This window comes from Caballeronia arvi (genome assembly GCF_001544695.2).
GTDB lineage: Bacteria > Pseudomonadota > Gammaproteobacteria > Burkholderiales > Burkholderiaceae > Caballeronia > Caballeronia arvi.
Window position 1 is genome coordinate 114024 of record NZ_FCOM02000008.1, and the last position, 57671, is coordinate 171694.

A 57671-nucleotide genomic window follows, 5' to 3' on the forward strand; every position below is an offset into this window, starting at 1 on the left:
AGGAAGAGCCGGCCATCGAGACGCCGCTCGATTTGCTGCGTCACGATTTCGCGCGCTACGCGCACTATCCGTGGGGCGACAACTGGCCGCTCATGAAGGGCAACGAAACTTACGAGATCGCGCTCAACGCCGTGTTGAAGACGAACAGCGTGCATCTGCTGCTCGAATTCGCGCGCGCGGGCGCGGGCGTCGTCTATCTGCCGACGATGGTCGCCGCGAGCGATCTGCTCGAACGCCGTCTCGTGCGCGTGCTGCCCGACTACGCTGCGCCGCCGTTGTGGCTGAGCGCCGTCTATCCGACATCGCATCGTTCGACGACCAAGGTGAAAGCCTTCGTCGACTTTCTGCGCGAGCGCTATCTGAGCGAGCCGCAATGGGACAAGGCGCTCGGCATCTCGCCGCCCGACGACGAAGAGCGCAACGTCGACGAAGAACTCGGCGATGTGTGAGCAGCGCTACAGCAGATAAAGCCACGCGAGCAGCGTGACGATGGACAGGAGCGTCGTCATCGAGATGACCGCGCCGACCACGTTTTTTTCCACGTCGTATTCGACGGCGAGCACGTAGGCGCTCTTCGCCGTGGGCACCGCCGCGCACACGACCGCTGCGATGGTCGCGGTGTGACCGAGTCCTGCCGCGAGGCACAGCGCATACACGACGAGCGGCACGACCGCGAGCTTGAGCGCGGTCAGCAGCGCGTATTGCGGCACGCGTCCGCGCAATTCGCTCAGTGTGAGATCGAGGCCGATCGCGAAAAGCGCGCACGGCGTGAGCGCTTCGCCGAGTATCGCAAGAAAGGACGCGACCGGCGGCGGCAGCGTCAATCCGATGACCGACCACAGCAGGCCGCAAATCGTCGCAAGAATCACGGGGTTCGTCACGATCTGGCGAAGCAGGGCCGCCACGCTGATCTTGCGCGACGCATCGTAGCGGCTGATTTCGAGCAGCACGACGAGCACCGGAAACATGATTGCGCCGACGAACACCGTCGCGACCGCCGCCGCGAGCACGCCGGGCTTGCCGTACAGCGTCTTCAGGATCGGCAGCGCAACGAAACCGGTGTTGGTCATCGAGACGGCGGCGGCGAGCATCGCACTCGGGCCGAGCGTTGCCCCGCGCACGAAGCGCATGCCGAGCAGCATCAGCGCGAAGCAGATCATCGAGCCGCCGCCGAACGCGGCGAGAAAGCGCCACTCGAGCAACGAGCGGAGCGATTCATCGGCGATGGTCAGAAAAACCAGCGCGGGCATCGCGACGTAATACGCGAAGCGCATCAGCGACGGCGCTAGCGCATGCGGCATGTAGCCCGAGACGCGCGCCAGCCATCCGGTCAGGATGATGGCGAAGATCGGAAGGATCATGCCGGCGAGATGCATGTTGGGCTCCGATATCGATGAGACGCCCTGCTCGGGGCGCATGTCATTATCGGAGAAAAGGCTCGCGCGACGCGCAATTCTGCGCAGCCGCGCGATTGTCCGCCGTTCAGCGAGCGCTCAGCATGGCGCGCGCTTCGTCGCTCGACAGCACGCCCCGGTCTTTGCGATTAGAGGCGCTCGCGGCATACACGGCCTTGCGCGCATGTGTGATGCCGAGCGGCGCGAAGCCGTTCGCCGGATTGAACGCGAGCTGGTTGATGCGCGCTTCGTCGTCGGCCGACGGCTGTGCATCGAGTTCGAGCTCGCCGACAGGCACGATCTCGGACTTCCACGCGACGGAGGCATCGTTGACCGGCGTCGTGGTTTCATCGACGAAAAATTGCACGCCGAGTTGCCATTTCACCGGGGCCTGCTGCAAGCGGCTGAGCATGTCGTCGCGCAGATAGTCGTCGCCGTGGCTGGCGGCTTTCGTCCCGGCGGGCGTCGATGGATGCGGATGCAGCGAGTATTTGATCGCCGCCTGGCCGACCTGCACGACCGATCCCCAGTAGTGCTCGGTCGTGACGCTCTCGACGCGATGCGCCGTCGTTTCTTTGAACAGCACCGCCAGAATGCGCGCGGCTTCGACGGGGCCGAGCTTCGCCATCATCATTTCGCGCAGGCTCTGCGCGATGCCGCTGACCGGCCCTTCGGCGAGCAGCGCGACGATGATATCCGCGACCGCCATGAACTGAACCGAATTGCGCGCGTGCGAGCGGCCGCCTTCGTTGGTCATGAGCAGATCGGTCTCGGCACCGTCTTCTGTGAACAGCTTGATCGCGATGCCGCGCACGTCGGATGACGTATCGGCCCGCGGGCACGGCTGACCGTTCGAGATGCGGCACGCGACGCGGTACACAGCGGGCGCCTTCGCGAACAGACCGGAGCGCGCGGCATCGGGAATATCGTCTGCAATCCGAAGTGTCCCGAATGCGCCGAGCACCTGTTTCTGATGCTGCGCGCGATCCACCTTGCCGTTCAGATTCGTGTGGCTGCTCCTCGCGAGCTTTTGCTGCTGCTCGCCGATGGCCGTGACGAGCATCGCGAGCGTGGTGGCGTCATCGAGCTTGTCGGACCAGCCGGTTCCATCGCTGCGTAACTGGGTTGAATTCATCGAAAACCTCCGTGTGCGGTTGAATTCTGTTCGGATCGTCATTGGCGGCCTGGAATCGCGCCGGGGGCGATGCTGCCGTCGGCGCGCCCGGCGAAGTAGCGGTAGATCGCGTCGATGCGGCTCTCGATCAGCGGGTTGCCGCGGTATGCGGGCATGCTCATCGGCGGATTGCCGTCGAGGACCGCGGCGATGAAACGCTCGCGGCTCTGTGTGCGCGCAAAGCCGACGATCGACGGCGCGGCGAGGCCTTCGTGATCCTTGCCGTGGCAGCGCGCGCAGTCCGCAGCGCGCACCGCGCGCCAGGCGTCGGCTTCGGGCGTTTGCGCTGGCGCTTGCTCTTGTGCTTGAGCTTGCGCGATGAGCGAGATGCCGAACACGCACGCGGCCGTCGTGAGCAGCGTGATCAATGCTTGTGATCGGAAAGACGGCCGACGAACTTCCATCCCTGATCGCGCATCCATACGTAGGTGTAGCCCGTGGGGCCGTCGATGAAAACGGTCATCGGCCGCTCGCTGCCCGACGCCTCTTTTAGCGGCTCCGTCGAAGCGGGCGTGATGCGCGCTTCCGTCGATTTGAGGCGTGTGTCGCGATCGTCGAGACGCCAGCCGTCGTCATCGGCATAAGTCAGTCGCGATGTTCCGCCCGAAGGCGTTTGCACGGTGAGCGTGATCGGACCGCTGTCGACATCGACGGCGATCGGGCGTGCGTCGGCGTTGTCCCCGCTGTTTGCGGCGACGCTGGTCTCGCAGAGCGCGCCGAACGTCAGAACGGCGATCGCAACACCGGCCGCGCGTCTGGTTTGATGGGATCTCATTTCGGATACCTCCTTGCTGGCCGCGTGGACGCGGCTATCCAGATGGGCTCGTACATTAGAAGACGAACGTCGCCCCGACGAATGTGAGGCAAGAGATCCGCGGGCGCTGGCGATATGGTGTCGCTACCGAATCAGGTGCGTGGCGCGAAACGCGCGTTTTGGCCTGTCGCCGCGGATGAGGATCTGTCGTGTGGAGATACCGCCACGCGTGGCCCGCAAGAGGCCGTGTTGTGATGTGCCTTACTATCGGCCGAACGGTCGACGGAAAAAACCACGCATCCGGGGGGAGATCACCCCACCATTGGGGGACTGCGCGAAGAGGGAAGGAGCAGGAAGGAGCGTGAGACCGGCGCTCGAAGGCGTCCCCGCCGCCTTCGGACCGACGCTTGCCGCAAGTCGCTTCATTGACCGCTATATATATTGCAGCTCAGTCCCGGCGTGCAAAGCTGGGACGTGCTGGTCCAGGCATCGCGCGCAGCGCCGCTGGCCTTGGTCGTCGACATCGTTCCGCCATAGCTGGAATCGGTCGTGGTGGAGACTGCGCTTTGCTGCGCGGCGCCGCTCGGTGCCGGCGCCTCCTGCGCTACCGCGCTCATCGCGAATACAGCTGCGGCGGTTGTTGCCAGTACAAGAGTCGTTCTCATGGCCATCACCTCCTATCGAAGAACCGGGGAAAAAAATGGACCCTGTCGTGCACGGCCTGATCGCCGGTGCGAAAAACGCGCCGTGCAGGCTTCTCGTTTGATTGATCACGCGCGGCGTGAGCGGGCCGTCGCGAAAGGCGCCTGTAGGCTCCGAACGCGCGTAGCTTGTAGTACTCACTCCCACCGTATACCGTGGATCGGAAAAGTAAATTCCCGATCGGCGCGAACCAACGTCTGCGCACGTGCCGGCGTTTTTGCGAACGATCTTGCTTAAGCGGGCTGCGATTTCCACGGAGTCCGAAGCTTGCGCTAAAGCGTGTTTCCGAAGCGGACGGCGGTTTTGGTATATTGGATTTCCCGCCCGGGAGTTTCTGGCAATGCGTGTTGGCCGACCTGTCAAATCTCTACCCCATCCGAACTGCGACTACTGCGGCGCGCCCGCAACCCTGGCGCGCGCCGGCGACGAAGCCTATCCGTATCGCGACGACCACGGCCCGCTCTGGATGTGCGCGGACTGTCAGGCGTGGATCGGCATTTTTCCGCGCAGCACGCGCAACGTTCCGTTAGGCCGGCTCGCCGATGCCCGGTTGCGCGATCTGAAAGTGAAGCTGCACGCGGCACTGGAGCCGCTCGTGCAGGCGAAGGTGCGGCGCGACGGCTGCAATGTTTTCGAGGCGCGTTCCAAGGGGATGAAGTGGCTGGCGCAGCAAATCGGCGTCGACGCGGACAAGTGCAGCATCCATACGCTCGACGCCGACCAGTGCGAGCGCGCGATCGCGGTCGTCGAACATTTCGCGCAGGAACGCGGTCAGCACCCTTCAGATTCGGCGATCGATGAACGTTAACCTGAAAAGGTCAACCATCGATCCTCGCATGTCACGCACTCTTCCTTTTCGGCGCTCGCCCCAGGCGACGCGCGCGCGGCTCACCAAAGCGCAACTGCTTCCCATCCCGCGCGCGGTGGCTGACGAGCTCGCGCTCGCAGCGCACATGTCGCTGACGGCGTTGCGCTCCGGCTCGCCGGATATCGCGCCCGCGCAGCACATCACCGAAGCGATGTATCTTGCCAAGTTCCTCGCCGAGGCGGGCCACGGCGACTTCTCGCACGACGAACTGCTGCGCGCGGATCAGACGATGGCCGCCGTGTTCGACGCCGGCCGCGCTTCGGGTTCGTGGACGCTGGCCGCTGATGACTTCGATCGCTTGGCAGCGATCGTCTCGCTCTACGATCACCAGTTGCGACGCGCTTCGCTCGGCGCACTGTCGGCCGCGAGTGAGCGGCTCGAGCGATTCAAGGCAGGCGAGCCTTATCAGCCGCTGCATGCTCGGAAGTCGGCGCCAGTTTGACGGAGTCGCTTTTTGTGCGCGGAGCGACCGGTAAGTTGTGGGGCGGCCGTCGTCGAGCGGACCGCTTACGTTCGACACGAAAACTGTATCGATCGATACGCGTTCCCAGTTGATCGGTCGATTTGGCGGTCGCGCTTGCGAGCGGTCGCGTACTGAGTGCGATCGCAGCTTGCTGCAAGGGATGTTTCCGTGAAACAAGTTTAGAATTTAACGCTAACCGTTTGATTTATAACGATATTATTCGTTATCAATCGATATTAGATTGTTTCACGCGCCGGCCTAGGTTCAGAAGGTAGCTCGAAACGGATTCCGATGTCACGCAAGCGTTGGGCAGAACGTACGCGTTAGACAGCAGATCTTTTGCCATTCCAGGCACGCGCTCCGTGCGAGGGACGGTTCATTATCTTTAGGACTTAGGCCTACATCGCAGACTTGTTGCGGGCAACGAGGCCGGCGTTCAACCGCGCATTGGCTCGAACATTGAACTTGATCGGATTCCCTCGTCGATCGAGCGGGTTGAACCGCACGCAACTGAGTCCGTTAGGATCTGTTCTAGCTTTCAAAAAATATCCCGTTTGAGATGGCGCGGGCTCACGAGCAACTCGTGCGAGACGCGCGACATTGCTCTCGGATCTTCACGGCGTTGTTCCCGCACTTGCGCTTCTCCGCGTGTCGGTTTTGTAGACTGGACGAGGTCTAAGTCCTACGCAAGCCGGCCCTGTCCCGACGTTCGTCAGACCGTTTCTGGCGGAATGAAGATAATCGATCGGAGTGTGTGAGGCGGCTGACGGTTCTGTCGCCGTCCGAATTCGGACAGTAGCCAACGGTACAGCTTCGCTCCTGCGCCAATTCCACAACGCGAAGTCATTCCCTGGCGCTGACTCACGCGACGTCCTAACTTGATGTGCGTACGCCGTGCCGGGAAGCAGCGGGGCAGGCTCAATCGAACTCACTCATCTTCGTCCGTTGAACCGCGCTCGCACACTCCGCGTGGATACGCTCCCGAGGAATAATAATCGGAGCACGAACGCCACGGCGAATCGCGGTGTCGAATCTGCACAGTCATGTTCTCAGCCAGCGAAGTGCTCCTGTCGCAGTCCGACTGTCCGAATTCGGACACTCTTCTTTGATCACGACCGACCTGGCAAAGGTGTTGGCAGAGCAAATACCACAAGATGCATCGCGGAGAGTTAACAATGACGCCGGTCGCTGTCTCTCGTTACAGTGAACATCGACCACCGTCTTCCCAATGGGAGTGTCGAGGCTTGTTTGTCGCCGCGCGGTCGGTGTCCGAATTCGGACAGCTCGCCGCTTAGCCAGCGACACCCGAAGCTTGTTCTACTGTCCGAATTCTGACACTCACGGTTGATAGCTTCCAACCTAAGTCGGGGAACGAGAACATACCAACATATAGTTGCGTCATTGCCGCGGGTTGTTCAAAGTGCCGGTACTGCAACGTCCAAGCTAGGGAAACGAGCCGTCGAGTGGTGGTCGGGACGCGGCGTTTTGTTCATCGCAACCGACGATTTGTGCCCGAGTCCGGACAGTTCATTGCTCCGGCCAGACTACGTCGTGAGTCGAGTACCCTTTGTCCGAATTCGGACACTCTCCTCCGCGACCGCTGCGGGCAAAGCGCCCTATCAAAAACTCCAGGCATAAAAAAACCCGCCGAAGCGGGGTTGGGAAATCACTCAGACTGAATAGAGAACATCTTTCCTATGTGTTCTCTGAGTTGATTTTCCTGCTCTTCCGTCATCACGCCGGCCTTAAACTTGAATGTCAGTCCCTTGACGTCCTTCGTGATACTTCCGGCCTGCACCTTGCCCGCAAAAATCTTGAGTATGCTTCGCCCCCCGGCGTCCGTCGCGGACTCACCGCGACTGGCCTGCGCGCTAAGACTTGCCGCCACTTTTGTCTGCACCAAGTCGCCAGAGAGCACGTGTGGCCACAACTCTTGCAACGCCTTGAGACCCTGCTCACCCGTCTTTTTGAGCGCATTGGCGATATCCTGCGCCGACGACGCCCCCAGCACCGACGGATTCAAATCCAGATCCCGCTTCACAAAATCCGGCAGCGCGTCGTACGCAAGAAATCGATAGAGATCGCTACGGCTAATTCCCATCGCTTCCGCAAGCCGAGTTCTGTTGGGAAACTCCGCTTCCGCGCGGCGAATTGCAATTGCGATCTCGTAGTCTGAAAGATCATCTCGCGTGACGTTCTCCATCAACGCCAAGGCCGCCATATCCTGATCCGTGCACTCGATCACCACGCCACGGACCGTCGGCTTATTGATAAGCTTGTGAGCACGCCATCGCCGTTCACCCGCGACAAGTTGATATGACTCGCCAACACGGCGTACCGTCACCGCCTGAAGTAAACCCACTTCGCCGATAGAACGAGCCAGTTCTGCCAGCTTGCTTTCACTAAACTGGCGACGCGGCTGCCACGGATTCGGCACAATAGCGTCCACAGCAATATCTGTATCGACGCCCCTTGCCTCGAGTTCCTGAATCCGAAGCTGCGCCGCAGCCAACGCACTCGTTATGCCCGGCATCGTCTGCGGACCGCGGTTCGATTTCTCCTTCTTGCTCTCCCCTTTGAAATCCGCGGGCTTTGGAAGGTTGGCCGTCTTGGCCATGAGCTGTTCTCTGATATTACTCATGCCGACTCCTTCCAGGATTTGACGAACATATCATCCAGCCATTTGGCATATTGCATCATGGGCTGCCGCACCCGCTGCAGCGACTTCGCCGTCGAATGCGTGCTGACGACGTCCAGCGCGGTCGAGAAGGAAAGCGCGCCGCCGCTCATCACCGAACTTGCGGGGATCTCGAACGGATCGAGCCATCGACCATACGCGCTTTGCGCCCACTGACGAACGACCGGCGCCGACGACGTCTTGCCGTAATCCACCTTCGACAACAAAATCGAGATGAAGTCGTAGACCTTATCCTCTTCATACGGGAGGAAGTCTTCCGCCACATCGGAGAACAGCCGCCAGAACGCCAATGAACTGATGAAGTCGAGATTCTCCGGAATCATCGGCATCACCAGCGCGTCGGCGGCAAGGAGCGCGTTCAGGTTCATATAGGACAGCGACGGCGACGTATCGATCAATATGTAGTCGTACTGCGATCGCAGCGGCTCGAGTCCTTCGCGAAGCACGGCCCAGAATCGGTAGCCCTGAATCGTCTTCTGGCGAGCGGGCAAAAGAAACTCTGCGCCATATAGGAATGTGTGACCTGGGATAATGTCGAGACCATCCCAATACGTCGACTGCACGTTCGCGCCCAAGCCGCCTTCCACGTTCTGATCATAGATATAAGGCAGCACGGTGTCGTCGCCGGAGATTTCCTTCTCGGCATACAGTCCGCACAACTCCGACGCCGAAGCCTGCGGATCGAGATCGATCAGCAACACCTTGCGGCCGAGAAGCGTGAGTGCTTGTGCGAGGCAAACGGTCGTCGTGGTCTTGGCCGATCCGCCCTTGAGTTGCGCCGTCGTCAACACCTTGCCGCGAAAAGTGCTGTCGCCGTCGTCAAGACGCGTTTGAAAGATATCGGATGCCATCTTCACCCACATCCGAACCTCAGGCAAAGTAAACGTCCGGCTGCGGCCGCTACCGTTGAGCGTGCCCGTCGGCAAACCACCTTCACCCTTGGTGACGAGATATTGAATCTGCTGCCGCGTCAGGTTGCACATCTCGGCCAGTTCGCCGATCGTGTAGAAGGGCGCGAGCTTTCGCGGGCGAGGCGCAAGAATCTGTTCCCGAAGGTTGTCAGAAAACGGTTCAAGGTTATCCGCAAATTCCGCGACTTCGCGAAGCGTAACCTTGCGATCTTCCATCGGTAGGGTGCCTACGTTTGCCATTCTGCGCTTTCTCCATGTATTGACGCCGAAGCGCAGAATACACGAATACGCGTAAACAAGGTTGCATTGCGCCGAGATTTAACCGTTCGGACGTATATCGACTGGCATTTCGTTGATTTTCAAGGGGTTTTAGGCGCATCGGAAAATGCACTTCTGCATTTTCCGATGCCGAAACCGCGCGTTTTGCACATCGCCATTTGATTCCTCTGATGTCCGCACAAAAACCGTCCCGGAGACGGTTTTTGTGTGACCTCTGTTTCTTCGAATTTTCATAGCTTTATCAACAACTTAGGAAAAGAAAACCGGATTTCCCAAGGTAAACTTCATCCGTGCTCGTTAAGTTATTTTGTAAACCTGAACCCGCAAACCCACATACAAGGGCAGCATTTTCCCTTTTAAATCAACGAAAAAACCTGTGGATAGAGACGGTTTCTGTGCCGAGTGAGACGCTTTTTGTGCGTGCTGGGACGCAAATTGGGCCGGACGAGACGGAAATTGTGGTGACAGGGTCGGAAATTGTGATGGCGACGCAAGAGCGGGACGGTTTTTGTGCGAATCCAAGCGTGAAAAGGGCGGGGTGGTTTTTGTGTTGACACCCCTTGTTCGCCTGTTAGAGTGCCGGGGATCGAAGCCGAATCGGAAGCATGGAAAACCAAGATTTCACTGTCACCCCGCAGCAGCTCGCGCTGGACATCTACGAAGACATGTCTGCGCAGGGCTCGGCTATCTGCGAGTCGACGAGGGATATCGGCTTCCTGCGCAACAACATCTTCACGCGCGTCGGCGGTCTGGGCATCGCCGCCCGGCGCGTGCTCGATGCGGCGTACTTCATCGTCGCGACCAAGTCTCCGGAAGAACTGATCGACGACAAGGTCTACACGTTCACGGCCGACATCAACTATTTCAAGTGGCTGATGCGCTACGACAGCCGCAATCACAGCCACCTCATCGCTCAGATGAGAGCCGCGGCCCGGGCGCGCGTAGAAATCATGACGGCACCGTCCATCGAAGAGCTCACCGAAAAGGACTCGTGGGGAACCATCAGTCTGCTCGGCGACTGCTATATCGAGCGCAATGTCGTTTGCATTTTGCTTGCCGGGCGCGTCATCAAATATCTGATCAGTCCGTACAAGGCGCACTGGCTCAGCTTGCGGGCATCGACGGCTTTCTCGCTTTCCCTCGCCCGTGCGATCTACGACCGCCTCATTCCGTGCGAAGGCCACGGCGTCACCGAGTGGTTCGCGTACGACGACGTGCTGGAGTGGCCGGGCAAGGTCGGCGAGTCGCGCAAGGAAGTGAAGGAGTTCAAGAAGCATTTTCTCGGACCCGCCATCGACCAGTTGAACGAGGTATCGGATTTCGATGTCAGTTGGGAGCCGAACGCCGAACGCGTCGCGCCCGAGAAACTGAAAATCCGCTTCCGCTTCACGAAGAAGCAGGGCGCCGATGCCGCGCGCGCCGGCATTCAGGATTCGATGTATCTCCTGCTGCACAACGAATTCGCCTTCGATACGCCCGACTTCGAGCGGCTCGCCAAGCGCCGTGATGTGTGGACCGACGAGCGGCTCGAGCAGGCGATCGAATACACGCGCTACAAGCTCAACGAAGGCAAGGTGACGGTGAGTCCGCGCGGCTATCTGTTCAAGGCGCTCGAGGGGAATTACCGGATCGGCGAAGCGGACCGGAAGATGGCGTCCATCAAGGCGAAGCAACTCGAGGACGACAAGAAAGTGCGCCGCTCACGCGACACCGCGCAGGCGCATCTCGAAGCCAGCATCCAGGTTCAGAACGATACCGCCAAGGCCAAGATGAGCGAAGAGATCCGCGCAGGCCGCGAGTTCTTCGAGTCGGTCGATGCTGCCGCGCGCAAGGAGTTGTGTCACTCGTTCGTGAGCCAGTTGATCCCCCAAAGGCTCATCGAAAAGCAAGGTTTGTTGCGTGAGAACCTGAGCGCGGACAATATCCTCACGGTCAATCGAGTGGTCGCCGACGCGTTCTGTTCCCACGTCTTCGTGAAGATGAAGAAGGCGCGCGCGAGCGGTCCCGCCTGAGCTTCGTTCGGTATCCTGCGTACCGCTATTCAACGGCGCCCTTCAACGGTTTCTGCCAGCCTGCGAGCACCGCGCCCACCGCCAGCACGAGCGCGGAATAGACGAGGCCAAGCTTCAATCCGGCGCTGTCCGACACCTTCCCGATCACCACCGGCCCGACGATCTGTCCGAACGCGAACACGATAGTGAATGCGTTGATGCCCCGCGGCCACTCGTTCGGCGGCAGGTTGTGCCGCACGAATGCCGTCGTCGATGCCACCGCGGACAGGAACGTCGCGCCGAACAGCGTGCCCGAAACGAATGCCGCCAGCGGATGCGCGAGCATCGCGGGAATGAGCGTCGCTGCAACGAGGAGGGCATTGAGGATTGCCAGCGCCTGACCGCCGCGCATGCGATCGAGCAGCCCTGACCACATCCGCGCCGATACGACGGTCGCCACGCCCAGCAGGATATAGAAGCCGCTCACGACACCCGCGCTCATGCCGGCGTTGCGAAGCAGGGCGACGATGAACGTCATGTAGCCGATATAGCCGATGCCGAAGCATCCGTAGCCGGCGAGCGCGAGCGCGAACCGCCGCCGCTGCACCGGGCCGCTGCGCACGGTCCCTGCGCCCGAACGCGTCGCCGCGAGCGGATGCGTCGATTCGATCCGACGCGCCGCCCACACCGCGATGCCCGAGCACGCAGCGCACGCGGCCGCCAGTGCAAACCAGGCGAAGCGCCAGCCGTGCGCGACGGGCAGCACCGCAAACGGCACGAGTATCGACGAGATCACGATGCCCCAGCCCGTGCCGCCGTAGTACAGGCCGATGACGAGGCCCGCATCGCGCGGTGACAGCGATGCGAGCCGCGCCGCCAGCACGCCGCCGCTCACGAAGATGAGCGCGCTGCCGATGCCCGTCGCAACGCGCAGCACGAGCAGAGCGTCGGTATCGGTGGTTGTGCCGCTTGCCGCCATCAGCAACGCCGTCGACGCGCAGCCCACGACGAACAGCGTCCGCGACGCGACGCGCATCGACAATCGCGAGAAGGCGATCGCGCCGAGCAGATAACCGAACGCGTTCGCCGTGTTCATCGCACCGGCCTGCGCGAAGTTCCACGCGAGGTCGAGCCGCATCGGCGGGAGCAGGAGCGCGTAGGAAAAGCGCGCGAGCCCGAGCGCGATCGCACTGCCGAGCGACAGCGCTACCGCGAGCAGAAGTGCCTGCCTTCGACCGGTCTCGTGGACGTTTGCGGCGGATAAATCGGAAAGCTGTGCACTTGCATCGTCACGCGGATTCACGCTCTTGTCGTCCTGTGGATGAACAGCCCAATGGTATCGCGGACCGGTCACATTGCTTACACAGGCGATGGCTAAGCTTCGCAGCGCTGCGTTGATCCGCACGCCCGGAGCCGGAGAACCCGATGTCGACTGTTTCAAGCCGCCACGCCATCGTGGCGCGAATCGCCGTATGCGCCTGCGCAATCGTTTGCGGATGCGGCAAGTCCGAAGTGCCGACATCGGAAGCTGCGGCGCGCAGCGAGTCGTCCGCATTACCCGCAACCTCCGCGACGAGCGAGCTTCAGGACTGGGCCAAGCAAGCTACGGCCAGCGCTTCCGCCGCCTCCGGCACGCCCGCGCAACCCGCGATGGCGCACGTTGCCCCGGAGCCGCTCGCGACACCGGTCATTCACACGGTCGAGTGACCTTCCTTTCCACTTCCCCGCTAAACGAATGAAAAACAAGAACCGACGTGACTTTTTGCGCGCGGCCGTCGAGGCCGCAGGCGCGGCCGCCGCGCTGAACGTGATGCCGCTCGGCATCTCCCAGGCGCTCGCGATTCCCGCGAACAACCGCCATGGATCGATCGAGGACATCGAGCACATCGTCGTGCTGATGCAGGAGAATCGCTCGTTCGACCATTACTTCGGCACCTTGCGCGGCGTGCGCGGCTTCGGCGACAAGACCGCCGTCACGCTGCCCAGCGGCAAGCCGGTCTTCAATCAGCCCATCGCGGCAGGCGCGGGCGACGTGCTGCCGTTTCATCCGGGCGCGTCGAACCTCGGCCTGCAGTTTCTGCAAGACTTGCCGCATGGCTGGACGGACGGGAAGGGCGCCTTCCACGGCGGCCTGTACGACCAGTGGGTGCCGTTCAAGGGCTCGACAACGATGGCGTACCTCGAGCGCGACGACATCCCGTTCCACTATCAGCTCGCCGATGCCTTCACGATCTGCGACGCCTACCATTGCTCGACCAACACGTCGACCGATCCGAACCGCTACTACATGTGGACGGGCTATGTCGGCAACGACGGCACGGGCGGCGGCCCGGTCGTCGACAACGCGGAAGCCGGCTACGGCTGGTCCACGTTTCCCGAAGTCCTGGAACGCGCGGGCATCTCGTGGAAGATCTATCAGGACATCGGCAACGGGCTCGATGCGAAGAACGGCTGGGGCTGGACCGATGACGCGTACATCGGCAATTACGGCGACAACTCGCTGCTCTACTTCACGCAATATCAGAACGCACAGCCCGGCAGCCCGCTCTACGAAAAGGCGCGGCGCGGCACGAACGCCGCCGCCGGCGACGACTACTTCGCGATCCTGAAGCGCGATGTCGCGAGCGGCACGCTGCCGCAAGTCTCGTGGATCGTCGCGCCCGAGGCGTTCTCCGAGCATCCGAACTGGCCCGCGAACTACGGCGCGTGGTACATCGATCAGGTGTTGCAGGTGTTGACGTCGAACCCGGACGTATGGAGCAAGACGGCGCTCCTCATCAACTACGACGAGAACGACGGCTTCTTCGATCACCTCGTGCCGCCGTTTCCGCCGACGTCGAGCGCCAACGGCCTCTCGACCGTCGACACCCGTGCCGAAATCTTTCCGGGCAGCGCGAAGTACGCGAGCGGCCCGTATGGCCTGGGCGCGCGTGTGCCGATGCTGGTCGTGTCGCCGTGGTCGAAAGGCGGCTGGGTATGCTCCGAGACCTTCGACCATACGTCGGTGATCCGCTTCATCCAGAAGCGCTTCGGCCGCAAGCACGGACTGGCCGAGCCGAATATCTCGCCGTGGCGACGCGCGATCTGCGGCGATCTGACGTCCGCGTTCGACTTCCGCAATCCGAGCAGCGCGATGCCCGCGCTGCCAAGTACGAGCGCCTACGTTCCGCCCGACAAGAAGCGGCATCCCGATTACGTGCCCGTGCCGCCCGTCGCGCAGACGACGCCGAAGCAGGAGCCCGGCGTGCGCGCCGCGCGCGCATTGCCGTACGAGCTTTTCGTGCGCACGCGCGCGGGCGCCTCGAAAGATGCCGTCGCCTTCGATTTCGTCAACACCGGCAACGCGGGCGCGGCCTTTCTGCTCTATCGCAACGCGAGCGCCGAGCCGCCGCGCACCTACACGGTCGAAGCGGGCAAGCGTCTCGCGGACCACGTCGCCGCGAATCAGGACGGCAGTTTCGATTTCGTCGTGCACGGCCCGAATGGGTTTCTTCGCCGGATCGCGGGCAAGGCTGGCGCGCAGCAAAGCTGGTGGTCGCGCGAGCAGGCCGCGCCGGAAGTCGCGGAAGGCTATGACGTCGCGAACGGCAATCTGCAACTGCGGCTGGACAATCGCGGCACGGCTGCGTGCACCTTCAGCGTGACCAACGCATACGATCCGGCGAAGACGATCACGCGGCGCGTGCGTGGCGGCGATACCGTGCAGGTTTATCTCGATCTGCGCGACACACACGGCTGGTACGACGTCGAGATCAAGGTCGATACGGATCGCGCGTTCCTGCGGCGCCTCGCGGGTCACGTCGAAGACGGCCGCGACAGCATGAGCGATCCCGCGCTCGGCGCATGAGGCGCTCCCGCTGATCAGCCATCGCCGGCCGCGCGCGTTCATGGCGCGCGGCCGCGCATCACACGGCAGGATCGTCCTCATCCGCGCCGGCAGCGGAACCCGTCCGACCCGCCCACGCCCACGCAACATCGGTAAAAACATGCGAACGTGTGGCGCTACACACTTACGTGGGACATGCACGCATTGCGCAGCCCGGCGAAGACGGAGAAGATCGAGGGGCACACCAGTTCAACCTCACGATGCAGACGTCTGCGAGATCAAGACATGGCACGCGGTAGCCGCAGCGTCGAATTGCATCGCCAATCCAATAACGAATTGGGGTGCAACACCGGAGACGGGGATGAGAGAACGGGCAACAGTGCTGCTGGTGCGTCGCCAGTCAGTGCTTCTGGTCCGGGAGCGCGGCGGTCCGTGGCTGCTCCCGGGCACAACGGTTGAATACGACGAATTGACGATTGTTGCGGCGATCCGAGCGCTGCATGAAGACACCGGTGTCGCGGCGAGTGCCGTCGCTTTCCTGTTCGAGCAGGTTTCGGCGCATCACTTGCACCATGTTTTTCGCATCGCGATTCCAGACGACGTGCATCCACGGCCGTCGGCCGGCGGCAGGCTGCACGAACTGCTATGGGTCGATGCCTCGCAGCTCGCGCAAGTCAGCGCGACGCCGGGCACGCGGGCCATTCTTCATCGGGCGATGGGCGGAGTCCACGAGAGTTCGCGGTCGTCGTGGAACCACGACGCCGCCGGGCCGGGCGCGGCTGCGGGTATCGGCAGGCGCTGGCGCTGAACCGTCCGAAAACGGTGCTTTTTCATCTGTCGAAAGCGTGAAAGGGCATTTTTCGCTGAAAATGAATATTTTTTCAGCGAAGATGCGCCTATGCTTCCGTTGAAATGTGCGCTGGCGCTCGTTCAGATCCGACGAGTCGCCAGTGCGGCCCACGCACGGACGCATTCACCCTTTGAGGCGGAGGAAACCATGAAGCTGGTCATGTTCGTCGGGACCGTCGGATTCATCGCCGTAGTCGGTCTATCGCTGTTGGCCGTAGCGGACATTCTATTGGCGCAATCTGACAAGCCGGCCGAAAGAGAATGGCTCGCGTGAAAGAATTCGGAAGTTTCTTTTGGCCGATCGCTGATTAATCGTCGGTCGAATAGTCCGGCTGGACTGCGCTGAAACGTTCATAACGAACGGGCTCATTCGAATTGCGCAATTCGACCTTTCGAAATTCGGATTTGCGTATTAAAACTTCTCTATCGGCATCCTGATTCATCGCGGGGGCGTCGTCGCTCGCGAGACCGGTCGTGCCTGCGCTGCCGCACCGGGTCGGCGACCCGCGCTGTCGTTGCGCCCTTGCGCCGGTCAGATGAACAAAGGCAATTTTCCCCATTTGTTCCGGGATTTGCGCGGGTGGGAGTCGTCCGAAAATGATTCTCATGGCGATCGCGTAAAAAATGGGCGGATTCGTCATGTGATAGAATCGGGGATTAACGAACGTTTGTTTCGGACTAAACTTTAGCGGCGTGTTTTATCAAATGCTTGATACAACGCGGTGAGCGCGGAGGAAGCATGACTGTGGTCGGTGTTATAGGCGCAATTGTTTTTTTCGCAATAATTGGGCTGGCATTGTTGGCGGTAATCGAAATTATCTTTTCGCCTTTCTCGCGAAATAAAGGAGATAAAACGAGCGAGTCGGGCCATAAGCGGCCTACGTGGTATCGCAAGCGTGAAGCCGCCGTACATCGCGACGAAGCGCCTTGACGCGCGCCGTGCGTCAAATCGGCTCAATTTACTGAAGTTCAAGGCGAAGTTCTCCCTACCGCAAACAGGTCGCTCAGCCGCTCCAGGCCTGCCAGTCCTCGCGCAGTTCAGCATTGTGGAACAGCCGTTCCATTTTCCTTCATTCCATTTACGCTCGCTAGCTTGTGTGCGATAGCGCACCGCATGCAATTTCCCCAGACTTTAGTCTTTTTTCGCATCGGTCACCCGTAATGGACTGACCGTCCACTGTGAAAGCGCTGATCAAAGCGCATAAAAGACAGTTAAGCGTTTATGTACAGGCGGCCGCGAGAGGCCGTCATTAAATCCAATCAAAACAAACGCGGCCCCAATCGAGCGAAGCGAAACTCGAATATCTGCTGCTGACAGAGAGAAGACATATGGCGCAATCCTCGTTTCCTTCCGTGCTTCAGTGGTGGACGAACTTCGAAAAGCGTCTCTATGGCGACTCTTGCGACGCGGCCCGGGCCGATGCTCCCGCGCACGACTCGCTCGTCGTGCTGTATGACGGGCACGAGAATGTCGAAGCGTTGTGGAAGGCGCTGCTCCAATGCCGGACGCCGCACATCCAGGTCGTGTGGAAGTCGCCCGAGACAGGCGAAATGCGTCTGCTCGCGGAGTCGCACGTCGCGATACCGGAGAAGCTCTTCTTCCTGAAGTCGCTGCAGACGAGTCATCAGCGCATCGACGTGCTCATCGAGCGTGCGCGCAGGCGTCTCGATGCCGCCGGGTCGCCCCAAGTTTTCCCGCTCGTCGAGAGCGAGGCGACGCCGGCTTTTCTGTCGGGGCTGACGTCGGCCTGGTTCGCGCTGCGGCATCTGGGCAGGAAGGTGCTCAACCAGCCGCTCAAGGTGCTCGTGCAGCGCGGCCACTGGGTACTTGCCTATCGGCGCGACGACAGCGCCACCGAGACGAACGAAAGCCGCGGCTGGGTGACGCTTCCCGGCTTGCCGACGGAGTTCCACGCCGATCCCTTCCTGTGGCGCGGCAAGAACGGCGAATATCACCTCTTCTTCGAAAGCCTGCCCTACGACACCAACCGCGGCACGATCAGCCATGTCGCGTTCGATCCGGCCACGCAGTCGTGGCAGGAGACGCCGCGCATCGTGCTCGAGCGCAACTATCACCTGTCGTATCCGTTTCTGTTCGAGCATGAAGGCGAGATGTTCATGATTCCGGAAACGTGCGGCAACCGGACGATCGAGATGTACCGCGCGGCCTCGTTCCCGTCCGAATGGGTGCTCCACAAGGTGGTCATGCGCGACATCGTCGCGGCGGACACCACGCTGCATTTCGATGGCAAGATCTGGTGGATGTTCACGAGCATCGCCGAAGACGGCGGCCCGAACTGGGACGAGCTGTCGATATTCCATTCCGACAGCCCGTTCGGCGAATGGACCGCGCATCCGATGAACCCGGTCGTCTCCGATGTCCGTCTCGCGCGCATGGCCGGCAACCTGTTCACGGATGCGCAGAATCGCCTGATCCGTCCCGCGCAAAACTGCGAGCGCGAATATGGCGCGGCGCTGGCGTTCCGCGAAATCACCGAGCTCACGACGACGACTTACGCCGAGCGCACGGTGTCGGTGCGCAATCCGCCGCGCGGTCAGCAGGGCGTTCATACGTGGAATTCGGCGGGCGCGTTCACGATCATCGATATCAAGACGCAGTTGCGCAAATGGAATCCGTGGCGCAGCCTGAAGAAGCGGGCGCGACGCCAGGCCGGCCCGGCCCCGGACGCACGCCGGCAAGCCAGCCAGCATGTGGGCCGACGTACAGAAAGGGCCACGCGCGCCGGCATACATTGATGGTTCACCGGAGCGACGAAAACGCGCCGCGGGTGGCCATCCGCACGCGTCGGTTACATGTCCTCCGGCGAGGCAGCCCATCGACATAAAACACACCCGTCAGCGGAGCTGTTCCGCCAGCCGCGCACGCGTCGGCTGCCTCGACGGGCCCATCGCAGAAAAACGGCAGCCGGGACCATGAAGCTTCTCCATGTCATCGTTGCGCTCAATGCGGACGGCGCTGAACGCATGCTTCAGCGCCTCATCGAGTCGCACATCGACGATCCGCGGTTTCGCCACGTCGTCTGCTCGCTGACGACGACGGGCAAGATCGGCGAAGAACTCGCCGCGCGCGGCATCGACGTGCGCAGCCTCGGCATGAAATCCCCGCTCGGCTTTCCGCGCGCGCTGTGGGATCTCGTGAAGCTGATCCGCGAAGTGCGCCCCGACATCATCCAGACCTGGATGTATCACGCCGATTTTCTCGGCGGCCTCGCGGGACGGCTCGCGGCGCACAAGCGCATCGTCTGGGGCGTGCGCACCACCGACGTGAAATCGGGCGGCTCGCGCGTCACCGTGCTGCTGCGCAAGATCTGCGCATGGCTCTCGTACTACGTGCCGCAGACGATCGTGTGCGCCGCCGAGGCTTCGCGCCGCGCGCACGTGTCCGTGGGCTACGACGCGAGCCGCATGATGGTGGTGCCGAACGGATTCGATGTCGCGCGCCTGTCCGCGACACCCGAGCAGCGCCGCGCGATCCGCGAGCAATGCGGTTTCGACGACAGGACGATCGTCGTCGGCGTGCTGGGGCGCTTTCATCCGGTGAAGGATCATCAGAGCTTCGTGCGCGCCGCGGGCCTGCTTGCCGCGCGCCATCCGGACGTGCGCTTCATGATGGTCGGCCGCGATCTCGACGCGAACAATCGCGAGCTCGCGGGCTGGATCGCGAACACGGGCTTCGCATCGCGCTTCGTGCTGCTCGGCGAACGGCGCGACGTGCCCGCGTGCCTGTCGGCGATGGACGTGTTCTGTCTGTCGTCGCGAACTGAAGGATTCCCGAACGTCGTCGGCGAAGCGATGGCGATGGCCGTGCCATGCGTCGTCACCGATGTCGGCGACGCGGCGATGCTCGTCGCGAACACGGGGGTTGTCGTCGCGAAGGAAAACGCCGACGCGCTCGCAGCGGGGCTTTCCCGCGTCATCGAAATGAAACCCGACGAGCGCGTGCGCCTCGGCCAGATGGCCAAGGCGCGCATCCACGCCGAGTTCACGATGATGCGCGCGCGCGAGCGTTTCGAAGATATCTACCTGCGGCTCGTCCAGGAAAAGTGAGCATCGCATCATCGCGGCCTGTGGCCGGATTTGAAGGAGAACGAATATGTGCGGTATCGTCGGCTTTCTGGGTGGGCGCGGCATCGGACCGGGCGACTCGAAGACAACGGTCCGGAAGATGGCGCTGGCCATCGACTATCGCGGGCCCGACGACGCGGGCGACTGGACCGATGATCTGCGCGGCATCGCGCTCGGGCATCGGCGGCTGGCCATCCAGGATCTGTCGGCAGCCGGGCATCAGCCGATGTCCTCGGTCAGCGGGCGTTACGTGATCGTCTTCAATGGCGAGATCTATAACCACCTCGATCTGCGCGAGGCGCTCGAAGACGCGCAGCGCGCGCCCGCATGGCGCGGTAGTTCGGATACCGAAACGCTGATGGCCGGCTTCGACGCGTGGGGCATTCAGGCGACCGTCGAGCGCGCGGTCGGCATGTTCGCGTTCGCCGTGTGGGACAAGCAGGAACGTCAGCTCACGCTCGGCCGCGACCGGCTCGGTGAAAAGCCGCTCTACTACGGCTGGCAGGGACACGGCGACGAAGCCGCGTTCCTCTTCGGCTCGGAGCTCAAGGCGCTGCGGGCGCATCCTGCGTTCGAGAACAACGTCGATCGCGGCGCGTTGACGCTGCAGATTCGCCACGGCTGCGTGCCCGCGCCGTATTCGATCTTCGACGGCATCTCCAAGCTCGAACCGGGCAAGCTGCTTTCCGTCTCGATGGAGCGGCGCGAGCCGCGCATCTGGGCCTACTGGTCCGGCGTCGAGGCGGCCGTCAATGGCGCCGCGCGCGGCTTTGCGGGCAGCGCCGAAGACGCGGTCGACGAACTGGAGCATCTGCTCAGCGATGCGATCCGCCAGCAGATGATCTCGGACGTGCCGCTCGGCGCGTTCCTGTCGGGCGGTGTGGATTCGTCGACGATCGTCGCGTTGATGCAGAAGCAGTCGACGCGTCCGGTCAAGACGTTCACGATCGGCTTCAACGAAAGCGACTTCGACGAAGCGAAGCTGGCGAAAGCCGTCTCCGCGCATCTCGGCACCGAACATACGGAACTGTATGTGACGGCGCGCCAGGCGCTCGATGTGATTCCGCGCCTGCCCGAACTCTATGACGAGCCCTTCGCGGATTCGTCGCAGATTCCGACGTTTCTCGTGTCGCAGCTCGCACGGCAGCACGTCACGGTCTCGCTGTCCGGCGATGCCGGCGACGAGCTCTTCTGCGGCTATCAGCGCTACCGCACCGCGCCTGGCATGTGGGACAAGGTGACGATGCTGCCGGCGCCGTTGCGCAAGCTGGCGGCGTCGGGCATCGCGGGGATTTCGCCGAAGCGCTGGAACAGCATGGCGGGGCTCATGGGACCGATGCTGCCGTCGTCGCTGCGCGGCGTGAAAGTCGGCGACAAGCTGCACAAGGGCGCGCAATTGCTGTCGTGCCGCACGCAAGACGAGGTGTACCTGCATCTGATGTCGCAATGGAACGACCCGGACGCGCTCGTGATCGGCGGACGCCAGCCGCCCACGCTGATGACCGGCAATGCGCCGGCCTTCACCGGCCTCGACGACGTGCAGCGCATGATGGCGCTCGACATGATCACCTATCTGCCCGACGACATTCTCACGAAAGTCGATCGCGCCGCGATGGGCGTGTCGCTCGAAACGCGCGTGCCGTTCCTCGATCACCGCGTCGTGGAGTTCGCGTGGCGGCTGCCGCAATCGATGAAGGTGCGCGACGGGCAGACCAAGTGGGCGCTGCGTCAGGTGCTGTACCGTCACGTGCCGCGCGCGATGATCGAGCGGCCCAAGCAGGGTTTCGGCGTGCCGATCACGCACTGGCTGCGTGGCGAGCTGCGCGACTGGGCGGAGGCGCTGCTGGATGCATCGCGGCTGCGTCGCGAGGGCTTCTTCGATCCGGCCATCGTGCGCGCGAAGTGGCAGCAGCATCTGTCGGGCGAGCAGAACTGGCATCGTCAGTTGTGGAACGTGCTGATGTTCCAGTTGTGGCTCGAGCATCAGCAGGCATCGTCGATTCCGCTCTTTACGTCGCCCGCGGCGGATCTGGCTGGCGTGGCGAGTTGATACACGGCGGCGCGTGCGCCGCTCGTTCGTAGTTGAAGAGGCCTTGGTCTGTACGGACCAAGGCCTTTTGTTTTGGCGCTGGTTCAGCGCGTTTGCCGAGCGGTATTCGATAAATCTGCAGCACTGCTCGTCTGCATCGGATCGCGTGCCTCGCATCGTTTTGTCGTGGACAACAGGTGCGTAACGTTCGCGCATGGCTTGAGGCAATGCGTATTCGGAACCGGAAGAAGCGCCGCTCCAGCGCCCGATTCGACGGATAGCCTCGATCGCCCATCCGAAAGCAAAAAGGCCCTGGTTCGTCGAACCAGGGCCTTTCAGTCTTCTACCGCTTGCGGCGCGTTACTGCGCCTTCGGATCACTTGTGATGCGTCTGCTCAGGCACGGCGGCGGTCACGATGCCCTGGCTGCTGATGAGCCAGCGCGGCGTCCTGAACCGGACGATCGCGACATAGAGCCACACATACGCGACGACGAACACCACGGCCGTCACCGCGAGCACCACCGGGTTATGCCAGAACAGCGAAGCGGGCACGATGCCGATCATGCTCAGCACCCACAGATACGGCGACGTGCGCGCGTTTCTGCGCTGACGCTGGCGCGGGTCCGTGCCTTTGCGCACCACGCGCTTGAAGATCAGCGTATGCAGGTGGATGCCGTCGGGCGCGCCCACCGGACGGCCGCGCACGATCCGGCGGCGGTAGATCGAGAACAGCGTTTCGAAGAGCGGATAGATCGCGACGACCATCGCGTACCACGCCGAGATGTTCGGATGCCGGGCGACGAGCAGCACGAGCAGCTCCGCGATCGTGAAGCCGATGAAGTACGCACCGCCATCGCCGAGGAAAATCGACGCAGCCGGATAATTCCAGATCGCAAAGCCGCCGATTGCGCCGATCATCGTGAGCGCGGCGCTCATCACGAGCAAATCTCCCACTGCGTGCGCGACATAACCGATCGAACCCAGAATCAGAATGGACACGACGGCGGCGAGCCCGTTGAAACCGTCGATGATATTGACCGCGTTGGTGAGCCCTGCGACGGCGAGCACCGTCAGTCCGATAGCGATTGGTGCGAAAGTGAGAATCGGGTCGACGAGCGGCAGGTCCACGCGGCCGATCACGCCGTGCAGCAGAAAAGCGCCCAGGAGCGCGGCGAGCATCGCGCTCAGAAGCCGCGCACGGACGCTCACGCGCTTGGTCACGTCCTCGATCACGCCGCTCAGGAACGCGGGCGCGGCGCACAGCAGCAACAACATGGATTCCTCGCGCGGATTGCCGCCGACGAAAGCGCACACAGAAAAGGTCACGATGGCCGCGACCATCAGGGAGACTCCGCCGATCCGCGGAACAGGATGAGAATGATTCTTCTGAACGCCTTTCAAATCATGATCCAGAGAGAGCACCCCGAAGCGCCCCGCGAATCGAACTATAAGTAGCGTGATGCAGAAAGAGCATATGAAGCCAAGCGCAAGGTTTAACATTTTTCTCACTCACGAAGAGGGCGCATCTCTTTTCGAATATCTAAACCCGAAAGCGTATGTTAGGTACTACCCCTGCCATTGTCCACGGATTTATGGCCGTTTAATGTGTGAAACCGGACCAATCGTGATTACATTGGGATTTCCCCCGATTATTCATACAAACGGGGTTTTAATGGCACGAAAATACAGCGGTTTATTTTAAAGTTTTAGTAATTCGAATTTGATAAACCGTACGCTGTCAGTGCGCAAGCACACCTTCGCGCGCATTTTCCGAGAGGGGCCGTACGCAGTCCTGGCAGGCGCCAGGGCCAACCGGCGTCTGCCCCGCCGGTTCTGGCGCAACGGCCCGTGCGGCGAGGCGAAGAAATGTCCGTAACCGGGCTCCCGCCTGAACCGCATTTCCTCATAGAATTAGCAGGCCGATTAACATCGATTATATGTGCGGTGCCGCGCATACACCAAGGGGCGCTGTGATATTTTCGATTTGCTCAAATGGCCCGCATAGTCAATAAGGCGCTAAAAGTGAGCAACCGAACACTTGTCTGCTCTGAAAGGTTCGTTAAACAACAAAAATCGTCTGCGGGAATTTCTCTTTTTTTGAGTCGTGTGTTTCAATACGACTGCAATGACGGGGCGGGATTTTAACGGCCCCAAATGCAGTCCGAAAATCATCAAAAGGCATTTGTATTTTGCGCTCCGTCCAGGGGCGCGCCGCAGGTGTTTCGATCCGCAATCGGTGCGCAGCGCGCGCCGGTCCCATAAGAGCCTGTAACGAGACGTTCCATGAAAGTTAAAAATCAGGCGTCAGCCGTAACGGCCGAGACAGACAACGAGATCGAGCTCAGGTCGATTCTCGAAACGCTGGGCCGTCACTGGAAGATGATCGCGGCGACCGTGACGGTCGTCTTCAGCATCGGGGTGGTGTATGCGTTCTTTTCAGCGCCGATCTATCAGGCCGGCATGCTGGTCAAGGTCGACGAGGCGAGCAGTGCGTCCCCCGGCGACACGCGCGACATGGTGAGAGCCGCCGCGACGATGTTCGATCAGAGAGCAACCGCCGAAGGCGAAATCCAGGTTCTCGGCTCGAAGTTCGTGCTCGGTCCGGTCGTCGATGCACTCAAACTCTATATTCAGGCGGCGCCGCATCGCTTCCCCATCGTCGGCGGCATGATCTCGCGCATGAGCGACGGCACCTCGACGCCGGGTCTGTTCGGCCGCGGCGGCTACGCGTGGGGTTCCGAATCGATCGACGTTTCGGCGTTCGACGTGCCGAAACCGTTCGAAGGCGAGGACTACACGCTTCGCTATCTCGGCAACGGCCAGTATCAGGTGCGCGGCCCGGGCATCGAGACGGGCGTCGGGGGCCAGATCGGCACCGTGCAGCGTTTCGACACCGAAGCCGGCCCGATCTCGCTCCTCGTGAGCTTCATCCACGGCGAGAAGGGCGTCGAGTTCGATCTGGTGCGCCGATCGCGCGTGTCCGCGATGGAACGTCTGCAGGGCTCGCTGACGATCGCCGAGCAGGGCAACAAATCGGGCGTCATCAGCACGTCGCTCGAAGGCAAGGACCCGGTGCTCGTGGCGGCGACGATCAACGAACTGTCGCGCATGTACATCAAGCAGAACGCCGACCGCCGCGGGATCAACGCCGAGAAGTCGCTCGAGTATCTCGAACAGCAGCTGCCCGACGCCAAGCGCCAGATGGAGCAGGCCGAGGACAACTACAACGCGTACCGCAACAGCCGCACGCTCTTCAACGCCGACGAAGAAGGCCGCATCGTCATGCAGCAGGCTTCCCAGGCGGACGCCCAGTTGCTCGACCTGAAGCGTCGCCGTTCGGACCTGGCGAGCCATTTCTCGGCGCAGCATCCGAGCGTCGTGGTGATCGACCAGCAGATCGCGGCAACCGAGAAATACATCGGCGGACTGTCGGCGCGCGTCAAGGCGATGCCGCAGGCCGAGCAGGGCGCGCTTCGTCTGCAGCGTGATGTGCGCATGAGCACGGATGTCTATTCGGCCCTGCGCAACAATATCGAAACGATGCGTCTGATCAAGGCCGGCCGCACGCCGACCGTGGAACTGCTCGACCGCGCTGAAGTGCCCGAGCGTCCGGTCAAGCCGGTGAAGGCGCTCGTGCTGGTGATCGCGGCAGGTATCGGACTGTTCCTCGGCATCGTGATGGCGTTCGCTCGCGACTTCCTGTTCAAGGGCGTGCTCGATCCGAAGGAACTGGAATCGAAGACGGGTCTTTCCGTGTTCGCGACGATTCCGGACAGCGAACGGCAGAAGGAACTGGCAAAGCGTATCGCCGACAAGCGGCCCGAGCAGCTCGCGCTCGCCTCGCGTTACCCGACGGACCCGGCTGTCGAAGGCCTGCGCATGATGCGTGCATCGCTGCAGTACGCGTTGATGGATGCGCCGAACAACGTCGTGATGCTGGCAGGTCCGCTGCCGGGTATCGGCAAGTCGTTCGTGTCGGCCAACCTCGCGACGCTGCTGGCGGCTGGCGGCAAGCGCGTGCTGCTGGTCGACTGCGACCTGCGCCGCGGCCACCTGAACCAGTATTTCGGCCTGCCGCGCGGCAAGGGTCTCGTGGATATCGTGAGCGGCTCGAGCTCGTTGGATGAAGCCGTGCATCGCTCGGTGCTGAACAACCTCGACTTCGTGCAGTGCGGCTTCTATCCGCCGGACCCGGCCGAGCTGCTGTTGTCGAATGCGTTCACGGATGCGGTGAGCCGTGCGTCGGAGGAGTACGACATCGTGCTGCTCGATGCTCCGGCGATCCTGGCAGTGTCGGACACGTCGATCATGGCGCCCGTCGCGGGTTCCATCTTCCTCGTGGCGCGTTATGGGGATACGCGCTCCGGCGAAATCTCGGAGTCGGTCAAGCGGCTCGAGCAGTCGGGTGCGAGCGTCACCGGCGTGCTGCTCAATGGCTTCAAGGTGCACTACGGCAATTATGCCCAGGCGCGCCAGTACGGCGGCTACGCCTACGCCGCGTACAAGAGCGACAAGGAATAGGGACTCACTCATCCGGAACCCGCTCCTGTTGGACCCCGAATCAAAAAGTTCTACTAATTAAACGTCCTGAGTGTGTAAAACGAGGAGAAGTAAATATGTTCTCGCCGCATGAGTTGAAAATCGGTGTCGTGGGGCTCGGCTACGTCGGTCTGCCGCTCGCCGTCGAGTTCGGCAAGCGTACGCCGGTCGTGGGATTCGATATCAACCGCGCGCGCATCGGCGCGCTGCGCGAAGGGCGCGACGTCACGCTCGAAGTCAGTGACGAAGAACTGGCGCAGGCCAGCTTCATGCAGTACAGCGCCGAAGTCGAAGACCTGAGAAGCTGCACGGTGTTCATCGCCACCGTGCCGACACCGATCGACCACTACAAGCGTCCGGACCTGTCGCCGCTGATCGGCGCGTCGACGACCATCGGCAGCGTGCTGAAGAAGGGCGATGTCGTCATCTATGAATCGACCGTCTATCCTGGCGCGACCGAAGAAGAGTGCGTGCCGGTGCTGGAAAAGATGTCCGGCCTGAAGTTCAACGAGGACTTCTTCGTCGGCTACAGCCCCGAGCGGATCAATCCGGGCGACAAGTCGCACCGTCTGCCGGACATCAAGAAGGTCACGTCCGGTTCGACGCCCGAAGTCGCCGATTTCGTCGACGAGCTGTATCGCGGCATCATCACGGCGGGTACGCACAAGGCGAGCAGCATTCGCGTCGCCGAGGCGGCCAAGGTGATCGAGAACACGCAGCGCGACGTCAACATCGCGCTGATCAACGAGCTGTCGATCATCTTCAACAAGATGAACATCGACACCGAATCCGTGCTGCTCGCGGCGGGCACGAAGTGGAACTTCATCCCGTTCCGTCCGGGTCTCGTCGGCGGCCACTGCATCGGCGTCGATCCGTATTACCTGACGCACAAGGCGCAGGCGATCGGCTATCACCCGGAGATCATTCTCGCGGGGCGCCGCCTGAACGACAGCATGGGCAACTATGTCGTGTCCCAGCTCGTGAAGACCATGACCAAGCGCGATATCGCCATCTCGGGTGCGCGCGTGCTCATCATGGGCCTGACCTTCAAGGAGAACTGCCCGGACCTGCGCAACACGCGCGTGGTGGACATCATCGCGGATCTGAAGGAATACGGCGTTCAGGTCGACGTGTACGACCCGTGGGTGTCGAAGGAAGAAGCACATCACGAGTACGGCATCGATCCGGTCGACCAGCCGGCCAAGGGCGTCTACGACGCGGTCGTGCTCGCCGTGGCGCACAAGCAGTTTGCCGATGAAGGCGCGGAGGGCATCCACGCCTACGGCAAGTCGAAGCACGTGCTGTGCGACCTCAAATACGTTCTCCCGCCCGAGGCGAGCGACATGCGTCTATGAGGCTTCGATTCATCGGACGATACGCACCGTCTGCAGCCATGCAGCCGCACGCGTATTGCCCGATGGAAGCCGCTGTACGCCATCGCCGCGGTTCGGCCCTCGTTTTCGACGGCTGCCCGCGGCGATGCCAACCGGACGTTCGGAGTTCGCAATGAAGATGCCCAAGGTGGTTCTGTACGCCAATACCGATTGGTATCTCTACAACTTTCGTCTTTCGTTCGCTCGCAAACTGCGCGATGCGGGTTTCGAGGTCATTCTGTTGTCTCCCGACGGCGAGTACGGTCCGAAGCTGAAGGATCTGGGCTTTCGCTGGCATGCGGTGCCGATGAACCGGCGCAGCCTGAATCCGCTGCGCGAACTGGCGCTCGTGCTGTGGCTCGCGCGCTTCTTCCGCCGTGAAAAGCCGCAGCTCGTGCACGGCTTCACGATCAAGAGCGCGGTGTACGGCTCGTTCGCGAGCAAGCTGGCGGGCGTCCCGGCGCGCGTGAACGCAGTCGCCGGCATGGGCTATGTGTTCACGAGCCGCGACCTGAAGGCGCGGCTCTTGAAGCCGGTGGTGCGCCAGGTGATGCGCTCGGCGCTGAACGGCCGCGGCAGTATTCTCGTGCTGCAGAACCCGGACGACATCAAGCTGTTCGAAGCCGCGCGCATCGTCGAGAAAAGCGGCATCCGGCTCGTCAAGGGCTCGGGCGTCGATCTGACGCGCTTCCAGGTGCGCGAGGAATCGCCGGAAGATGCGACGCGGCCGCTGCGTGTATTGCTCGCGGCGCGGCTCGTGTGGGACAAGGGCATCGAGGAATACGTGGAGGCGGCGCGCATGCTCCGGCGCGAAAATCGCACCGTGCGCTTCCTGCTTGCGGGTTCGCCCGATGACGGCAATCCGGCCTCGGTGAGCACGGCGATGGTGCAGGGCTGGGTGAAGGAAGGACTGATCGAATGGCTCGGTCATGTGAGCGACATGCCGAAGCTGTTCAAGGAAGTGGATGTGATGGCGCTGCCGAGCTATCGCGAAGGCTTGCCGAAAGCGCTGATCGAAGCCGCGGGCTGCGCGCTGCCGCTCATCACGACGGATGCGCCCGGCTGCCGCGAAGTCGTCAGCGAAAACGGCGTCGATGGATTGCAGATTCCGGTGCGCGACGCACGCGCGCTCGCCGACGCAATCCGCCGCCTCGACGACGACCGCGCGTTCGCGAGAACACTCGGTCTCGCCGCGCGCGAAAAAGCGCTCAAGAATTTCGACGAACGCATCGTCATCGAGAAGACGCTCGCCGTATACCGCGAGCTGGTGCCCTCGATCACGATCGAAGGCGAGCGCCGCGAGCATGCCGCGCCCGTCGGTCAATTTGGAGACTTTCATGTCTGATCGTTACGAATCGGTCCGCCAGCAACTGATGCGCGATCCGCAGAAATGGCTGATTACCGGTGTCGCCGGCTTCATCGGCTCGAATCTGCTCGAAGCACTGCTCAAGCTGGACCAGGAAGTCGTCGGGCTCGACAACTTCGCCACCGGCCATCAGCGCAATCTCGACGAAGTGCGCTCGCTCGTGTCGCCCGCGCAATGGAGCCGCTTCAGCTTCATGGAAGGCGATATCCGCAATCTCGACGACTGCCGCGCCGCGGTGAAGGGCGCCGCGCACGTGCTGCACGAAGCGGCGCTCGGCTCGGTGCCGCGCTCAGTGAACGATCCGATCACGACGCACGAAGTGAACATCAGCGGCTTTCTGAACATGCTCGTCGCCGCGCGCGACGCCAAAGTGGAAAGCTTCACGTATGCGGCGTCGAGCTCGACCTACGGCGACCATCCCGGCTTGCCGAAAGTCGAGGATCGTATCGGCCAGCCGCTGTCGCCGTATGCGGTGACGAAGTACGCGAACGAGCTGTACGCGTCGGTATTTGCGCGCACCTACGGCCTGAACGCGATCGGCCTGCGCTATTTCAACGTGTTCGGCAAGCGTCAGGACCCGGACGGCGCGTATGCGGCGGTGATCCCGAAGTGGACGGCCGCGCTCATCGACGACGAACAGGTCACGATCAACGGCGACGGCGAAACGAGCCGCGATTTCTGCTTCATCGACAACGTCGTGCAGATGAACATTCTCGCCGCGACGTCGGACGCCGAAGCGCGCAATCAGGTCTATAACGTCGCGGTCGGCGACCGCACGACGCTCAATCAGCTCTACGATGGCCTGAAGCGCGTGCTCGCCGACAACGGCGTGGTGAACGACGGCAGCGCGGTGTACGCGCCGTTTCGCGCCGGCGACGTGCGCCACTCGCAGGCGAACGTCGACAAGGCCGCGCAACTGCTCGGCTACGCGAGCGCGATTCCGCTCGCCGACGGTCTCGCGATCGCGATGCCGTGGTACATCCGCTTCCTGTCGGGGCGGCGCGTGCCGGCTGAACAGGTCGAAGGCGACGTGGCGGCGAGGCCCGCATGAAGATCGTCGTTTTCATCTATTCGATGCACGGCGGCGGCGCGGAGCGCATCACCGCGAATCTCGCGAACGAATGGGCGGCGCTCGGCTGGGACGTGACCGTCGTCACGTTGACGGCCGGTGAAACCGACGTCTATCCGTTCCATCCGCGCGTGAAGCGCATCGAGCTCGGGCTCGCGGGCGGTGTCGAAGGCGGCGGCTTCGTGCGCACGCTGCTGTCGAACGCGAAGCGCGTCCTCGCTTTTCGCAAGGTGCTGCGCGAGACGAAACCGACGGTCGCGCTCGGCGTCATGGCAACCGCGAACGTGCTCACCGTGCTCGCGGGCATCGGCCTGCCGTACAAGATCATCGCGAGCGAGCACACGCATCCGCCGCGCGCGCAGCTCACGCCGTTCTGGGAGCGCCTGCGCCGCCTGACGTACCGCTTCGCGGACAAGGTCGTCGCGCTCACCGACGAAACGAAAGACTGGATCGAGACGCACTGCGGCTGCCGCGACGTCAAGGTGATTCCGCCGCCGTTCGCGCTGCCGATCGCGCGCACGAACCCGATCATCGAGCCGCACAGCGTGGTCGGCGAAGAGCGTCGCGTGCTGCTCGCGGTCGGCCGGCTGTCGCCCGAAAAGGGCTTCGACAGCCTCATCGACGCATTCAGGAAGATTGCCGGCGCGCTGCCGCAATGGGATCTCGTGATCGTCGGCGAAGGTCAGGCGCGCGCGAGCCTGGAACGGCGCGTGGAAGAGACCAAGCTGCACGGCCGCGTCTTCCTGCCGGGCCGCGCGGGCAATGTCGCGGACTGGTACGAGCGCGCGGACCTGTACGTGCTGAGCTCGCACTTCGAAGGCTTTTCTATGACGCTCGTGGAAGCGATGGCGCACGGCTGCGCCGCCGTCAGCTACGACTGCGATTCCGGCCCGCGCGTGATCCTCACGCACGGCACGGACGGCCTGCTCGTGACGCCGGTCGGCGACGCAGGCGCGCTCGCGAAGTCGCTCGAATCGCTGATGAAGGACGACGCCGAGCGTGATCGCATGGCGCTGTGCGCGAGCACCGTCAACGAGCGCTTCGCGTTCCCGAAGACCATCGCGCTCTGGCAGGACGTGTTCGAAGCGTCCGGCGTGAAGGTGCCGCGGCGCGCGAATCTGCGCGTTCCCGTTGCCGAGCGTTGAGGAGCCGCCGATCATGAAGATCATGCTCGTCGTCAGTTCGATGGGAAGCGGCGGCGCGGAGCGCGTGGCGGCATCGCTCGTCAACGCTTGGGGCGCGCGCGGCGACACCGTCACGCTCGTCATCACGTACAGCGGGCGCGGCGCGTGCTTCTATCCGCTCGCAGAGAACGTGCGCTGCGTGTTCCTCGCCGATCGCGTGAAGGCCGGCGCGCGCATGCTGCAATATCCCGCGCGTTTTCGGGCGTTGCGCGCGCTGATTCGCGAAAGCGCGCCCGATGTCGTCGTGTCGTTCCTGTCGAACGTGAACCTCACGACGATTCTCGCGACGCGCGGCCTCGGCATTCCGGTCATCGCGAGCGAGCATATCGATCCGTCGGCGGACGGCCGCTCGTCGCTCATGATGCAGATGTGCCGCTTTGTCTATCCGAGCGCCGATCTGCTGACGCTGCTCACGGACAACATGGAGGCGTCGTTCCGGAAGATGGTGCCGCGCGTGAAGGGCATCGAAGTGGTGCCGAATCCGCTGCCGGACGAACTGCTGCTGCTCGATCCCGCCAGCGTCGAAAAGGGCGCGCGCAAGCGGCTCATCGCGGTCGGGCGGCTGAACACGCAAAAAGCGTTCGACTGGCTGATCGACGTCTTCGCGACGCTCGCGCCCGAGTTTCCGGACTGGGATTTGTGGATCTGGGGCGAAGGCCCGGAGCGCGCGGCGCTCGAAGCGCAGATCGCGCAACGGAAGATGGGCGAGCGTGTGCTGATGCCCGGCAAGACGACGACGCCCTGGGAAGAGATGGCGCGCTCGGATACGTTCGTGCTGTCGTCGCGCTACGAAGGCCTGCCGATGGCGATGCTCGAAGGCATGGCGCTTGGCCTGCCGACCGTCGCGTTCGATTGCAAGAGCGGCCCGCGCGAGCTGACGCGCGACGGCCAGGACGGCGTGCTCGTGCCGGCCGGCGACAAGGCCGCGCTGACCGATGCGCTGCGGCGCGTGATGTCGGACGAAGCCTTGCGCGCGGAACTCGGACGCAAGGCGGCGGCGTCGGTGCGGCAACGCTACTCGTCGCAGGCGATTCTGCGTCAGTGGGACAGCATCTTTTCCCGGCTCGGCGCACGCGGACGCAGCGACGAAGGCAAGAGCGCGGGATATCCGCGCGCGGTCACGGGAGAAAAGGCGTAATGGTCGACCGGCGGCGCGTCATTCACTCCCTGCTGATGGGCGCCGTGGCCGGCGGCGCGAGCGCCGTGGGGCTGGGCGCGCAGGCGTCCGCGAAGCGTGAGGTCGTCACCGACAAGTCGTTCGGCGTGAAGGGCGACGGCAGGACGAACGATCGCATCGCGCTGCAGAACGCCATCGACCGGTCCGTGGATCAGACGCTTTTGATCACCGGCAAGTGCCGAATCGACGCCAAAGGGCTCGATCTGCGCCGCAACAGTCATGTGCGTTTCGCGCCGGGCGCGTCGATCAAGCTGCTGCCGCACGACACGTCGTTCTATTCGATGTTCCGCATCTGGGACGTGGACAACGTGCTGGTCGAAAACGCGGTGCTCGACGGCAGCAAGGAGCTGAACGCCGCCACGCCCGCGCTGCGCGAAAACGGCCACGGCATGGGCTTTTCGATCGCCGGCAGCACGCAAGTGACGCTGATCTCGCCGAAGACGGTCGGTTGCTGGGGCGACGGTATCTATATCGCCAACAGCTACGAGGTGCCGTTCAGGTACAGCAGCCATATCCGCGTGGTGAAGCACCATGCGGACCGATGCCGCCGGCAGGGCGTCTCGATCATCAGCGGGCGCAACATCGTGTTCGAGCGTCCGCTGTGGGAGAACATCGGCGGCACGCAGCCGGAAGCGGGCCTGGACGCCGAACCGAACAGCAACGCCGACATTCTGGAGAACATCCGCATCGTCGATCCGGTGACGCGCAACTGCCGCTACGGGATCATCGTCTGGCTGGAAGAGATCGTGGGACCGGTGCCGAAGCATGTCGATATCGGCATCACGAATCATCGCGACGAAAGCGCGAGCGATGCGGCATTCGCCGTCTCGTCGCTCAAGCTGAACGGGCGCAAGGTGTCTGGACAGATCGTCAGTCATTCGCCGACGTGGGTGCGCGCACGGATGTCGACGGTCGAAAGCATCGACTATGACAAGGCGGGACCGAAGATCGTCGTCACCAACCTGCGGCTCGTGCCCTAAAAGCCGCGCGACACACTATAACTAAAGCGAAAACAAGGCCAAGCGATGCAAGCAACGACAATGGACAACACAGCGCAGCAACCCGCACCCGCCAGACGCGTGACGGGCTTCGCCTATTTCATGACGCCTTCCGGATGGGCGTTTCTGGCGCTCGCGGTGGCCACGCTCTCGATACTCGCGTTCCGCGACCGCAGCATCGGGATGATCTTCGACCAGGAAGCGTACATCCAGTATTTCCGCTCGACGGACTGGCACTGGCTCGTGCAGTTCTACCGCAGCCGCGAATCGGACTTCGGCTTTCTCGTCAGCCTGATCACGGAAGAGCTGGGCTGGCGCTCGTGGGTCATCTTTCTGAACGCGCTCGGCGTGACGCCCGAAGGCGGCATCCGCACGACGGTGATCCTGCTCAACCTCGTCGTGATGTATTCGCTGCTGCAGACGCGGCGGCCGCTCGTCGGCCTCCTGCTGTGGCTCATCATTCCGTATGCGCTCGCAACCGTAGGGCTGTTCCAGATTCGCCAGGGCTTCGGCCTGGCCATCGCGATGCTGTTCGCATTGCGCTTCAACCGGCCGACGCTCGGCATGGGCCTCGCGAGCTTCGTGCACACGACCTTCGCCGTGCCCACGGCCTTTCTCCTGACCGCCGTGATATGCGGCGAGAAAAAGGGACGCGCGCTCGTCGCGGTGAGCGTGGCGGCGATCGTGCTGGCGTCGGCGGCGAAGTTCCTGTTCGCGAACTACGGCGGACGGCGTATCGACGAATACACCGGCTATCAGGAAAACTTCACGATCAAGCTGCTCGCGCTGCTGTTCTTCTACACGATGGCGTCCGTCATGGTGCTGTACTCGACGTGGCGCTCGCCGGATACGCGGCGTCAGCTGACGCTTTCGCGCATGTCGATCATGCACGTGGGCCTCTTCGTGTATCTCGTCGTCGCGTTCTTCGTGTTCCCGTTCGCGAAGGGCCGCGTCTGGTATTGCGTGCCGCTGCTCCTGCCCTTCCTCGCTCCGGAGATCAAGCTCAAGAACGCTGGCGTGCTCGCCATCACGCTCGGCGTGTTCATCGCCGTCTCCGCCGATGCCACGAAGAGCTATTTCGAAGGCGTCTATCACTATTTCCTGATGCCCTGACGACGATGTCCTACTTCCTGATTTCGCTCGATTTCGAATTGATGTGGGGCGTGCGCGACCATCGCTCGATCGCCACATACGGAAAGAACATCCTCGGCGTGCGCGAGGCGATTCCGGCCATGCTCGCGATGTTCACGAAGTATCGCGTGAAGGCGACCTGGGCGACGGTCGGCATGCTGCTCTTCGATAACAAGAAGGACCTGCTCGCGAATCTGCCCGACGTGCGCCCGAGTTATGCCGATGCAAAGCTGAGCCCGTACGCGGGCGGCTATCTCGATTCGATCGGCGCGGACGAGAAAAGCGATCCGTATCACTACGGCTTGTCGCTCGCGCGCCAGATCGTCGATACCGAAGGCAGCGAGCTCGCGAGCCATACGTTCTGTCATTACTACGCGCTCGAAGCGGGGCAGGACAAGGCGCAGTTCGCCGCCGACATGGCAGCGTCCGTCGCGTCGATCAAACGTCTCGCCGATCCGCCCGCAAGCATCGTCTTTCCGCGCAATCAGGTGAACAACGCATATCTGCCGGTTTGCGCGGCGCACGGATTGATCGCGTACCGCGGCACCGAGCGCAACTGGATGTACCGCGAAACGGCGCGCGCCGACGAAGCCGCGCTGCGCCGCGCCGCCCGTCTCGCCGATGCGTATATCGATCTTTCCGGCGATCACGCCTTCGATCCGCAGCCGTCGCGCGGTCTCGTCGACGTGCGTTCGAGCCGCTTTCTGCGTCCGTACGCGCGCAACAAGCGTGCGCTGGAATGGCTGCGGATTCATCGCATCAAGCAGTCGATGACATCGGCGGCGCGCACGGGGCGCTCGTTTCATCTGTGGTGGCATCCGCATAACTTCGGCGCGAATCTCGCCGAGAACCTCGCCGTGCTTGAAGCGGTGCTCGCGCATCACGCGCACCTGAGGGACACCTACGGCGTGCAGCCCGCGACGATGGCGGAAGTCGCGCGGGCAACGCGGTCGGAAGAAAGCCGGCTGGCGGAAATGGAATTCGGGCTGTTTGTTTGAGTCGATGAGCGAGTACGGCGACTGCTTGTTCGGCGGTTGTTTCGATTGTGCGGCCTCCTTCGGGAGGCCGTTTTGCTTCAAGCGCGAAGTGAGGACGTGCCCGATGGGCTCATCGCAAGACGGCCTCCATCCGGAGGCCGTCGGTCACTCGGGCGTATCCGTTCCGGCTTTCGCTTCCGGGGCCACGAAAGGCGGCGCGAAACGCGTCCAGAAGATATAGCACGCGAGCACGACGAACGCGCCGATGCCGGTGGCGAGCAGCACGCCTTGCGCGCCGAAGAAGCGGATAAGGATGATATTGCCGGCGATCTTGGTCCCGAAGCCGATCAGCGAAAACACGGTGATGGCCCGATAGCGCGTCTCGCTCGCGAACAACTGCACGAGCACGCACATGCCGAAATAGAAGGGCACTTGCAGCAGGCCATAACGGAATAGCGTCGTGACGGCGATGGTGTCGTCGGCCGTGAAGGCGCCCTTCTGAAAGAGCAGCTTGACGACGAACGGCGCGAGCACATACGCGATCACGCCGCCGATCAGGCCCACTGCGGTCATGATGCCCGACCACTTCAGCGCCGTGCTGCGCGCGCGCTCGTGGTCGCCGCGATGAAGAATCTCCGCGAGAATCGGCAAGGTCGCCCGCGTGATGGCGAGCGCGCCCATGCTGAGCACGAGCGAAAGCAGCCGGTTTGCGTAGCCGAGCGTCGCGATGGCGCCGTCGCCCTGCTGCGCCATGAAGTACTGGTCGACCGGCAGCCAGAGACCGGCGACGACCGAGCCGATCGTGAGCGTGCCCATCGAGCGGATCGTAGCCGGCCACTGCTTCGCGCGCGTCGATACACGCGGCAGCGCGGGCATCGAATCGGCGCGGCGCGCGAGCACGCGCAGCCACGCGGACTGCACCACGAAACCGAGCGACGTGCCCACGACGAGCGGCCAGATCGACGTGTTGTCTTGCGCACCGAGCACGAACACGAGCAGGCCGATGGCCGGCACGCATTCGAGCAACGTGTTGATGTGCTTGCCGGAAGCCTGCAGCCGCGCCGACGAAATGCAGATCGTGAAAGTCAGCACGCCGACCGGCAACATGCCGATGATCATGTGCCGGCAAATCTCGCGCGTCGACTCGGCGAGATTGCTGCCGACCGCCTCCGCCATATAGGGCCAGCCGAGCCAGAGCAGCAGGCACGAAGCGAGGCCGATGACGAGCCCCACGCCTTCGAGCTCGCCGATAAAGCCGTTCTGCTCGGATTTGTCGTCCTTGAGCGAGACGAGCGCGGGAATCAGCAAGACGCTCAGCACGTTCGTGAGCATCGTGGGCAGCCAGGTGACGAGCGTGAGCGCGAGCTGATAAGCGTCGACGGTGCCGCTGATCCCGTAGCGCCAGGCGATCGCCATTTCCTTCGACGCGCCGATACATTTGCCGAGGATCACGAATGCCAGGAGCACGACCGCGCTTCTCGCGATGCGTTTGTGATCCTGATGCACTCCGCCGAGACGGCGTCTTACCGATTGCACCGCTGCGCTCAGCACTGTACTTCTCCTGCGTGGGAGCCTTTCGTCGCGTGGCTCGACGTCAGGGCGATACGGGTCATGCGATGGAAGGTCGCGAAGGCTGACTGCCTTCGCGCGTGAGATGAGGAGCGTGCATGAAAACGGGCGGCACGACTGTTCGCTAAGGCACCTGGCCGCGCGGATGCCGACGGGCGTCGGAATGGAGTTTCGGAAAGCGCGGAAGACATGTCTTTCATGGTGCGATGCGGGCCCGGCGAGGCGGGACCAAGGTTGAGATTAGTGCTTGTGCGGCTATCGATCGGTGCGAAATGGAACATATGACCGATATGGCGTAGGCTAAAACGTCTGATTATTTAATATTCGTCTGCGGATTAATCCGGTATCGTTTGATCAGATTATTCGAGGTTGTCGGGTAATCCCTGCCGGTGCGAGCCTTCAATAAACTTTCTTTGCTGCGTGAAAACCCGATAAGGGTTATTCCCTGTAGGGTCTTTCCTCTGGCGATTAAATTTTTTTTTGACGGCGGCGCTTACAAAATTTGATTTGGCGGGCGAACCGGATGGTTAATCCGTTAATCATTCCAGCCAAGGGGATGCACGAACGTGCGGAAGCACACCAAACCCGCGGACAGTATTGCGAATCACACGCAATTACCCGCTATTAAAACGAAACAATCAAGCTGGTTATGCCCGTTTCGTTATACAAAAGCCATGCGCGTCAAGCCCTTGCGAGGCGTTGGATAGCGGTTCCAGACTCCGCCAGAGCGTGAACGTTCGTATTGCCATTCAGATTTGTTCAGATGAATGTTAATCATCGTATCGAACGCTCATTAACAGAAGCTTTCAGAATACGATATTAACAATGATTGATGAGATGGATTAATTGTCTCTGCAATGGTTAAAACAGGAAATACGCCGTAAAAAAGCCCCGACAAAAGAAAATAAAAAGTTACAAGCGTACATTCTGTAACAAGTAGCGGGTAGAAACGCCCAGTAACAATCTGTAGTATTAATAAAAGACGGTAATTGCTTCCCGTCAGACTTCAACGCTTCGCGGGTCCGGTTTTGGCCTGTCGGGCATGGATGAATGAGCTCTTCCAGTTATCTGGTCTCTTCAAATCCCGAAGTCGTTCGTATTTCGCCGAGATGCCTTTCGGAGTCGCCTAGCGCGGCTGTCGAGCGCTGAGCGGTGCAAACGTTTGCGCCTGCTAATTTGCGTTTGTCATCTCATCGCCCTTAAGAAACGTTGCGTGCGGCCGATGTCGCAGAGATGGGTACGCCCGTCGCTCACGCACGATCAAAAACTGGAAAGACTAATGCTTCCGAACAACACTCAGGCAGACAATCTGGCAGACGCTTCCGTCGTCAACGCTCCCATCGCAACCCGCCGCAAGCTGCTGACGTCGCTGATCGCCGGCGGCGGCGCGATGGTGCTCGCCGCATGCGGCGGCGGCGGCGATGGAACGCCTGACTCTGTCGCCGATCGTTGGAGAAAGCGCAACACCGGCAGCGCCAGCTCGTCGACCCCCGCGAGCTCGGCCACGCCTGCTTCGTCGGCCAGCGCCGCAGCGCCTGCGAGCGCGGCAACGACCACGCCCGCCAGCTCGACTTCGGCCGCCGCCACCGACACCGCCGGCACCATCGCCGCTTCGTCGTTCGGCGTGAAGGCCGATGGCAAGACCAATGACCGCGCGGCACTCCAGGCCGCCATCGACGGTTCGGTCGGTCAGATCCTGCTGATCTCGGGTCAGGTCCGTATCGACACGACGGGTCTCACGCTGCGCTCGAACAGCCACATCCGTTTCGCGTCGGGCGCGTCGATCAAGCTGCTGGCGCACAACGCGGACATCTATCAGATGATCCGTATCGTCGACGTGAGCAACGTCGTCGTCGAAAACGCGTACCTCGACGGCAGCAAGGAACTGAACTCGGCGTCGGGCGGCGAGCACGGCATGGGCTTCACGATCATGGGCGCGACGAACGTGACGCTCACGGCGCCGACCACGATCAACACGTGGGGCGACGGCATCTACATCAACGACAGCCAGTCCAAGAAGGGCGTGCCGACGTACAACCTGCGCGTCGACAACCACAAGGCCGACGGCTGCCGTCGTCAGGGTGTGTCGATCATCTCGGGCGACACGATCACGTTCAACAGCCCGATCTGGCAAAACATCAACGGCACGGCGCCGGCGTGCGGTCTCGACTTCGAGCCGAACGACAACTCGGCCGTGTTCAAGAACATCACGATCAACAGCCCGACGACGGCCAACTGCAAGGGCGGCGGCATCAACGTGTGGTTCGGCTCGCTGCCGGGTCCGATCAGCAAGACGGTCACGATCGCGATCACGAACCACGTCGACACGACGAGCCCCGGCGGTTCGTTCGCGGTTCAGGGCCTGTCGCTCGACGGCTACATCGTCAACGGCCAGATCAGCAGCTCGAATCCGAAGTGGAAGTACCCGCTGATCGTCGAGCAGTGGGACAACTCGGGTCCGCGCATCAACGTGACGAACCCGACGATCGTCAAGTCGTAATCGGCGAAGCGGTCAAGAAAAAACGCCATGCGGAAGAACTTCCGCATGGCGTTTTTTGCTTTGCTTCGTGCTGTGCCGCAGCGCGGCGGGATCGTTATTGCTGGGTGTCGGATGCCGCTTCTGCCGGCGCCGCAGGCGCGACCGACGACGCCGCTTCGCCAGGCGCGGGCAAAATCGGCGGCATCGTCGTGAAGACGGGCGGTTCGGAAGGCGCATCGGTCACTTCGGCCTCCGGCTCGGACGGCGCGCGCTTCGCACGCACCGGCTTTTGCACCGACGTCTGTTTCGCCGCACTCGGCTTCGGTTCGCTCGTGAAGGTCTGCGCGATCCACGTGCGCAGGCGCGTGAGCCGCGTCGCCCAGAAGCCCGGCGTTTCCTGCGTGTCGAAGCGCGCGCGAACGTCGATCACATGCGAGCGCAACGAACGCTGCATGAAGTCGCCGACGATCGGCAGCGCGCTGTGTGCGCCCTGTCCCCAGTAATCGCTGCGCAGCGTCACGCGGCTGTCGTTGAAGCCGACCCACGCGCCCGCGACGAGCTGCGGATGCATCAGGATGAACCAGCCGTCCGCGTTGTCCTGCGTCGTGCCGGTTTTTCCGGCGACGTCCGCGCGCACGCCGAAGCGCGTGCGGATCGCGGTGCCCGTGCCGCGATTGATCACATCGCGCATCACGTCGACGAGCTTGCGCGTCGCATCGACCGACAGCGCCCGCTCGGGCGCGCTCTCGAACTGCGCGAGCACGTCGCCGTCCTTGTTCTCGATGCGCGTGACGAGCAGCGGCTCTATATAAGAACCATCATTCGCGATGGTGCCGTACGCCGACACCATTTCCTTCAGCGTGACCGGGCTCGTGCCGAGCGCGAGCGACGGCACCACGTCGAGATGGCTTTCGCGCACGCCCATGTCGCGCGCGAGCCGTGCGACGCGGGCCGGCCCCACCGACTCCATCAGTTGCGCGGTGATGCGGTTTTTCGAGTACGCGATACCGTCGCGCAGGCTCACGGGACGGCCCGACGGCGGCGAATCGTCGGTCGGACGCCAGATTTCGTCGCCGCGAATCGGAATTTCGACGGCCTGATCGACGAACGTGTCCGTCGGCTTCGCGCCGCGATCGAACGCCGCGCCGTAGACGAAGGGCTTGAAGGTCGAACCCGGCTGGCGGCGCGCCTGCGCGACGTGATCGAACGGATCCTGCGTGAAATCGCGGCTGCCGACCCACGCCCGAATCTGGCCGTTGCGCGGATCGAGCGCGACGAACGCGGCCTGCACGCGCGTCTTGTTCTCGCACAACGTCTGCATGAATGCGCGGTCCGCGCCGAGATGTTTGAGCGCGTCGGCATCGTTCGCGCCGCCCGTGCGCAGCGCGCGGTATTGATCCGTCTCGCGGATGAACGCGTGCCCGAGATCCACGTTCGCATTCGCGCAGCCGCCACGGCCGCCCCACGCCGCGTTGGCGATCGACTGCAACTGATTGCCCTGCCACGCGAGCGCGTTCGTCGCCATCGTCTGCAGACGCGAGTCGATGGTCGTGCGCACGACGAGGCCATCGGAATAAATGTTGTAGTCGTTGTCGTCGGCCCACGCGATGAGCCACTTGCGCAACTGCTGCGCGAAGTGCGGCGCGCGTCCCGGCTCTTCCGTCTGCCGCTCGAAGTCGATGCGCAACGGGCGCTTCCTGAGCGCATCGAGCTTCGCGGGCTGGAGGTGGCCGAACTTCACCATCTGCCCGAGCACGATGTTGCGCCGGTCGAGCGCGCGCTCCGGATTGAGCACCGGGTTGTAATAGCTGTTGCCCTTCAGCATGCCGATGAGCGTCGCGCTCTCGAGCACGTCGAGCTGGCCCGCGGATTTGTCGAAGTAAGTGCGCGCGGCCATCTCGATGCCGTACGCGTTGTAGAGGAACGGCACCGTGTTCAGATAGGTTTCGAGGATCTCGTCTTTCGAATAGAGCGCCTCGATCTTGAACGCGGTGATCGCTTCCTTCAGCTTGCGCGTGAGCGTCTGCGAGCGGCCGATTTCCTCGGGATACAGATTGCGCGCGAGCTGCTGCGTGAGCGTCGAGCCGCCTTGCCGGTCGCCCGAGAACGTGCGCAGCGCCGCGCCCGCCGTGCGCCGGAAGTCGATGCCGTGATGTTGATAGAAGCGCCGGTCTTCCGTCGCGATGAGCGCGTCGATCACTTGCGGCGAGATTTCCTTCAGGCTCACCCATTCGCGATGCGTCGGCCTGAACTCGGCGAGCAGCTTGCCATCGGCGGAATAGATCTGCGCGGGCTGGTCGACCTTCGCGCGGCGGATATCGCGGATGCCGGGCGTGAACGGAATCAGCACCAGCACATAGATACAGAAGAGCGCGGGCAGGAGAAGCAGCGAGCGGGGCCGCAGATGCGGACGCAGCCACGATGCTGCGCGGGTCAGCGCAGCGCGGGCCAAGGCTTTGAATTCAGACGCGGTCACGACGAAACGGGATGTCCGGACATGGAAAACCCTGAATCGTAGCGTAATTTTTCAGCAGGTCTTTCGCAAAAGTGTCTCAGATGTTACGACGTGCGCGCGCCGGCCGCGTCGCCGATGGGGAACGCCGTCGTCGACAGAATCTCGCGCAAGACGATGAAAGTGCGAATCTGCCGCACGCCCGGCAGATACAGCAGCTTTTCGGCGTGGAGACGGTTGAAGCTTTCGCTGTCGCGGGTGCGGATCAGCATGAAGAAGTCGAACTCGCCGGTCACGACGTGACATTCCATGCAGCCCGGCACCTTCTGCGCGGCTTTTTCGAAGTCGGCGAAGGAATCGGGCGTCGAGCGGTCGAGAATCACGCCGATCAGGACGAGCATGCCTGCGTCGAGCGCCTTGGGGTCGAGCAGCGCGACGGTCGCGCGGATGAAACCGGCCTCGCGCAGCCGTTCGACGCGCCGCAGGCACGCGGGCGCGCTCAGGTTGACCTTTTCGGCGAGCGCGACGTTCGAGATCGACGCGTCGCGCTGGAGCTGCCGGAGGATTGCACGATCGACGCGGTCGGTCTGAACGCCCGCCGGATGCGGGTTCGAAGCGGATACGGTTTTTTTCATTGCGTTGAAGCGGTCTGAGACGAAATAAAAGTCAGCATATACACCTACTCATTCGAAAACGTTAGGCGCAGCGGATTTTTTTCGCAACCCGGCCGATCCCGACAATCTCTACGATGGGCGTTCCCCCTCACGAGGATGCCGATCATGAACCTGCAACGATTTCCGCGTTATCCGCTGACCTTCGGACCGACGCCCATCCAGCCGCTCAAACGCCTGTCCGCGCATCTCGGCGGCAAAGTCGAGCTGTATGCGAAGCGCGAGGACTGCAACAGCGGCCTGGCATTCGGCGGTAACAAGACGCGCAAGCTCGAATATCTGATTCCAGAAGCGATCGCGGAGGGCTGCGACACGCTCGTGTCGATCGGCGGCGTGCAGTCGAACCAGACGCGGCAGGTCGCGGCGGTCGCGGCGCATCTCGGCATGAAGTGCGTGCTCGTGCAGGAGAACTGGGTCAACTATTCGGATGCCGTCTATGACCGCGTCGGCAATATCCAGATGTCGCGGATGATGGGCGCGGACGTGCGCCTCGTCGCCGATGGCTTCGATATCGGCATCCGCAAAAGCTGGCAGGACGCGATGGAAAGCGTGCGCGCGGCGGGCGGCAAACCGTTCCCGGTGCCGGCCGGTTGCTCAGAGCATCCGTTGGGCGGCCTCGGCTTCGTCGGCTTTGCGGAAGAAGTGCGCGCGCAGGAAGCGGAACTGGGCTTCAAGTTCGATTACATCGTCGTGTGCTCGGTGACGGGCAGCACGCAGGCGGGCATGGTCGTCGGCTTCGCGGCGGACGGAAGGGCGCGGCGCGTCATCGGCATCGATGCATCGGCGAAAGCGGAGCAGACGCACGAGCAGATTCTGCGCATCGCGAAGCACACGGCGGAGCTCGTCGATCTCGGTCAGGACATCACGCGCGAGGACGTGATTCTGGATACGCGCTTCGGCGGCCCCGAATACGGCCTGCCGAACGAGGGCACGCTGGAGGCGATCCGTCTGTGCGCGCGGCTCGAAGGCGTGCTGACCGATCCGGTCTACGAGGGCAAATCGATGGACGGCATGATCCAGATGGTGCGCAACGGCGAGTTTCCCGAAGGCTCGAAGGTGTTGTACGCGCATCTCGGCGGGGTGCCTGCGCTCAACGCGTATAGCTATTTGTTTCGCAACGGTTGATTTTCGTTTGATGCTCAAGAAGCACATATGTGCCTCTTGAGCGCAAATCTGGACGATAAGAGGCAGGCTTTTGCCGCTTATGTCCCGGCGAAAGCAACATGCCTGGCATAGACAAGAGAACGAAGACAGCCGGGCTGTCCAATTCTTCCCGGCGTACACGAAACGTGGACGCAGCTAAAAATTGGACAGCTTGCGATTCGCGCGCTTCCTGCCCGTCTCCACCGGCACGAACGGCGCCTTGAAATGATCGATCAAAAAATCGATGAACGCCCGCGCCCGCGCCGTCTGGTTCCGTTGCGCCGGATAGTAAACGAACAAATCCGCCGACGGCAGCACGGTATCCGGCAACACCAGCCTCAGCCGTCCGCTCTGCACATACTTCGCCAGATCCCATTCCGAGCGGATGAGAATGCCGTGGCCGTCGAGCGCCCAGCGCAACACGATATCGCCGTCGTTGCTCGATAACATGCCTTTCACCTTCAGCGCTTCGATGCTGTCGCCGCGCATGTACTTCCAGACGCCGTAAGCGTCGTCGTTCTGACGATGAATGATGCAGCGATGCCGCGCCAGATCCTCGATCTTCTCCGGCGTGCCGAACCGCTCCAGATATTTCGGCGATGCGCACAGGAACCGCCGGTTGCTCATGATGCGGCGCGCGCTCAGCCGGCTATCGGGCAATTCGCCGAAGCGAATCGCGAGATCGAACGCGCCTTCGACGAGATCGACCGGCCGGTCCGTCACTTCGAACTGAATCTCGACCGCAGGAAAGCGCTTCGCGAAGTCCGACACGAGCGGCGCGATGGTCGTGCGGCCAAAACCGAGCGTCGCATTCACGCGCAACAGGCCTTTCGGATCGGTGCGCGCGCCGGAGATCGCCTCTTCCATCTCGCGCACCTGACCTGTGATCTGGAGCGCGTAACGCAGATACGTTTCGCCTTCCGGCGTGAGGCTCACGCTGCGCGTCGTGCGGTTGACGAGCCGCGCGCCGAGCCGCTGTTCGATGAGCCCGAGCCGCTTCGTCGCCGCGGGCGGCGTGAGATCGAGCGCGCGCGCGGCGCCCGAAAGACTCTTTAGCTTCGCGAGCAGAATGAAGAAGTCGAAGTCCGACGAAGCGTCGCTATTCACTCTCGGTGAAATATGAAATGAAATTCAGTGAATTCTAACGCGGGATTCCGGGGCTATCCTGACTCACGTCAACACACAGGAAGCACGCACATGAGAATCGTCGAAATCCGCGAGAAGACCGTTCCGATCAGCTCGCCCATCCGCAATGCGTATATCGACTTCAGCAAGATGACGATCAGCCTCGTTGCCGTCGTGACCGATGTCATCCGCGATGGCAAGCCTGTCATCGGCTATGGCTTCAACTCGAATGGCCGCTACGGACAAGGCACGCTGATGCGCGAGCGCTTCATCCCGCGCGTGCTCGAGGCGCAGCCGGATACGCTCATCGACGAGAAAGGCGACAATCTCGATCCGCACAAGATCTGGGCGGCGATGTTCACGAACGAGAAGCCGGGCGGGCACGGCGAGCGCTCGGTCGCGATCGGCACCATCGACATGGCCGTCTGGGACGCCGTCGCGAAGATCGCGGGCAAGCCGCTCTTTCAGTTGCTCGCCGATCGCTACGGCAACGGCCAGCCGGACCGCAAGGTGTTCGTTTATGCCGCGGGCGGCTATTACTATCCGGGCCAGGATCACGAAAAGCTGAAGGACGAGATGCGCGGCTATCTCGATCGCGGCTATACGGTGGTGAAGAAAAAGATCGGCGGCGCGTCGCTCGATGAAGATCTGCGGCGCATCGATTCGATCCTGAGCGTGCTCGGCGATGGCCAGAAACTCGCGGTCGATGCGAACGGCCGCTTCGATCTCGATACCGCGATCCGCTATGCGAAGGCGCTCTCGCAATACGATCTCTTCTGGTACGAAGAGGCGGGCGATCCGCTCGATTTCGAATTGCAGGCGACGTTGCGCAACTACTACGACAAGCCGATGGCGACCGGCGAAAACCTCTTCTCGATGCAGGACGCGCGCAATCTGATTCGTCATGGCGGCATGCGCGCCGATCGCGACTGGCTGCAGTTCGATTGCGCGCTGAGCTACGGTCTCGTCGAATATCTGCGCACGCTCGACATGCTGCATCAGCACGGCTGGTCCGCGAGCCGCTGCATTCCGCATGGCGGCCATCAGATGTCGTTGAACATCGCGGCGGGGCTCGGGCTCGGCGGGAACGAATCGTATCCCGATCTGTTTCAGCCGTACGGCGGTTTTCCGGACGGCGTCAAAGTGGAGAACGGCTTCATCACGATGCCGGATTTGCCCGGCATCGGATTCGAAGGAAAGGCGGATTTGATCGCGGAGTTGCGCAAGCTTTCCGCTTAAGGTCGATCAGAGATAGCTGCAGACGTAATCGAGCGTTTCGGTCACGTCGATGTCGAAGCGGCTCTTGCCCGGCACCGAGAACGATTCGCCCGCGCCGTACGTCTTCCATTCGTCGCTGCCGTCGAGACGGATGCGGCATTGGCCGGCCTGGACTTCCATGAGCTCGGGCGCGTCGGTGCCGAAGTTGAGCGTGCCGGGCAGGATCACGCCGAGCGTCTTCTTCGTGCCATCGGCGAAGAGAACGGTGTGCGACACGCACTTGCCGTCGAAGTAGACGTTGGCGCGCTTGATAACGGAAACCTGGTCGAATTGCGTTGCGGCGGTCATGGCGGTGGTCCTGGTGTCGTCGAAGGTGGATGGTCCGCCATGATACAAAAAAGTCGATGCGGCGCGCGCTGCATCACGCGAACATATCCGGCTGCGTGGCGACGAGATTGTTCCAGATCGTCTGAAAATGCAGCCAGCCGATGTAATCGCTGCCCACATGCTCGCGGCTGTAACGCGCGCGGTCTTCGGGCACGAGCTTCGGCGTGATGCCCGTCGCCTCGATCATCAGCTGTTGCTGGCAGCAGCGCTCCAGCGCGATGAACCAGAACGCCGCCGAATCGATGCTGTGACGGCTCGCCGTCAGCAGGCCGTGATTCTGGTGGATCGCGGCCTTCACGCCCTGGAACGCGTTGGCGACCTTGTTGCCGCCCTTCACTTCGACCGCCACCTTGCCCGCTTCGTCGCCGATCACGACATGGTCTTCGAAGAACGCGCACGCGTCCTGCGAAACTGGCGCGAGCGGCTTGCCGAGCGCCGCGAACGCGGTGCCGTAGACGGTATGCGCGTGGCACATCGCGACGATGTCCCGATGCTGCTCATGCACGGCCGCATGCAGCACGAAACCCGCGCGGTTGACCGCGTGGCGGCCTTCGACCACCTTGCCCTGATGATCGGCACAGGTCAGGTTCGACACTTTCACTTGCGCGAAGTGAACGGCCATCGGATTCGTCCAGTAAAGCGACGGATGCTCCGGATCGCGCACGGTGAGGTGGCCCGCGAAACCGTAATCGAAGCCGTGCTGCGCAAACGCGCGACATGCGGCGACGAGCCGCTCCTTCAGATACCGGCGATGTTCCGCGTGGCTGGAAAACGTCGGCAGCTCGGGGAAGATCAGGCCTTCCTGCTCGGGCTCATAAATCGACACGCGGCCCTTGAGGTCGATGGCTTCGTTCATGTTCTCGCTCCGTTGCGAATCAAAGAGGGCGTGTCACGCATGGTGCCCCCGGCGCTCGCTGAACACAAACGAAGCTTGTTCGACGTTGCATTAATCACGTTCACGCTCTAAAGATTTCGGCGCCGACGCCGAAGAGCGGCCGGCGTTCGTATAAGCAATGCAACATTTTTTCGCGCACCGGAAATCCGCCCCCGATCACGCGTCGCGCGGTGCCTTTTCTGTGGCGAACCCCGCACAGGCCCGCCGCACAAGGCTTCCAGGGTGCGCTACGCCACGCCTTCAGCCGCCGTGCCCGCTGCCGCTAACCATGTATGCAACGTTTTTGGCGCTCGGGCCGTTTCCACGGTGGCAAGGGTTTCACACGCGCGAAGGATGCGATTTGCGCGTCGCGACGAATCGCCCGCGCCCACGCTGGCGGGGCAATCCGTAGAGGAAAACGTTTGGCGCATATCGGGCGCGAGGCGCGATTCGTATGAACACCGTTTTTCATGAATGAATCACTTTTGCCCACACTTCGTCGGACGATAACGAGCGTTGGCCCACGAATCGCGCAAACCCTCACAGGTATAAGGATTGGCGCGTGTTGGCACGGCTCTCGCTAATGTACGACCACGCACGAAGATCACCGCGACTTCCAACGACAACAAGCGGCGGGTTCGTGCTACGGGGCTGGTCGCAACAGGATTCGATGTACGCCGTGAGATGCATACACGGATCCTGTTGCGAGCCGGAAGAAAACGAAAGCGCCAAGCGCACACGTACGAGAAAAAAGAAAATGTTGACACTTCAATCAGACCTGCACGGCAACCATCTTTTGGGCGCGCTTCCGCCGCAAGAATGGGCCGCCATCGCGCCTCACCTCGAACTCGTCCAGTTGCGCACGGAGCAGTTGCTGTGCGATTCGGGGCAGCGCATTCATCACGTCTATTTCCCGACCACGGCGATCATTTCGCTGCTGCATACGATGGAAGACGGCGGCTCCGTCGAAGTCGCGGCAGTGGGCCGCGAAGGGATGTCGGGCGTTCCGGTGCTCACGGGCGGCGACACGATGCCCACGCGCGTTCAGGTGCAATGCGCGGGCGTTGCGTACCGCATGAGCGCGGGCGCGTTGCGCGAGGCTTTCGGCCGCTCGGACTTCCTGCGCCGCGTGATGCTGCTGTACATGCAAGCCCTGCTGACGCAAGTCGCGCAGACGGCGGCGTGCAACCGCCATCACTCGCTGTCGAAGCAACTGTGCCGCTGGCTGCTGATCCAGACGGATCGCACGCCGAACGATCAGTTGCGCGTGACGCAGCAGATGATCGCCGACATGCTTGGCGTGCGCCGCGAAGGCGTGACTGAGGCGGCTGGCAAGCTGCACGATGCGGGGCTGATTCATCACAGCCGCGGGTGCATCAAGATTCTGGATCGTGCGGGACTGGAAGAGCGTGCTTGTGAGTGCTACGGCATCGTGAAGCGCGAGTTCGATCGGATGTTGCCGAGGCGGGCCGAAGCGGTTGCTTGACCGGTTTTTGTTTTCGCCGGATCCCGTATTGGAGTTGGTTTATTAGCGTTGCCCCTCCCCGGGGCGGGGGTAACTTTCTTTGCTGCTGCAAAGAAAGTCACCAAAGAAAGCAGCTTTTCGACCCAGAGTGCCTCACACCGGCCGCGGCACAGGCGATTGGCTGAATGGAACCCAGAGTAGCGAGTGCCCTCGCAAAACTCGCGGGGCTTGGATCGCGCACGGTCTGACTAGCCAAAACGTAGAGGATGCTGGTTCAGCACGAAACAGTTCCGGCACAGCGCTACGCGCTGCCGAAGGGTATGCAAGGGAACCATCGGTGTGCGAAGCAAATACGCGCGCCCATGCAAACCCGATGTACCGATCGGCCGCGAAGCGGGCCGGAGCTTGCAATGGCTGCACCAGTAAGCTATGTGGTGCGATGTGTCAGACCGTGCGCGATCCAAGCCCGGTTAGGCCTACGAGGGCACTCGCTACTCTGGGGGCCATTCAACCAATCGCCTGTGCCGGGGCCGGCGTGAGGCACTTTGGATGGGGATAGCTGTTTCTTTGGTTACTTTCTTTGCAGCAGCAAAGAAAGTGACTGCCGCCCCGCACAGGGGCAGAGCAAATAAACCGACATGAAATCAGGATTCCATAGAAAGCCGAAGAAAAAGCAATCAAACTAGCTCGCGGCTCGCCGAAGCCGCCCGCCCCCGCAACCAATTGATGCTAGCAAAAAGCAAAACAGCAAACACAATAAGCATCGTAGCGACAGCAAGTATCGAAGGATCGATCGAATCGCGTATCCCGCTCCACATCTGCCGCGGCACCGTGCGCTGATCCGGCCCGCCGATAAAAAGAATCACGATAACTTCATCGAACGAAGTCGCAAAGGCAAACACGCTGCCCGTAGCGACCGCGGGCGTGATGAGCGGCAAAGTCACGCGCCGAAACGCGACCCACGGCTTCGCGCCCAACCCCGACGCCGCCCGCAACAGACTCTGATCGAACGAAAGCAATGAAGCCGTCACGGTGATCACCACAAACGGCGTGCCGAGCGCCGCATGCGCGAGTATCACGCCGGGATACGAATTCACCAGCCCGAGCGGTGCAAAGATCAGATAGAAGCCCGCCGCGACGACGACGATCGGCACGATCATCGGCGAGATGATGATCGGCATGATGATCGAGCGCATTGGAAACTGCGTCCGCGATAAGCCGAGCGCAGCGAGCGTGCCGAGGCACGTGGCGATCAACGTCGATGCCGCGCCAATGCCGATGCTGTTCAAAAGCGACCGCTGCCAGTCCGGACTCGTCAGCGCCTGCTCATACCAGCGCAGCGAAAAACCCTGCAACGGATACGAGAAATACGATCCCGAATTGAACGACAGCGGAATGATCGCGAGTATCGGCGCGACGAGAAAGAACAGCACGAGCGCGGTATGCACACGCACCCATCGCGACGCGATGCGCTCGGTCAACACCCTGTTGCGTTGTTCTGGCATTAAAGCAGGCTCCTTACCCGAAACGCAAACGATCGATGCCGACGATCCGGTTGAACAGGAAATAGAAGATCGCCGTGAAGATCACGAGATACGCGGACAGCGCGCCCGCGAGCCCCCAGTTCAGTTGCGTGTTGGTCTGCAACGCGATCAACTGACTGATCATTTCATCGCCTGCGCCGCCGAGCAGTGCGGGCGTGATGTAGTAGCCGAGCGCGAGCACGAACACCAGAAAGCAGCCGGCGCCGACGCCCGGCAGCGTTTGCGGAATATAGACGCGCACGAACGCGGTGAACGGATGCGCGCCGAGCGATTGCGCCGCGCGCACATACACCGGCGACACGCCTTTCATCACCGAATAGATCGCGAGAATCATGTACGGCAGCAGTACGTGCGTCATGCCGATCAACACGCCCGTGCGATTGAAGATGAGCGGCAACGGATGCGTCGCGAGGCCGAGTCCCGTCAACAGGCCGTTGATGACACCGCCCGGTTGCAGCAGCACGTACCACGCCGTCGTGCGCACGAGCAGCGACGTCCAGAACGGCACGATCACGAAAAGCATCAGACGGTTGCTGCTTCGCGCGGGCAGATTGGCAAGCAGCCACGCGACCGGATAACCGAGCACGAGGCACAGCAGCGTGACCGACGCGCTGATCGATATCGTGCGTAAAAACGCCTGTCGATAGACCGACGCGTTATCCGGCACGAACGCGACGTTGCCTTGCGGCGTCACTTGCGCATCGACGGCGGCGAGCAGATAGTCCGGCGTCGGCGATGCCGCTGCTCGCTTCAACAGACGCCATATTTCCGGCGAATTCCAGCGTTCGTCGAGCGCGATCAGCGCGGGCTTCCACGCGGCGGGCGATTCATCGCGGACGCTGCGCGCGGTGCGCATCATGAGACTGCGGAACTCGGGCTGCGCGAAGTTGAGCCGGCGCGCGACGGTGCCGAGCTGTCCGCTCTGCTGCGCGTCTTTCAACCCGGCAGCGAGCAGCGCAAACGTGTGTTCATCGGGCACGCCGCGACCGTCCCACGCATCGAGCGCGCGGGACAGCGCCGGCATGCTGTCCGGCACTTCCCGGTTCTCGACGCTGCGCGCGAGCAAGAGCGCGATCGGCGCGATGAACGTCGACAGCAAAAACACGATCAGCGGCAAGGCAAGCAACAACGCCTGCACCGATGCACGGCGCTGGGTTCTTCGATACGAAGCGCGGCCATCGGCTTTCGTCAGCGAACCGGCGGCGTTGGCGTGGATCGATGCAGGCATATCGATTCTCCGGCGTTACTGCGTCAGCCACACCTGGAAACGCTTGTTGATCTGATCGGCGTTATCGGCCCAGAAGTTCGCGTTGATCTGCACGGCACGCTTGAAGTTATCCGGCGCGGTCGGCAGATCGGCGAGACGCTGCTTGTCGATGAGCGCAATCGCATCCTTGCGCGGCGGCGCATACGCGATGTACTTCGACAAATCCGCATACGCCTTCGGCTGCGACGCCGACACGATGAACTTCGCGGCCGAATCCGCATGCTTCGCGCCCGTGGGAATGCCCCACCATTCGAAGTCGTAGACCTGCGCGTCCCACACGGCCTTGAAGGGCTTGTTCTCCTTCTTCGCGGCATCGTCGATGCGGCCGTTGTAGACCTGCGTCATCACGACCGCGCCGTCCGCGAGCAGTTGCGGCGCCTGCGCGCCCGACTCCCACCACACGATGTTCTTCTTGATCGTGTCGAGCTTCTTGAACGCGCGATCGACGCCCGCGGGCGTGCCGAGCACCTTGTACACGTCTTTCGGTTCGACGCCGTCGGCGATCAGCGCCCATTCCATCGATACCTTCGGCGACTTGCGCAGCCCGCGCTTGCCAGGGAATTTCTGCAGGTCGAAGAAGTCGTTGACGGTCGCGGGCGGCGTCTTCATCTTGCTCGCGTCGTAGGCGTAGACCGTCGACCAGACCATGCTCGCGACCGCGCAATCGCTGATCGAGCCGGGAATGAAATCGCTCGTGTTGCCGAGCGATTTCTTGTCGAACTTCTTGAGCAGACCTTCATCGCATGCGGTGATTGCGTCGTTGGTTTCGAGGTCGATCAGGTCCCACGTCGTGTTCTTCGCCTGCTCCATCGCGGAGAGTTTCGCGAGGCCGCCGTCATACGATTCCGTCGAAAAGTTGATGCCGGTCGCCTGCGTGAACGGTTCGAAATAGGCCTTTTTCGCGGCTGCTTCATACGCGCCGCCGAAGGTCACGACGGAGAGGGTCTCCGCCGCATGAGTTGATGCCGTTGCGAATGCAAATACGGCGAGTGCGGCGCATTGTGCTTTGATATGAGTGCGCATGTCAGTTGGCTCCTGCGGGTGCGGTCGAGATGAGGGAAGGTGACGGCGGGGTGGTGGGTTCGATCGCGGGGGCGCTCTTTGGCGCCATCATCGCGAGGATCTTGCAGTCGTCGTGGCGCCAGGCGATGTCGATCGTGCTGCCTGCCTGCGGCAACGCATGACGCTGCGTGTTGGGCACCTTCACGACGAGCGCATCGCGCGAGCCGAGCTTCAGATGCACGCGATGATGATCGCCGCAATACACGAGCTCTTCGACACGCGCGCGCACGACGTTGCTGTGTTCATCGGCGTGCATGCCTTCCGCGCCGGGAATGTGCGCGCGCTCGGGGCGCAGCGCGAGCATCGCTTCGTCGCCGGCGCGCAGGCCGTGCTCGCAACGTCCGCGAATGACGCTGCCATCGGAGAGCGCGAGCGTCGCCCATTCGTCGTTCGCAGCCACGACGCGCCCCGTCAGACCATTGTTCTCGCCGACGAAGTTCGCGACGAATGCGTTCTGCGCGTTCTCGTACAGCTCGCTCGGCGTGGCGGCCTGCTGGATGCGGCCATCGGAGAAGACGGCGACGCGGTCGGACATCGTCAGCGCTTCGGCCTGATCGTGCGTCACGTAGACGATCGTCAGCGCAAGCTCGCGATGCAGGCGCATGATTTCGTATTGCATCGTTTCGCGCAGACGTTTGTCGAGCGCGCCGAGCGGCTCGTCCATCAGCACGACGCTCGGCTCGAACACGAGCGCGCGCGCGAGCGCTACGCGCTGCTGCTGGCCGCCGGAAAGCTGCGCGGGACGCCGGTTCGCGAGATGCGGCAGTTCGATCATGTCCAGCGCCCGCTTCACGCGCGCCTTCTGTTCAGCGCGGCTCACGCGCCGCACGGAAAGCGGAAACGCGACGTTCTCCGCGATCGTCAGATGCGGAAAGAGTGCGTAGTTCTGAAACACCATGCCGATGTCGCGCTGATGCGGCGGCTTGTCGTCGAGACGCCTGCCGTCGAGACGGATCTCGCCCTGCGTCGGCGATTCGAAGCCCGCGAGCATCATGAGCGTGGTCGTCTTGCCCGAGCCGGACGGCCCGAGCAGCGACAGGAATTCCCCTTTGCGCACGTCGAGGTTCAAGTCCTCCACGACGTAGTGCGCGCCGTCATACGATTTGCTCACGCCCGAGAAGGAGATGAAGGAAGGGTCTGACATCGTGATCGCGTCCTGTCTTCAATGCTGTGCAAGCTTCGCCGCGATATAGCGCGCGAAGTCGTAATTCGGCCGTTCGAGATGGCTCAGATTGCCAGGCTTCGCGAGCGGCGCATGCACGCCGCGAAACACCGCTTCCACGCCGCGCCTGTCTTCCGCGTTCACTTCGTCGAGCAGCTTTTTGAGCGTGGTCATGTGCGCGTTGGCTTCCGGATCGGCGATGAATTCCGGCGCAAGCCCGCCACCGAAGCGGATATGCACGCGTCCGACGCCGCGCGGCTGTAGCACGAGATACCAGAAATAGCCGGGCGTGAGCGTGACGAGATGCGTCGGATAGATCGCGAGCAGTGCGGTCGTCTTGCGCCAGTGACCGGTCAAACGCGTGTTATCCGGATGCGCATTGCCAATGGGCAGGCTCGCTTCCTTCGTGATCCAGTGATAGTTGAACGCGGGATAACCCGGCGGACATTCCATCTCTTCGAGCTTCGAATGCGGCCCTACCGTTGCGCGATGCAGCATCGGCAAGTGATAGCTTTCCATGAAGTTTTCCGCGAGGATTTTCCAGTTCGTATCCCACACGTGCTCTTCATAGAAAGTTTCGATGTAGTCCGTCATGCCATACGCGCCGATGAGCTCGCTCAATTCGGCGAGCTGCTTATGCACGGGCGGCGCGTTTTGATCGAGCGTGACATAGATCCAGCCTTGCCATTCTTCGCAACGCAACGCGGGCAATCGATAGCTTTCCTTGCAGAAGCCTTCTTGCCGGTCCATCAGCGGCGCACCCTTCAGTTCGCCGTCGAGTCCATAACTCCACGCGTGATACGGGCATACGATGCGGCGCTTGTTGCCGCGCCCTTCGAGCAGCACCGACATGCGATGCAGGCAGACATTGGACATCGCTTTCAACTGCATCTGTTCGTCGCGCAACACGACGACGGGCTGCGCGCCGATCTGCGCCGTCAGATAGTCGCCGGGCTCTTTCAATGAACTCGCGCGGCCGACGCATTGCCATTCGCGCTCGAAGACTTCGCGCTCTTCGAGGCTCAAAAATTCGGGCGATGTATAGACACCGGGCGGCATGGCGCGCGCATCGCTGAATGATCGTTCGCAATTCGACTGCAACTCGCCGACGAGCGTTTGCACCGCGATCGTGCTTGCCATGAAGCCCTCCGTGTTTCATTCCCGGGAAGCGCGCCAACGCGAGGTCTCATGGCGTTTGCGCTCGACATGGACATCAATCTATCAAGCCAATTTGCCAGCCAAAATATTGTTTTCGGATACAAAGCAAAGCTTTTCCCTATGCAGCGCGGATAAATTCGCCGTCACGTATCGATATGCAGGCGCTGGATATACGTCTCGCAAAACGAGGCGAAGCGATGGACGACTTGCCGCGGACGCATCGTGCGCGATTGCGCGATGCCTAGCGTCGTCGCATTGACGTTGTCCTTGAAACGCTTAATCACGAAGTCTTCGCCGTCCACCGTGCGATTCGATTTGAGCGGAAAATTGAGGATGCTATAGCCGAGTCCGTTCGCCACCATGCCGCGCACGACTTCGGGTTGCGACGAACGGAACGCGGGCACCGGACGGCTGCCGACCGCATCGAAGAGCGCGGCGAAATACTCGCGGCTATGCGGCAAATCCAGCATCACATAAGGCTCGGGTAGTAAGTCGGCGAGCGAGACCTTGCGCGCACGGGCAAGCCGATGCGTCTTCGGCAGGATTGCATACGGCGGCAAGGAAAGCAGCGGTGTGAATGCGATATCTTCGGTGAGGTCGAGGCTATAGGTCAGCGCGATATCGAGCGAACCGTCGTGCAGGCCGCGCAGCAAACCGTCCTGATGCGCTTCCACCGTGCGAAACGAAATGCCCGCGTGACCGGCCGTGAAGCGGCTGATGAGGCCCGGCATCAACGGCGGCGCAAGCGACACGAGACAACCCAATGCGATGGAGCCCGTCATGCCGCCATCCATTTCTTTCGCGGCCATTTGCAGTTCTTCCGCGATCTTCAGCAGATTGCGTGCTTGCCCGAGCAGATCGCGGCCCGCCTGCGTCAGCGACAGGCCGCTCGCGTGGTGGCGAATGAATAGCTGCACGCCGAACGATGCTTCGAGATCCGCGAGCGCAGTCGAGATCGACGGCTGCGAGATATGCAGTCTTCGCGCCGCGGCGGTGAACGACAACGCTTCCGCGGTCACGACGAAATAGCGCAACTGACGCAGCGAATACCGCAGAGGATGGCTTTCCATGAGATCGATTCAGCCTGAAGGTCCGATCCGGCGCATTGTGAAGTGCTCAAAAATCATTGCATAGCCAAATCCGATGCTTTGCATTTTTTAAATATATTTTTCGGATTCTGTCGGGGCGCGTAGATTTTCTCGAAGGCATCACGGAGACATAGCCATGACAGTGGAAACAACGACTATCGACACGCTCATTGTCGGCGCGGGACAAGCCGGCGTCGCGATGAGCGAACATCTGAGCAAACTCGGCGTGCCGCATCTCGTGCTGGAACGCGATCGCATCGCCGAACGCTGGCGCACGGGCCGGTGGGATTCGCTCGTCGCGAATGGCCCCGCATGGCACGATCGTTTCCCGAATCTCGAATTCGCGGATTTCAACCCTGACGGTTTTGCATCGAAAGATCAGGTCGCGGATTACTTCGTCGAATACGCAAGAAAGTTCGATGCGCCCATTCGCACCGGCGTCGAAGTGAAGAAGGTCGCGCGCAATGCGGGGCGGCCGGGCTTCACCGTCGATACGTCTGATGGAACGATCGAAGCGCATCGCGTGGTCGTTGCGACCGGGCCGTTTCAGCGCCCCGTCATACCGCCGATCGCGCCGGATACCGCGAGCCTCACGCAGATTCATTCCGCCGATTACCGCAATCCGCAGCAGTTGCCCGAAGGTGGCGTGCTGGTCGTCGGCGCGGGATCGTCGGGCGTGCAGATCGCCGATGAATTGCAGCGCGCAGGGCGGCGCGTGTATCTGTCGGTGGGCGCGCACGATCGTCCGCCGCGCGGCTATCGCGGACGCGACTTCTGCTGGTGGCTCGGCGTGCTCGGCGAATGGGACGCGGAAGTCATGAAGCCCGGACGCGAACACGTGACGATTGCGGTGAGCGGCGCGCGCGGCGGTCATACCGTGGATTTCAGGCGTCTCGCGCATCAGGGCATCACGCTCGTCGGTCTGACGAAATCGTTCGACGGCGCCGCAGTCACGTTCGAAGCCGATCTCGCGGACAACATCCGTCGGGGCGACGAGAACTACCTTTCGCTGCTCGATGCCGCCGATGCCTATGCGCGCCGCAATGGTCTCGATCTTCCGGAAGAGCCCGACGCGCGAAACATTCCCGCCGATCCGGAGTGCATGACGCATCCCGTTCTTTCGCTCGATCTCGCGAAGGAAGGCGTCACGTCGATCATCTGGGCAACG

Annotated in this window: 48 protein-coding genes (2 of these 48 cut by a window edge); 25 read left to right on the top strand and 23 right to left on the bottom strand. The window is 62.2% G+C overall.

Annotation, left to right across the window (positions count from 1 at the left end):
- On the top strand, positions 1-449 hold the end of the coding sequence (locus tag AWB74_RS12120; RefSeq protein WP_061147009.1) for a LysR family transcriptional regulator. The gene continues 517 nt to the left of window position 1, outside the view; the window shows 449 of its 966 coding nt (coding positions 518-966); its start codon lies beyond the left edge, outside the window; the stop codon is at positions 447-449.
- A gap of 6 nt (positions 450-455) precedes the next feature.
- Here AWB74_RS12120 and AWB74_RS12125 read toward each other — a convergent pair whose 3' ends face one another.
- The 5 genes from AWB74_RS12125 to AWB74_RS12145 form a co-directional block, all read right to left on the bottom strand.
- Positions 456-1376, bottom strand: coding sequence for an AEC family transporter (locus AWB74_RS12125; RefSeq protein WP_061147125.1), 921 nt, complete (start codon positions 1374-1376; stop codon positions 456-458).
- A 106-nt stretch (positions 1377-1482) separates the two neighbouring features.
- Entirely contained in the window at positions 1483-2529 is a 1047-nt protein-coding gene (locus AWB74_RS12130) for a catalase (protein WP_061147010.1), read from the bottom strand.
- Between the two features lie 38 nt (positions 2530-2567).
- Complete coding sequence (locus tag AWB74_RS12135; RefSeq protein ID WP_235024550.1) at positions 2568-2936, bottom strand: c-type cytochrome; 369 nt, start codon at positions 2934-2936, stop codon at positions 2568-2570.
- Positions 2933-3343 carry a hypothetical protein gene (locus AWB74_RS12140; RefSeq protein ID WP_061147012.1) on the bottom strand — a complete coding sequence of 137 codons (411 nt, stop codon included), beginning with the start codon at positions 3341-3343 and terminating at the stop codon, positions 2933-2935. The genes AWB74_RS12135 and AWB74_RS12140 overlap by 4 nt, the downstream gene beginning before the upstream one ends.
- A 401-nt stretch (positions 3344-3744) precedes the next feature.
- On the bottom strand, positions 3745-3987 hold the full coding sequence (locus AWB74_RS12145) for a hypothetical protein (protein ID WP_235024551.1): 243 nt from the start codon (positions 3985-3987) through the stop codon (positions 3745-3747).
- Positions 3988-4364: 377 nt separating this feature from the next.
- Between AWB74_RS12145 and AWB74_RS12150 the strand changes: the two genes are divergently transcribed.
- Entirely contained in the window at positions 4365-4832 is a 468-nt protein-coding gene (locus AWB74_RS12150; RefSeq protein ID WP_061147014.1) for a zinc-finger-containing protein, read from the top strand.
- 28 nt (positions 4833-4860) lie between these two features.
- Positions 4861-5334 (top strand): hypothetical protein, encoded by a 474-nt coding sequence (locus tag AWB74_RS12155; RefSeq protein ID WP_061147015.1) that lies wholly within the window; start codon positions 4861-4863, stop codon positions 5332-5334.
- Between the two features lie 1687 nt (positions 5335-7021).
- Here AWB74_RS12155 and AWB74_RS12160 read toward each other — a convergent pair.
- Positions 7022-7996 carry a ParB/RepB/Spo0J family partition protein gene (locus AWB74_RS12160; RefSeq protein ID WP_061147016.1) on the bottom strand — a complete coding sequence of 325 codons (975 nt, stop codon included), beginning with the start codon at positions 7994-7996 and terminating at the stop codon, positions 7022-7024.
- Entirely contained in the window at positions 7993-9204 is a 1212-nt protein-coding gene (locus AWB74_RS12165) for an AAA family ATPase (protein WP_061147017.1), read from the bottom strand. Before AWB74_RS12165 ends, AWB74_RS12160 begins: the two co-directional genes overlap by 4 nt.
- Positions 9205-9848: 644 nt before the next feature.
- On the opposite strand from AWB74_RS12165, the gene AWB74_RS12170 reads away from it, so the two are divergent.
- Positions 9849-11255, top strand: coding sequence for a replication initiation protein (locus AWB74_RS12170; protein WP_061147018.1), 1407 nt, complete (start codon positions 9849-9851; stop codon positions 11253-11255).
- Between the two features lie 25 nt (positions 11256-11280).
- Here AWB74_RS12170 and AWB74_RS12175 read toward each other — a convergent pair whose 3' ends face one another.
- Positions 11281-12537, bottom strand: coding sequence for a YbfB/YjiJ family MFS transporter (locus tag AWB74_RS12175; protein ID WP_061147019.1), 1257 nt, complete (start codon positions 12535-12537; stop codon positions 11281-11283).
- A gap of 122 nt (positions 12538-12659) precedes the next feature.
- Between AWB74_RS12175 and AWB74_RS12180 the strand changes: the two genes are divergently transcribed.
- The 4 genes from AWB74_RS12180 (at position 12660) to AWB74_RS48195 (ending at position 16183) form a co-directional block, all read left to right on the top strand.
- Positions 12660-12941: a hypothetical protein gene (locus AWB74_RS12180; RefSeq protein ID WP_143749207.1), complete on the top strand. Its 282-nt coding sequence runs from the start codon at positions 12660-12662 to the stop codon at positions 12939-12941.
- Positions 12942-12969: 28 nt separating this feature from the next.
- Positions 12970-15081 (top strand): phosphocholine-specific phospholipase C, encoded by a 2112-nt coding sequence (locus tag AWB74_RS12185; RefSeq protein WP_061147021.1) that lies wholly within the window; start codon positions 12970-12972, stop codon positions 15079-15081.
- A 340-nt stretch (positions 15082-15421) separates the two neighbouring features.
- Complete coding sequence (locus AWB74_RS12190) at positions 15422-15868, top strand: NUDIX hydrolase (RefSeq protein ID WP_061147022.1); 447 nt, start codon at positions 15422-15424, stop codon at positions 15866-15868.
- Positions 15869-16057: 189 nt separating this feature from the next.
- A complete protein-coding gene (locus tag AWB74_RS48195) occupies positions 16058-16183 on the top strand; it encodes a hypothetical protein (RefSeq protein ID WP_268811189.1) in 126 nt (41 codons plus the stop codon).
- Between the two features lie 34 nt (positions 16184-16217).
- On the opposite strand, the gene AWB74_RS12200 is transcribed toward AWB74_RS48195, so the two are convergent.
- Both AWB74_RS12200 and AWB74_RS45610 read right to left on the bottom strand, forming a co-directional pair.
- Positions 16218-16550 (bottom strand): hypothetical protein, encoded by a 333-nt coding sequence (locus AWB74_RS12200; protein ID WP_061147024.1) that lies wholly within the window; start codon positions 16548-16550, stop codon positions 16218-16220.
- Positions 16551-16594: 44 nt separating this feature from the next.
- Entirely contained in the window at positions 16595-16882 is a 288-nt protein-coding gene (locus AWB74_RS45610) for a hypothetical protein (protein ID WP_143749209.1), read from the bottom strand.
- A gap of 356 nt (positions 16883-17238) precedes the next feature.
- Between AWB74_RS45610 and AWB74_RS12205 the strand changes: the two genes are divergently transcribed.
- The 3 genes from AWB74_RS12205 (at position 17239) to asnB (ending at position 22045) form a co-directional block, all read left to right on the top strand.
- Positions 17239-18666, top strand: a complete 1428-nt coding sequence (locus AWB74_RS12205) for a glucosamine inositolphosphorylceramide transferase family protein (protein ID WP_235024552.1) — start codon at positions 17239-17241, stop codon at positions 18664-18666.
- 177 nt (positions 18667-18843) lie between these two features.
- Entirely contained in the window at positions 18844-19977 is a 1134-nt protein-coding gene (locus AWB74_RS12210) for a glycosyltransferase family 4 protein (RefSeq protein ID WP_061147025.1), read from the top strand.
- Positions 19978-20023: 46 nt separating this feature from the next.
- Positions 20024-22045 carry an asparagine synthase (glutamine-hydrolyzing) gene (gene asnB, locus AWB74_RS12215; protein ID WP_061147026.1) on the top strand — a complete coding sequence of 674 codons (2022 nt, stop codon included), beginning with the start codon at positions 20024-20026 and terminating at the stop codon, positions 22043-22045.
- Positions 22046-22400: 355 nt separating this feature from the next.
- Here the strand turns inward: asnB and AWB74_RS12220 are convergent, their stop codons facing one another.
- A complete protein-coding gene (locus tag AWB74_RS12220; RefSeq protein WP_061147027.1) occupies positions 22401-23525 on the bottom strand; it encodes an MraY family glycosyltransferase in 1125 nt (374 codons plus the stop codon).
- A 783-nt stretch (positions 23526-24308) separates the two neighbouring features.
- On the opposite strand from AWB74_RS12220, the gene AWB74_RS12225 reads away from it, so the two are divergent.
- The 9 genes from AWB74_RS12225 to AWB74_RS12265 all read left to right on the top strand — a co-directional run bounded on the left by AWB74_RS12225 (position 24309) and on the right by AWB74_RS12265 (position 35860).
- Positions 24309-26546: a polysaccharide biosynthesis tyrosine autokinase gene (locus AWB74_RS12225; protein WP_061147028.1), complete on the top strand. Its 2238-nt coding sequence runs from the start codon at positions 24309-24311 to the stop codon at positions 26544-26546.
- Positions 26547-26641: 95 nt separating this feature from the next.
- The gene (gene tviB, locus AWB74_RS12230) at positions 26642-27919 is read left to right on the top strand and encodes a Vi polysaccharide biosynthesis UDP-N-acetylglucosamine C-6 dehydrogenase TviB (protein WP_061125104.1); all 1278 of its coding nucleotides are present in this window, start codon (positions 26642-26644) and stop codon (positions 27917-27919) included.
- A 151-nt stretch (positions 27920-28070) separates the two neighbouring features.
- On the top strand, positions 28071-29282 hold the full coding sequence (locus AWB74_RS12235; protein WP_061147127.1) for a glycosyltransferase family 4 protein: 1212 nt from the start codon (positions 28071-28073) through the stop codon (positions 29280-29282).
- Positions 29275-30354: an SDR family oxidoreductase gene (locus tag AWB74_RS12240; protein ID WP_061147029.1), complete on the top strand. Its 1080-nt coding sequence runs from the start codon at positions 29275-29277 to the stop codon at positions 30352-30354. Before AWB74_RS12235 ends, AWB74_RS12240 begins: the two co-directional genes overlap by 8 nt.
- Positions 30351-31517 carry a glycosyltransferase family 4 protein gene (locus AWB74_RS12245; protein ID WP_061147030.1) on the top strand — a complete coding sequence of 389 codons (1167 nt, stop codon included), beginning with the start codon at positions 30351-30353 and terminating at the stop codon, positions 31515-31517. Before AWB74_RS12240 ends, AWB74_RS12245 begins: the two co-directional genes overlap by 4 nt.
- A 13-nt stretch (positions 31518-31530) precedes the next feature.
- Positions 31531-32694, top strand: a complete 1164-nt coding sequence (locus tag AWB74_RS12250; protein ID WP_061147126.1) for a glycosyltransferase family 4 protein — start codon at positions 31531-31533, stop codon at positions 32692-32694.
- Positions 32694-33713, top strand: coding sequence for a hypothetical protein (locus AWB74_RS12255; RefSeq protein WP_061147031.1), 1020 nt, complete (start codon positions 32694-32696; stop codon positions 33711-33713). The genes AWB74_RS12250 and AWB74_RS12255 overlap by 1 nt, the downstream gene beginning before the upstream one ends.
- 45 nt (positions 33714-33758) lie before the next feature.
- Positions 33759-34844 (top strand): hypothetical protein, encoded by a 1086-nt coding sequence (locus AWB74_RS12260; protein ID WP_235024553.1) that lies wholly within the window; start codon positions 33759-33761, stop codon positions 34842-34844.
- Positions 34845-34849: 5 nt separating this feature from the next.
- Positions 34850-35860, top strand: coding sequence for a polysaccharide deacetylase family protein (locus AWB74_RS12265; protein ID WP_061147033.1), 1011 nt, complete (start codon positions 34850-34852; stop codon positions 35858-35860).
- A 144-nt stretch (positions 35861-36004) separates the two neighbouring features.
- On the opposite strand, the gene murJ is transcribed toward AWB74_RS12265, so the two are convergent.
- Positions 36005-37390: a murein biosynthesis integral membrane protein MurJ gene (gene murJ, locus AWB74_RS12270; RefSeq protein ID WP_061147034.1), complete on the bottom strand. Its 1386-nt coding sequence runs from the start codon at positions 37388-37390 to the stop codon at positions 36005-36007.
- Positions 37391-38687: 1297 nt separating this feature from the next.
- Here murJ and AWB74_RS12275 point away from each other — a divergent pair.
- Positions 38688-39908, top strand: a complete 1221-nt coding sequence (locus tag AWB74_RS12275) for a glycoside hydrolase family protein (RefSeq protein WP_061147035.1) — start codon at positions 38688-38690, stop codon at positions 39906-39908.
- A gap of 94 nt (positions 39909-40002) precedes the next feature.
- Here AWB74_RS12275 and AWB74_RS12280 read toward each other — a convergent pair whose 3' ends face one another.
- Both AWB74_RS12280 and AWB74_RS12285 read right to left on the bottom strand, forming a co-directional pair.
- Positions 40003-42363, bottom strand: a complete 2361-nt coding sequence (locus AWB74_RS12280) for a penicillin-binding protein 1A (RefSeq protein WP_061147036.1) — start codon at positions 42361-42363, stop codon at positions 40003-40005.
- Between the two features lie 83 nt (positions 42364-42446).
- A complete protein-coding gene (locus tag AWB74_RS12285) occupies positions 42447-42974 on the bottom strand; it encodes an Lrp/AsnC family transcriptional regulator (protein WP_061147037.1) in 528 nt (175 codons plus the stop codon).
- Between the two features lie 144 nt (positions 42975-43118).
- Between AWB74_RS12285 and AWB74_RS12290 the strand changes: the two genes are divergently transcribed.
- Positions 43119-44135, top strand: a complete 1017-nt coding sequence (locus AWB74_RS12290; protein WP_061147128.1) for a 1-aminocyclopropane-1-carboxylate deaminase — start codon at positions 43119-43121, stop codon at positions 44133-44135.
- Between the two features lie 174 nt (positions 44136-44309).
- Here the strand turns inward: AWB74_RS12290 and AWB74_RS12295 are convergent, their stop codons facing one another.
- Complete coding sequence (locus AWB74_RS12295; protein WP_061147038.1) at positions 44310-45260, bottom strand: LysR family transcriptional regulator; 951 nt, start codon at positions 45258-45260, stop codon at positions 44310-44312.
- A gap of 90 nt (positions 45261-45350) precedes the next feature.
- Here AWB74_RS12295 and AWB74_RS12300 point away from each other — a divergent pair, with 90 nt between their 5' ends.
- Positions 45351-46517: a mandelate racemase/muconate lactonizing enzyme family protein gene (locus AWB74_RS12300; RefSeq protein WP_061147039.1), complete on the top strand. Its 1167-nt coding sequence runs from the start codon at positions 45351-45353 to the stop codon at positions 46515-46517.
- A 6-nt stretch (positions 46518-46523) separates the two neighbouring features.
- On the opposite strand, the gene ppnP is transcribed toward AWB74_RS12300, so the two are convergent.
- Together ppnP and AWB74_RS12310 are read right to left on the bottom strand one after the other, a co-directional pair.
- A complete protein-coding gene (gene ppnP, locus AWB74_RS12305) occupies positions 46524-46844 on the bottom strand; it encodes a pyrimidine/purine nucleoside phosphorylase (RefSeq protein ID WP_061147040.1) in 321 nt (106 codons plus the stop codon).
- 73 nt (positions 46845-46917) lie between these two features.
- Positions 46918-47739: a class II aldolase/adducin family protein gene (locus tag AWB74_RS12310; protein ID WP_061147041.1), complete on the bottom strand. Its 822-nt coding sequence runs from the start codon at positions 47737-47739 to the stop codon at positions 46918-46920.
- A gap of 775 nt (positions 47740-48514) precedes the next feature.
- Between AWB74_RS12310 and AWB74_RS12315 the strand changes: the two genes are divergently transcribed.
- The gene (locus AWB74_RS12315; protein ID WP_061147042.1) at positions 48515-49243 is read left to right on the top strand and encodes a Crp/Fnr family transcriptional regulator; all 729 of its coding nucleotides are present in this window, start codon (positions 48515-48517) and stop codon (positions 49241-49243) included.
- A gap of 656 nt (positions 49244-49899) precedes the next feature.
- Here AWB74_RS12315 and AWB74_RS12320 read toward each other — a convergent pair.
- From AWB74_RS12320 to AWB74_RS12345, 6 genes are all read right to left on the bottom strand, one after another.
- The gene (locus AWB74_RS12320; RefSeq protein ID WP_061147043.1) at positions 49900-50727 is read right to left on the bottom strand and encodes an ABC transporter permease; all 828 of its coding nucleotides are present in this window, start codon (positions 50725-50727) and stop codon (positions 49900-49902) included.
- Positions 50728-50740: 13 nt separating this feature from the next.
- A complete protein-coding gene (locus AWB74_RS12325) occupies positions 50741-51994 on the bottom strand; it encodes an ABC transporter permease (RefSeq protein ID WP_061147044.1) in 1254 nt (417 codons plus the stop codon).
- Between the two features lie 15 nt (positions 51995-52009).
- The gene (locus AWB74_RS12330; protein ID WP_061147045.1) at positions 52010-53056 is read right to left on the bottom strand and encodes an ABC transporter substrate-binding protein; all 1047 of its coding nucleotides are present in this window, start codon (positions 53054-53056) and stop codon (positions 52010-52012) included.
- Between the two features lies 1 nt (position 53057).
- Entirely contained in the window at positions 53058-54239 is a 1182-nt protein-coding gene (locus AWB74_RS12335; protein WP_061147046.1) for an ABC transporter ATP-binding protein, read from the bottom strand.
- An 18-nt stretch (positions 54240-54257) separates the two neighbouring features.
- Positions 54258-55397, bottom strand: coding sequence for an aromatic ring-hydroxylating oxygenase subunit alpha (locus AWB74_RS12340; protein ID WP_061147047.1), 1140 nt, complete (start codon positions 55395-55397; stop codon positions 54258-54260).
- A 161-nt stretch (positions 55398-55558) separates the two neighbouring features.
- Complete coding sequence (locus AWB74_RS12345; protein ID WP_061147048.1) at positions 55559-56485, bottom strand: LysR family transcriptional regulator; 927 nt, start codon at positions 56483-56485, stop codon at positions 55559-55561.
- 154 nt (positions 56486-56639) lie between these two features.
- Between AWB74_RS12345 and AWB74_RS12350 the strand changes: the two genes are divergently transcribed.
- Positions 56640-57671: the 5' portion of a flavin-containing monooxygenase gene (locus tag AWB74_RS12350; RefSeq protein ID WP_061147049.1), read on the top strand. It continues 279 nt past the right edge of the window; only the first 1032 of its 1311 coding nucleotides appear in the window; the start codon lies at positions 56640-56642; the stop codon falls past the right edge of the window.

Coding starts and splice junctions, on each gene's coding strand:
- AWB74_RS12125 (WP_061147125.1), bottom strand. CDS start 1,376: ATGCATCTCGCCGGCATGATCCTTCCGATCTTCGCCATCATCCTGACC.
- AWB74_RS12130 (WP_061147010.1), bottom strand. CDS start 2,529: ATGAATTCAACCCAGTTACGCAGCGATGGAACCGGCTGGTCCGACAAG.
- AWB74_RS12140 (WP_061147012.1), bottom strand. CDS start 3,343: ATGAGATCCCATCAAACCAGACGCGCGGCCGGTGTTGCGATCGCCGTT.
- AWB74_RS12145 (WP_235024551.1), bottom strand. CDS start 3,987: ATGAGAACGACTCTTGTACTGGCAACAACCGCCGCAGCTGTATTCGCG.
- AWB74_RS12150 (WP_061147014.1), top strand. CDS start 4,365: ATGCGTGTTGGCCGACCTGTCAAATCTCTACCCCATCCGAACTGCGAC.
- AWB74_RS12155 (WP_061147015.1), top strand. CDS start 4,861: ATGTCACGCACTCTTCCTTTTCGGCGCTCGCCCCAGGCGACGCGCGCG.
- AWB74_RS12160 (WP_061147016.1), bottom strand. CDS start 7,996: ATGAGTAATATCAGAGAACAGCTCATGGCCAAGACGGCCAACCTTCCA.
- AWB74_RS12165 (WP_061147017.1), bottom strand. CDS start 9,204: ATGGCAAACGTAGGCACCCTACCGATGGAAGATCGCAAGGTTACGCTT.
- AWB74_RS12170 (WP_061147018.1), top strand. CDS start 9,849: ATGGAAAACCAAGATTTCACTGTCACCCCGCAGCAGCTCGCGCTGGAC.
- AWB74_RS12180 (WP_143749207.1), top strand. CDS start 12,660: ATGTCGACTGTTTCAAGCCGCCACGCCATCGTGGCGCGAATCGCCGTA.
- AWB74_RS12185 (WP_061147021.1), top strand. CDS start 12,970: ATGAAAAACAAGAACCGACGTGACTTTTTGCGCGCGGCCGTCGAGGCC.
- AWB74_RS12190 (WP_061147022.1), top strand. CDS start 15,422: ATGAGAGAACGGGCAACAGTGCTGCTGGTGCGTCGCCAGTCAGTGCTT.
- AWB74_RS48195 (WP_268811189.1), top strand. CDS start 16,058: ATGAAGCTGGTCATGTTCGTCGGGACCGTCGGATTCATCGCCGTAGTC.
- AWB74_RS12200 (WP_061147024.1), bottom strand. CDS start 16,550: ATGACGAATCCGCCCATTTTTTACGCGATCGCCATGAGAATCATTTTC.
- AWB74_RS12205 (WP_235024552.1), top strand. CDS start 17,239: ATGGCGCAATCCTCGTTTCCTTCCGTGCTTCAGTGGTGGACGAACTTC.
- AWB74_RS12210 (WP_061147025.1), top strand. CDS start 18,844: ATGAAGCTTCTCCATGTCATCGTTGCGCTCAATGCGGACGGCGCTGAA.
- asnB (WP_061147026.1), top strand. CDS start 20,024: ATGTGCGGTATCGTCGGCTTTCTGGGTGGGCGCGGCATCGGACCGGGC.
- AWB74_RS12220 (WP_061147027.1), bottom strand. CDS start 23,525: ATGTTAAACCTTGCGCTTGGCTTCATATGCTCTTTCTGCATCACGCTA.
- AWB74_RS12225 (WP_061147028.1), top strand. CDS start 24,309: ATGAAAGTTAAAAATCAGGCGTCAGCCGTAACGGCCGAGACAGACAAC.
- tviB (WP_061125104.1), top strand. CDS start 26,642: ATGTTCTCGCCGCATGAGTTGAAAATCGGTGTCGTGGGGCTCGGCTAC.
- AWB74_RS12235 (WP_061147127.1), top strand. CDS start 28,071: ATGAAGATGCCCAAGGTGGTTCTGTACGCCAATACCGATTGGTATCTC.
- AWB74_RS12240 (WP_061147029.1), top strand. CDS start 29,275: ATGTCTGATCGTTACGAATCGGTCCGCCAGCAACTGATGCGCGATCCG.
- AWB74_RS12245 (WP_061147030.1), top strand. CDS start 30,351: ATGAAGATCGTCGTTTTCATCTATTCGATGCACGGCGGCGGCGCGGAG.
- AWB74_RS12250 (WP_061147126.1), top strand. CDS start 31,531: ATGAAGATCATGCTCGTCGTCAGTTCGATGGGAAGCGGCGGCGCGGAG.
- AWB74_RS12255 (WP_061147031.1), top strand. CDS start 32,694: ATGGTCGACCGGCGGCGCGTCATTCACTCCCTGCTGATGGGCGCCGTG.
- AWB74_RS12260 (WP_235024553.1), top strand. CDS start 33,759: ATGCAAGCAACGACAATGGACAACACAGCGCAGCAACCCGCACCCGCC.
- AWB74_RS12265 (WP_061147033.1), top strand. CDS start 34,850: ATGTCCTACTTCCTGATTTCGCTCGATTTCGAATTGATGTGGGGCGTG.
- AWB74_RS12275 (WP_061147035.1), top strand. CDS start 38,688: ATGCTTCCGAACAACACTCAGGCAGACAATCTGGCAGACGCTTCCGTC.
- AWB74_RS12285 (WP_061147037.1), bottom strand. CDS start 42,974: ATGAAAAAAACCGTATCCGCTTCGAACCCGCATCCGGCGGGCGTTCAG.
- AWB74_RS12290 (WP_061147128.1), top strand. CDS start 43,119: ATGAACCTGCAACGATTTCCGCGTTATCCGCTGACCTTCGGACCGACG.
- AWB74_RS12300 (WP_061147039.1), top strand. CDS start 45,351: ATGAGAATCGTCGAAATCCGCGAGAAGACCGTTCCGATCAGCTCGCCC.
- ppnP (WP_061147040.1), bottom strand. CDS start 46,844: ATGACCGCCGCAACGCAATTCGACCAGGTTTCCGTTATCAAGCGCGCC.
- AWB74_RS12310 (WP_061147041.1), bottom strand. CDS start 47,739: ATGAACGAAGCCATCGACCTCAAGGGCCGCGTGTCGATTTATGAGCCC.
- AWB74_RS12315 (WP_061147042.1), top strand. CDS start 48,515: ATGTTGACACTTCAATCAGACCTGCACGGCAACCATCTTTTGGGCGCG.
- AWB74_RS12320 (WP_061147043.1), bottom strand. CDS start 50,727: ATGCCAGAACAACGCAACAGGGTGTTGACCGAGCGCATCGCGTCGCGA.
- AWB74_RS12325 (WP_061147044.1), bottom strand. CDS start 51,994: ATGCCTGCATCGATCCACGCCAACGCCGCCGGTTCGCTGACGAAAGCC.
- AWB74_RS12330 (WP_061147045.1), bottom strand. CDS start 53,056: ATGCGCACTCATATCAAAGCACAATGCGCCGCACTCGCCGTATTTGCA.
- AWB74_RS12335 (WP_061147046.1), bottom strand. CDS start 54,239: ATGTCAGACCCTTCCTTCATCTCCTTCTCGGGCGTGAGCAAATCGTAT.
- AWB74_RS12340 (WP_061147047.1), bottom strand. CDS start 55,397: ATGGCAAGCACGATCGCGGTGCAAACGCTCGTCGGCGAGTTGCAGTCG.
- AWB74_RS12345 (WP_061147048.1), bottom strand. CDS start 56,485: ATGGAAAGCCATCCTCTGCGGTATTCGCTGCGTCAGTTGCGCTATTTC.